The sequence below is a fragment of the Microbispora sp. NPDC088329 genome, from assembly GCF_040685655.1.
GTDB lineage: Bacteria > Actinomycetota > Actinomycetes > Streptosporangiales > Streptosporangiaceae > Microbispora.
The window spans coordinates 72,009-128,770 of sequence record NZ_JBFBIP010000015.1; the positions used below are offsets into that span (position 1 = coordinate 72,009).

Sequence of the window (56,762 nt, forward strand, 5' to 3'; positions counted from 1 at the left end):
GACGGCCTCACCGAACGCGTGGACGGCCTCACCACCCGAGTCGACGGACTCAGCGAACGCGTCGACACCCTCACAGTCCGAATGGACGGCCTCACCGAACGCGTGGACGGCCTCACCACCCGAGTCGACGGACTCAGCGAACGCGTCGACACCCTCACAGTCCGAATGGACGGCCTCACCACCCGAGTCGACGGACTCAGCGAACGCGTCGACGGACTCACCGAGCGGGTGGACGGCCTAGGAGAGCAAGTGTCCACATTGACCGAACAGGTCAACACGGTCAGCCGCCAGATGGACACCATGGCGGCGACCAACGCCGCGATGTTCAAACTGGTTCTGGACCGGTTGGACTCCCTGTCCGCCACGACACGGCCGACTGACCTGCGGAAACTCTCCGAGGCAGAGATCGACGGCAACCCCGCGCAACGCTCCGTCTGACGAAGCCCCACCTGCGGCCCTCGGTTCGCTGTCCCGGTCAGGCGGCGAACCGAGGGCCTTGGTGCGTCACCTGCGCTGGGTGGCCCACTTGCGGATCATCGCGATGCGCTCGCGGACCTGCTCGGCGGTGGCCTGGGCGATGGCGGGGCCGCCGCAGGCCCGGCGCAGCTCGGCGTGGATGACGCCGTGCGGCTGGCCGGTGCGGTGGTTCCAGGCGCCGACGAGACCGTTCAGCTCCTTGCGGAGCTCGGCGAGCTGCTCGTGCGGCGCGAGGGCCGGGGCCTGCTCCTCGCTCTTCTTGGTCTTGCGCTTGGCCGCCTGCTGGTCGGCCTGGCGCTTGCGCAGCAGCGAGGCCACCTGGTCGGGCTCCAGAAGGCCGGGCAGGCCGATGAAGTCCTCCTCCTCCGGCGAGCCGGGGGCGGCGGCGGTGCCGAACTCGCCGCCGTCGAACAGCACCCGGTCGAAGGTCGCGGAGGCCTCCAACGTCTGGAAGGGCAGCTCGTCGCCGAGCGCGTCGGGCTGCTTCTTCTCCTGCTGGGCCTGCTCGAGCAGCAGATCGTCGAGGCCGTCCTCGTCGCGACGACGGCCCAGCACGTGGTCGCGCTCTTCCTCCATCTCGCCCGCCAGGCCCATGAGGACGGGCACCGAGGGCAGGAAGACCGACGCGGTCTCCCCCCGCTTCCGGGCGCGGACGAAACGCCCGACGGCCTGGGCGAAGAACAGCGGGGTCGAGGTGCTCGTGGCGTAGACCCCGACGCACAGCCGGGGGATGTCCACACCCTCGGAGACCATCCGGACCGCGACCAGCCAGCGCCGGTCGGAGGTGGCGAAGTCCTTGATCTTCTTCGACGCGCCGGGGTCGTCGGAGAGCACCACCTCGGCGCCCTCGCCGGTCACCGTGCGGATGTGCCGGGCGTAGGCGCGGGCCGCCTCGTGGTCGGAGGCGATGACCAGGCCGCCCGCGTCGGGCACGCCCCGCCGCACCTCGGTGAGGCGCCGGTCGGCCGCATGGATGACCTGTCGGATCCAGTCGCCCTTCGGGTCGAGGGCGGCCCGCCACGCCTGTGAGAGCTGGTCCTTGGTCAGCGGCGTGCCGAGCGTGGCGGCGATCTCGTCGCCCGCCCGCGTCCGCCACTTCATCTCCCCCGAATACGCCAGGAAGATGACCGGGCGGACGACGTTGTCGGCCAGGGCCGGGCCGTACCCGTAGGAGTAGTCGGAGACGCTCCGCATCGCCCCCTCGCCGTCCTCGACGTAGGTGACGAACGGGATCGGGCTGTCATCGGACCGGAACGGCGTGCCGGTCAGCGCCAGTCGTCTGGTCGCGGGCTCGAACGCCTCACGGACGCCGTCACCCCACGATTTGGCGTCGCCGGCGTGGTGGATCTCGTCGAAGATCACCAGGGTCTTGCGCGCCTCGGTGCGGGCCCGGTGCAGCGCGGGGTGCATCGCGATCTGCGCGTACGTGACCGCGACGCCGAGGTAGTCGCGGGAGGTGGCGCCCTGGCTGTTCTTGAACTCGGGGTCGATGCTGATCCCGACCTTGGCCGCCGCGTCGGCCCACTGCCGCTTGAGGTGCTCGGTGGGGGTGACGATCGTCAGGGCGCGCACGACCCCGCGGCTGAGCAGCTCGCTGGCGATCCGCAGCGCGTATGTCGTCTTGCCGGCGCCGGGGGTGGCGACGGTCAGGAAGTCGCGCGGCTCACGGCTGAAGTAGAGGTCGAAGGCCTGCTGCTGCCAGGCACGCAGCTTCGGGGCGGTGCCCCAGGCGGCTCTGTCGGGGTAGGACGGGGAGAGGTGGGACGCGGCCGAAACGCTCAACGACGCCTCCCCGAACTCGTCAGCACACTGGTGTCTCTATCGGTTCGCTCCCTCACAGTGGATTCAGACTAGCCCGCCCGACCGACAGGACGTGCCCCGCACACGCAGGGTGGTCCGAAATGAACCGGTGTGGCACTGCACACATCGGGGTCACGGCTGCGCCCGCCACGGCCTCCTCCACTCGTCGTCGCGTCGGTGCCAATGCCCATGCTCCCGCTGGTCGCCGTACCCTGCATGGTCGGCATGCGGGCCCGATGACGAAAGCCGGGGCGGCAGACACTGGTAGTCGAACCGGCGACACCTCCGCCCCGTCCGTGTCCGCCGCGGACCGCGCGCGAACGTCCTCCGGTGTACGACGTGAACTCACGGACGGAAGTAAGCAGGTCTTGTGATCTGTCGCGGCGTGTGTGAAACGGATACCAAACGCCGGTGCCTCAGACGCACCAGGGCGGACAGCCCGGGGAGCCGAACGGTCTCCGGAGCTGTCCGCCCTGGTTGGTTACTCTGATGCGCCCATCAGAGCTGCGTCGCGTTGGTGCTGCAGTCGCTGCGGGTCAGCGGCAGCGTGCTCGCACCCGTCGTGGACGAGACACTGCAGTCGGTGCGGAGGATGGCGCCGTCCGCCCGCCGCACGGTGACCCTGAGCAGACCGGCGGGTGTTCCGGTCGTGGTCGCACCCGTCAGCACTCCACCGACGGCGGCGAAGGCCGCGCTCGGGGCCGGAGCCACGCTGATGTCGTAGTAATACCCCGCCGGGAACGCCGTCGTGAGGTCGACCCAGTTGGTGCCGTCGTGGACCCACACGTGCCCCCTGCGCGCCGACCCGGTGAAGGTCTCGGAGGCGGTCGGCGTGATGCCGGCGGCGCCAACGCCGAAGGCCGTGATGACATTGGTCGAGTCGAGGCGCGGGTAAGGCGTGTACGACCGCCCCCCGCCTCCCATCTGGCCAGTGGCAACCTGGCCGGTCGGGGCGGCCTTCGCCGTCGCGGTGGTGGCGCTCGCCGCAACGACGCCCGACAGCCCCACGGTCGCGCAGGTCACCGCCGCCGCGGCGGACCACATCAGCAGGCGACCGGCGCCACGCGAACCAGAGGCCGAGCTGCTCCTACGAGAAATCAATTTGATTTCCCCCCATGGTGAGAGAATTGGTCTTTCCGGGTCACCGCGCTTTCGTGCGATGCGACATTGAAGATACCTGTCAGGGGAAACGCGGGCAGCGAGCCACTTATTGGATATCGGCAAACAGATGTTACGCCTACCTCAAAGCCGCTCCAGCGACCCCACTATCTCCTCTTATTCGCTAGACATACGCCCGAGCACAGATCAACGCCCCTATATGGACATTCAGGCGGACATTCAAGTCACAGGGGTAAGCGGATATGCCGACCGGTCTCACGGTTGAGCTGCTATGTCCCGATGAAGGCCTCAACAGTGAGGACCAGACGGCTATTTCCGGACATCAGCGGGGGCCGTCGTACGGATGTGCGGCCGGATTCACGGCGCGTTCAGCGGGCTCCCCACATCAGGCCCTCGATTTCGGCGCGGGACCGCGGGTTGTCGGGATGGGCCAGCCCGAGCAGGACCGTGCTGCCGCCGTCGGGCCGGGTCAGCAGGGTCACCCGCATGAAAGCGGGCTCGTTCACCACGTCGGTGTACTCGGCCCGTACGGCACGCGTGTGTCCCGGGCGTCCGCCGACGGTCACCGCGTGGTCGTCGAGCACCTCGACCTTGTCGCCGTGCAGCAGCAGTTGCGTGTAGAGGTCGCTCAGGTCGATGACGGCCGAGCGCAGATTGGGCGGGTCCACCCGGTCGCCGGGCCGCGCCATGACCGTGGCGCTGTCCCCCCGCGCGGCGACGGAGGTGAAGCCGGTCACGGGTGCGACCACGCCCTCCCGCCACTCGGGCGGCAGCGTGTAGGCGACGCCGGCGATCTGATCGTGGATCACCGTGGGAGGCACAGTCTCGGCCCGGTGCAGGACCGTGACCACGACCGCGCCGATGACGGCGGCCGAACAGACCAGCGCGAGACCGCCGACGAGGAGGCGCTGCAACCAGCGCGGCATCCGGCGGGGCGGCGTGTCGGGCGCGCGATAACGCCTGCCCGAAGGGGGCAGGTCCTCCTCGGGCTCCGGGGACTCCAGTCCAAGAGAGGGCCAGACCGGACGGTCCGCCGAACGCCGCTCGGAGACCGGGGCGCCGTAGGGCGGGGTCAACCCGCCCCCAGGCTGGGAACGCGCCGTTTCCTCTCCCCCATCGCCCGGCAGGCGATACACACCGGTGAAGCCGTCCCCGGCACCACCCGTCGAAACGGGCCGCTCCGGTGAGCGTCTCGCCTCCCGGCCCGCCTCGCCCAGATCCGGCAGGTGATACGGACGGGTCGTGAAGCCTGCCCCGGAATCGGGACGCGCCGGTCTCTCCTCCGCCACATCGCCGCCGGGCAGGCGGTACGCACGGGTGAAACTTTCCTCGTCGTCGGAGTCCCGGCCCGCCTCCCGTCCGCCGTACGGGCGTGTGGGCCACTGCGGAGATGCGGACGGCGTGGACGACCGCGACGACCCTTCCGGGGCACCGTACGGGCGGGTGGGGGCCTCCTTGGACGGCGGGGACTCCTCCTCGGCGGGGGGCCAGACCCGGCGCATCCACTGGTCATCCACAAAGCCTCCCCGGGCGGCCTGGCCGGGCGCGCGTGGGACGGAACCGGCGAGTGACTCGCGCTCAGGGCCGGGCGCGGGGCTTGGTGACCATGAACGCTGCTGTGGAGTTACTCACACCCGCGCCGCCACGTCAACGGCTCACGACCGATTCGTCATCGCACCGCGTCTCCCCGCCGGTTTTTCATCGGCTCAAGCCTTCTGCCGCTCTTTCGTCACCCTGTGCTCCGCCGGCCGGCATCTGGCCGGTCGGCTCGTCATGCCCTTGGGCGGCGAGGCTCGGCACAGAGCCGTCCGCGGCGGCGATCTGAGGCGGCGGCGCGACCTCCTCGGGGTTCGCGGCGGCCCTCTGCAAGCCCGCGCCGGCTCCCTCCGGCGCCGGGCGGCGGTAGGCGTCCCACATCTCGTGGATGCGTACGCCCTGGCCCGCGGTGAACTCGCGCATGCAGCGGTCCTGGGCGTAGTCCATGAAGTTGTGGATCGGGTCGCCGCCCGGGGCGGGACAGGTGTCCTTCTTCGAGGGGCAGCCGTTCGTCGGGTACGCCTCGGCGGGAGTGTCGTCCACCGAGTCACCCGGAGCCTTGCAGCCGTTCTCGAAGGTGTGCAGCAGGCCGAACCAGTGGCCGATCTCGTGCACGGCCGTGAAGCCTCTGGCGAAGTCGCGCAGCGGCCCGCCGGGGACGCTCCGCCAGTCGATGACCACGCCGTCCAGCACGGGCTCGTCGTCGTACCAGTACGGGTAGGTGGAGTAGCCGAGCACGAGCCGGCTCAGCTGCGCGATGTAAAGGTTGAGCGTCTCGGGACCGCCGGCCCGCAGCTTCTTCTTCATCGGCTCCTCGAAGCCGAGAGGGTCGCGAAACCAGCTCCGGTTGTCGGTGTGGGTGATGCCCTTGAGCGCGAAGCGCACGCCGGTGTCGGCCCCGCCGTACCCGCCGGAGTAGGCGGTGTTGAGTACGGCGATCTGCCGGGAGACGGCGGCGTCGGGCAGGCCGAGCGCGTGGTCTTTGATGATGTGCACCCACACCGGCACGGTGATCCGCTCGATCGCTCCGGGAGCGCTCCTCGCGCCGTTCGTCCCGCTCCCCGGCCGCGAACCGTCCCCCGCCTGCGCCGTGTCTCTCAGCTCTGCGGTGTCTCTCAGCTGCGCGGTGCTGCCTCCCGGCTGCGCGGTGCCTCCCGGCGACGGCGTGCCGAGCCTGTGGGCCAGGTCGGCCGACATGCGGGCGACCTCGTCCGGCCCCGGCTCACGCGGCTCCAGCGCATGAGTCAGCGCATGAGCCGGCGTACGGCTCAGCACGCCCACGCCGTGCCGGCGCTGCGCGGCGGCGTGGCGGGTGAGGCAGGTGTCCGGGCGGGAGGCCGGCGATCCGCGCAGTCCGGTGCCGGTGAGACCACCGGTCGCCCGGGAGGCGGCGGACGCCGGGGCGGCGCAGGCGCCGCCCAGCGCGTGAAGGCATGCAAGGAAGACGGCGATGGGTCGCCGAACCATTCGTTCCCCCGATACGGCTGGTCAGAAGGCTGACCCTAGCCGCCGGGGAGGTGATGATCCCGGATCGACACTCACCGAGACCTCCGGAGGAAGCCCAGTCCATCAGGGCCGGGAGGGATCCGGACCCCGCAAGGGGTGGCCCGGCGGAGCCGGGACAACCCCAAGCGCGAAGCGCTCATCATTTGCTCCTTTCGCTGACCGGTCAGGCAAAGCGCTCGTAAAATGCGACATGCGTACGGCCTACAAGGTGCGGGTCTACCCCACCGCCGAACAAGCCGCGGTGCTGAACCGCACGTTCGGTTGCGTACGCCTGGTGTGGAACACGGTCCTGGCGTGGCGGCAGGCCCGCTACCGCGCCGAGGGCGCGACGACCTCCTATGCGCAGACCGACCGGCACCTGACCGAGCTGAAACGCGACGGCGGCCACGACTTCCTGTACGAGGTCTCCAGCGTTCCGCTGCAGCAGGCGTTGCGGCACCAGCACACGGCGTTCGTGAACTTCTTCGCCGGCCGCGCCAAATACCCGCGTTTCAAGTCCCGCCACGGCCGCCAGTGCGCGACCTACACCCGGTCGGCGTTCCGATGGAGGGACAGGCGGCTGCACCTGGCGAAGATGGACGGCCCGATCGCGTTCGTGTGGTCCTGGCCCGAGGTCGACCCCGCCACGATCGACCCGACGACGGTGACCGTCTCCCGGGACAGCGACGGCCGCTGGTACGCCTCCCTGGCAGTGGAGGCCGATGCCGATCCTGAGCCGCTGCCGTCCACCGGCAGCCAGGCCGGGATCGACCTCGGCGTGACCGACTTCGTCGTCCTGTCCACCGGTGAGAAGATCCCCAACCCTCGCCATCTGGAACGCAAGGCGCGCAACCTAGCCCGCTACCAGCGGCGCATGGCCCGCAAGCAGCGCGGCAGCGCGAACCGGGCCAAGGCCAAGGCGAAGGTCGCCCGCGCCCACACCAAGGTGCGGGACGCCCGCGCCGACTTCCTACACCGCACCAGCACGCGGCTGGTCCGCGACCACGACATGATCGTGATCGAGGACCTCAACATCAAAGGCATGGTTCACAACCGGTCCCTGGCACGGGCGATCTCCGATTGCGGGTGGGGTGAGTTCCGCCGCCAGCTCGAATACAAAACCCGGCGGTATGGCCGGCGCCTGGTCGTGATCGACCGCTGGTATCCCAGCTCGAAGACGTGCAGTGCGTGCGGGCACCTGCTCGCTCAGCTCTCGCTCAGCACTCGGACGTGGCAGTGCCCGTCCTGCGGTACCCGGCATGACCGGGACGTGAATGCCGCGAAGAACATCCTGGCCGCTGGTCGAGCGGTGTCCGCCTGTGGAGCTGATGTAAGTCCGCAAGGGTCCGCCCTTCGGCGGTCGGCGGTGAAGCAGGAAGCCCAGCCCGTGAGGGTGGGAATCCCCCGCCTTTAGCTCAGGCGGGGGAGGAAGTCAATCGCCGGACGGTTCGCCCTTGGGCAACCCCTCGTAGATCTCCTTGCACTCCGGACAGACCGGATACTTCTTCGGGTCGCGGCTGGGCACCCAGACCTTGCCGCACAGGGCCCGCACCGGCGCGCCGGTGACGTAGCTCTCGGTGATCTTGTTCTTGTCGGCGAAGTGCGAGAAGCGCTCGTGGTCACCGTCGCCGTGCGAGAGCCGGGGTGTTACGTCGCTCTCGGGAAGAATCTTCGTGCCGCTCACGGATACCAAGTCTACTGAGCGAGCGGGCGCCCCAGGCCCGGACGCGCGTACGGCTCCCGCCGGGATGGCGGGAGCCGTACATAAGGGAACGGACGTCAGCCCATGTGGACCGGGGCGCCCTCGGTCTTGCGGCCGGCCTTGACGAACAGGGCCAGGGCCGCCGCGACGAGACCGACCGCCGTGCTCACGACGAAGCCGAGCTGCAGGCCGTCCATGAAGGACAGGTGCGCCGCGTCGGCGACCGTCTTGGCCACCTGGGCCGGGAGCCCGGGCGGGGCCTGGCCCACCGACGCCAGGGCCTTCAGCCCCTCCATCTCCGCGGGCTTGACGGCCTGCGCCACCGGGCCGAGGTAGCCCGGCAGCACGTCGGCCACCTTGGCGGACACGACCGCGCCCAGGATGGCGGTGCCGAGCGCGCCGCCGACCTGCATGGCGGAGTTCTGCACACCGCCCGCGACGCCGCTCAGCTCCTCGGGCGCGTTGCCCACGATGATCTCCGTGGCGCCGACGAACACCGGCGACAGGCCGAACGCGAGCAGCACGAACGGGATCGCGGTGTCGGCGAAGGCCGCGTCGACGGTGAGCCGCGACATGAGGAACATGGCGATGGCGGCGATCACCATGCCGCCCGCGATGGTGATCTTCGGGCCGAGCTTGCCGATGAGGACGCCCGCGATGGGCGAGGCGACGATCATTCCGGCGCTCATCGGCAGCATCCGCAGGCCGGAGTCGAGCGGCGTGAGCCCGTGCACGCCCTGGAAGAAGAACGTGAGGAAGAACATCGCGCCGAACATCGCGAACGACATGAGGATCATGAGGACGGTCCCGATCGAGACCGAGGCGTTGCGGAACAGGCTCAGCGGCAGCAGCGGCTCGCTCGCCTTCGACTGCCAGAACAGGAACGCACCCCCGACGACCACGGCGGCGACGAGGAAGCCGAGCGTCTTGGCGTCGCCCCAGCCCCACTCGGGAGCCTTGATGATGGCCCACACCAGGGCGAACATCGCGCCGGACAGCAGCACGACGCCGAGCCAGTCGACCTTGGACAGCGTCTTGGCCTTGCTCTCCCGCAGCGCCCACAGCCCGAACACCAGAGCCACCACGCCGACCGGCACGTTGATGAAGAACACCGACTGCCAGCTCACGTTCTCCACGAGCAGGCCGCCGATGATCGGGCCGCCGGCGCTGGACAGACCGATGATCGCACCCCAGGCGCCCATGGCCATGTTCAGCTTCTCACCGGGGAACGCCGACCGGAGCAACGCCAGCGCGGCGGGCTGCAGCAGCGCGCCGAAAAGTCCCTGCAGCACGCGCAGCGCGATCAGCACGCCGATCGAGGACGACAGGCCGATGGCGAGCGAGGTCAGCGCGAAGCCGGCGACGCCGATGAGGAAGACCCGCTTGTGCCCGAAGAGGTCGCCGAGCTTGCCGGCGGTGATCAGGAAGACCGCCAGCGCGAGCAGGTAACCGCTGGTCACCCACTGCAGGTCGGCCAGTGTCGCCTTGAGTTCGACCTGGATGACCGGGTTCGCGATCGCCACGACCGTGCCGTCGAGCATGACCATGATGACGCCGAGCGAGACGGCGAGCAGCGTGAGCCACGGATGGCCCTGGCCCCGTCCTGGAGGCGCGTCGGCGTCCACCGCCGATACGGCTTGAGTCATGGAGGTTCCCCCTTAGCAACACTGAGTCGACTGCAGTAATTTATGTCAGTCGATGACAGATGACAAATCCTTTTATCCGACATACGGTGACAATTGAGGGTTTGTGAACCGGCAGTTTCGAGGAGGTGACCGCCGTGGGTCTGCGCGAACGCAAGAAGCAGCGGACGCGGGACGCCCTGATCGACGCGGCTCTCGACCTCTTCCTCTCCAGGGGGTACGAGGCGACGACGATCGACCAGATCGCGGCCGAGGTGGAGGTCTCTCCCAGGACGTTCTTCCGCTACTTCGCGTCCAAAGAGGACGTGGCACTCTCCCTGACGGCCGACGAGCAGGAGATGTTCCTCGCCGAGCTGGTTTCACGGCCGCCGTCGGAGTCGCCGTTCACGGCGTTGAGTCAGTCGATGCGCGCCATGCTGGGCATCCTACGAGAGCTCGACGACGCCGAGGCGGGCAGGATCCGCAAGGCCCAGCGGCTCGTCCACACCACTCCGCCCCTGCTCGCCGGCGCTATGCGGCTGATCAGGGAAAACGAGCGCAGGCTGGTCGCCGAGATGGCCCGCAGGATGGGCACGGCACCCGACGACCTGCACTCCCAGTTCGTCGTGTCGGTCTTCGTCGGCATCGGCCTGCTCTGCATGAACGAGCCCACGGAGGATCTGAGCGGTCTCGCGCGGCGATACGAGAGCCTGCTCACGCTGGCCGAGCGCTCCCTGCGGCCCGGCTGGGACCTGCCCGTACGCTCCGGCGCGGCGGGGCCGGCCTCCGCCGTGAGCTGACGCCTCGTCCTCGCTGCGGGCCGGGCCCAAGCGGTGCACCACCTGCACGGCCCTACAGCAGGACGACGCACCCGCGCTCACGCAGCGGCCGGACGCAGGCGGGAGCCTCGTCGAACTTGACCCAGCGCAGGTCGAGCTTCTCCAGCCGCGGCAGTTCGGCCAGCCCGTCGGGCAGCGAGGTGAGGCGGGTCGCCCGCAGGTCGAGGTGGGTCAGCTCCGTCAGGCGGACGACGGAGCCGGGCAGCCGTTCCAGCGGGTTGCCGCGCAGGTCCAGGTGGCGCAGCGCGCTCAGGCTCCCGATCGGCTCGGGCAGCGCGGTGAGGCGGTTGTTCTTGAGATGCAGCTCGCGCAGCCCGGTCAGGCGGCCGATCGTCTCCGGCAGCGCGGTCAGCCGGTTGTCGTGGACGCGCAACTCGTGCAGGCCGGTCATGCCGCCGATCGACGCGGGCAGCGCGGCCAGCCGGTTCTCCGCGAGGTTGAGATAGCCGAGCCCCTTGAGCCGCCCCAGCGAGGCGGGCACCGAGGTGAGCCCGTTGTCGCTCAGATAGAGATAGTCCGTCAGGCAGGGCAGGTCTCCGATCTCCGCGGGCACCTCGCGGAGCCGGTTGTGTCCCAGGTCGAGCATGCGCAGCTCGCGGAGCCGGGCCAGGCCGTCAGGAAGGCCGGCGATCTCGTTTTCCGCCAGGTTGAGCGACCGCAGCCGGGTCAGCCGCCACAGCGCGTCCGGCACCGCGGTCAGCGCGTTGCGCCCCACACTGAGGTGTTCCAGCGAGACGAGACGGCCCAGCTCGGGCGGGAGGGCCGCGATCCGGTTGCCGTAGAGCAGCAGGACGCGCAGCCGCTCCAGGCACCCGATCCAGCCCGGCACCGTCGCAAGCGCGTTCCCGTCCAGGTCGATGTGGCACAGCGTGGTCATGTCACCGAGGCCCGCGGGCAACGACGCCAGCCCCGCGCCGGGTGCCGCCAGGGCGACCGGCACACCACCGGCGAACCGTACGGCGCCCGAGGGCACCCCATCCAGCGCGGGTATGGCGATAGCGGGCGGCACGGACCCCGGCGCACCGACGCCGGCCACATCGAATTCGGACACGGCAGCCGACCCTACAGACCACCCGCCCTACCGTGGCACCGCCGTGACGGCAGGTGAACGTTTCATCGGTGTTTCAGGTCTCCGGTGAGCGCCCCGAAGGGAAGATCGCGCTGGTCCGATGGCTCGTGCAGCAGAACCGGTTCAGTGGAGGCGTGCCCGCCGATGACCGCGCCGGAGCCGTCTCCTGTACGGCCCCGAGCCTCCCCGCCTATGGTGCGTTCGGCGCTCCCACCGGCGCCGATCCCCCAGCCGAGGTACAGAATGAAAACTCGTCTCATCGCCGCGGGCGCGGCCCTCCTCGCCCTCCTGATGTCAGTGATCGCGATGACCCAGAACGCGCAGGCCGCCACGGGACTCCACGTCAGCGGCACGAAGATCCTCGAAGCCAACGGAAATCCGTTCATCATGCGGGGCACCAGCCACGCCCACACCTGGTATCCGAGCCAGACGAGCTCGTTCGCGAACATCAAGTCCCTGGGTGCGAACACCGTCCGCGTCGTGCTGAGCGGCGGCCGGTGGACGGCCAACTCCGCGAGCGACGTCTCCAACGTCATCGCGCTGTGCAAGCAGAACCGGTTAATCTGCGTGCTCGAGAACCACGACACGACCGGCTACGGTGAGCAGAGCGGCGCGTACACGCTCGACCAGGCGGTCGACTACTGGGTCGGCCTCAAGAGCGTGCTGACCGGCCAGGAGAACTACGTCGTCATCAACATCGGCAACGAGCCGTACGGCAACAACAGCCCGGCCGGCTGGACCAGCGCGACCAAGAGCGCGATCGGCAGAATGCGGGCCGCCGGGTTCCAGCACCTGCTGATGGTCGACGCGCCCAACTGGGGTCAGGACTGGCAGTTCGTCATGCGCGACAACGCCGCCTCCGTCTTCGACAGCGACCCCCAGAAGAACACCGTCTTCTCGATCCACATGTACGGCGTCTTCGACACGGCCGCCGAGGTCACCGGCTACCTCCAGGCGTTCCAGACCGCCGGTCTGCCGCTGGTGATCGGCGAGTTCGGCAACATGCACTCCGACGGCGACCCCGACGAGGACACGATCATGTCGCAGGCCCAGTCGCGTGGCGTCGGCTACCTCGGCTGGTCGTGGAGCGGCAACGGCGGCGGCGTCGAATACCTGGACCAGGTGACCAACTTCAACGTCGGCCAGCTCACCTCGTGGGGCCAGCGGCTCTTCAACGGCGCCAACGGCATCAAGTCGACCGCCAAGGAGGCGACGATCTACAGCGGTCCGCAGGTGAGCCCGTCGGCCAGTCCATCCGTCTCCCCCAGCGCCTCTCCCAGCGCCTCTCCCAGCGCCTCTCCGAGCGCGAGCCCGTCCCCGAGCGGCGGCGCCAAGGGCTGCTCCGCGACCTACAAGGTCACCAACCAGTGGGGCGGCGGCTTCCAGGGCGAGGTGACCGTCAAGGCCGGCTCCAGCGCCATCACCGGCTGGACCGTGACCTGGACCTACGCCAACAGCCAGACGATCACCCAGACGTGGAACGCCACGGTGACGTCGAGCGGCTCGTCGATCACCGCCAAGAACGTGAGCTACAACGGCGGCCTCGGCGCCGGAGCGTCCGCCTCGTTCGGGTTCCTCGGCTCCTGGAACGGCACCAACTCGGTGCCGGCGGTGAGCTGCACCGCGAGCTGAGACGCGGCGTGTCACCACGACCGGGCGCGTTCCCCGCGCCCGGCCTCCGCGTGCCTCCGCGCGGTCCCGGCGGGGTCGCCGGGGGGATCAGTTGAGCAGGGGGTCGTCCGGGAAGGTCGCGACGAGCGCGAGATCCCCCTTCTGCCTGCGCAGCACGGTGCGCCACAGCGTGGCCGGGTCCGGATGGAAGGTGTCCCCCGGATCGGCGTCCACGACGTACCAGGCGCCCTCCTGGAGCTCGTTGTCGAGCTGTCCCGCGGTCCAGCCCGCGTAGCCCGCGAAGATCCGCATCTGGGAGATCTCCCCCGCCAGGATCTCCGGGGGCGCGTCGAGGTCCACCGTGCCGAGGCGTGAGACCGCGGCCCTGCCCTGCAGCCGGCGCCAGCCCAGCGGCTCCTCGCCGCTGAGCACGACGGCCAGTGCGAGCGCGCTGTCCGTCTGCACCGGCCCGCCCTCGAACAGCACCGGAGGACCCGTGACCAGGGCGTCCCAGGAGGGTAAGACCTGGGTCACGGCGATCTCGCTGGGTCTGTTGAGCACTACGCCCAAAGTGCCGCCGTCCTCGTCGTGCTCCAGGACGAGCACCACGCTACGCCGGAAGTTGGGGTCGTCGAGCAGTGGCGTCGCTACAAGCAACCCGCCGACGTAGATCGCTTCCGCCATACATCCCATCATGAGGGAGGATCGCGGATTCGGGTACGCCGACCCCGGTTTGCCGCGCCATATCACTTACGGTGGTGAAGGAATCACGGTGCGAGAGCTGGCGACAGCCTCCGGAGAGCGCAGGGGAAGACGAGGACGCCGACCGGCCCCCGCGGAGATTCCGCTGGTGAGCGGACCGGCGGAAGCCTTGCGGCGACCGGCTTCGGCCGAGGTGGCCGGCCCGCTACGCCTCGGTGAAGCCGCGCGGCCTGCCCCCGGCCGACTCCCGTACGGCCGCCGCCACCGCGTTGGCGACGTCGGGGTGGAAGACGCTGGGGATGATGTAGTTGGGGCCGAGCTCCTCGCTCGTCACCACGGCCGCCAGCGCGCGGGCCGCCGCGAGGAGCATCTCCTGCGTGACGCCGTCCGCCTGGGCGTCGAGCAGGCCGCGGAACACGCCCGGGAACGCCAGCACGTTGTTGATCTGGTTGGGATAGTCCGACCGGCCCGTGGCCACGACCGCCGCGTGCTCGCGTGCGTCGTCGGGAGAGACCTCCGGCTCGGGGTTGGCCAGCGCGAACACCACCGCGTCCTTCGCCATGGCGGCGACGTCGTCCCCGGTGAGGATCCCCGGCGCGGAGACGCCGACGAAGACGTCGGCGCCCTTGACCGCGCCGCGCAGGTCGCCGCCGTACCCCTCCTGGTTGGTGTGCTCGGCGATCCACCGCAGCGAGTCGTCGAGGTCGTCGCGTCCGAGGTGCACCGCCCCGTGGTAGTCGCAGACGACGACGTTCCTCGCCCCGGCCGCCAGCAGCAGGCGCAGGACGGCGGTGCCGGCCGCACCGGCGCCGGCCAGCGCGATCCGCACCTCGGAAAGCTCCTTGCCGACCACCTTCAGCGCGTTGGTCAGCGCGGCGAGCACGCAGATGGCGGTGCCGTGCTGGTCGTCGTGGAAGACCGGGATGTCGAGCAGCTCACGCAGCCGGCGCTCCACCTCGAAGCAGCGCGGCGCCGAGATGTCCTCCAGGTTGATGCCGCCGAAGCCCGGCGCGATGGCCCGCACGGTCGCGACGATCTCGTCAACGTCCTGCGTGTCGAGGCAGATGGGCCAGGCGTCGATGCCGGCGAACCGCTTGAACAGGGCGGCCTTGCCCTCCATCACCGGAAGCGCGGCGGCGGGGCCGATGTTGCCGAGGCCGAGGACGGCCGAGCCGTCGGTGACGACGGCGACGGAGTTCCTCTTGATCGTGAGGCGGCGGGCGTCCTCGGGATTGCGCGCGATCGCCAGGCTGACCCGCGCCACGCCGGGGGTGTACGCCATCGACAGCTCGTCGCGGTTGCGCAGGGGGACCTTCGACTGCATCTCGATCTTGCCGCCGAGGTGCATGAGGAAGGTCCGGTCGGAGACCTTGTGGATCGCGACGCCCTCGACCGCGCCGAGACTGTCCACGATCGCCTGCACGTGGTCGGCGTCCTTGGCGGCGCACGTCACGTCGATGCGGAGTTTCTCGTGACCCGCGTTGGTCACGTCGAGGGCGGTCACCACGCCGCCCGCGTTCTCCACCGCGTGGGTGAGCAGGCTGACCGCCTTGCCCCCTGCGGGCACCTCGAGGCGCACGGTGATCGAGTAGGACACGCTGGGCACGGTGGCCACGTCTATCCGCTCCTTTGCGGGGTGATGCCTGGCCGTGCTCGCCCGGCTGCTCCAGTGAGGCGCGGCCTCCGCGTGGCTGCCACGCTCGTGCATCCGGCTGGACGGCTCATGGGTGGTATCCATCGTGCCACCACCAGCAGGGTGTTTCAGCCGGACCCGTGTTCCTCGCGTCGCGCGCCGTGCCGGGCCCGCGCGCCGCCGCCCCGGCGGGGCCGGGCGGGCGCGGGCCGGAGCCGGTCAGAAAAGCGCGCTGGCCAGAGCCCTGCGGGCGCGCGTCACCGAGTCGTCGTCGGCGGGCAGCGCGTCGAACAGCCCCAGCAGGTGAACCCGCGCCTTGTCCCTGTCGGCGCCCCTGGTGCGCCGCACCAGCGCGACGAGCCGGTCGAACGCCTCGTCCACCTGGCCGTTGACCATCTCCAGGTCGGCGGCCTGGGTCTGCACGTCCACGTCGTCGGTGTTCTCCGCGGCCCGGCGCAGCACGTCGGCCGGGTCGAGGTCCTGCGTGCGCCGCAGCAGCCCGACTCCCGCCAGGCCGATCTTCGCGATCTCGTCGGACGGCGACCTCGCCAGCAGGCGCTGGTACGCCGCGGCCGCGGCGTCCAGGTCGCCCTTCTCCACGGCCTGCTCGGCCGCCAGGAGCTCGGGGTCGACCGGCGGCTCGGCGGGCTCCCCCTCGGCCGGCGCCACCTGCTCCACGCCGAGCTGCTCGAACACCTGCGACAACGCCTGCCGGAGCTGCGCCTCCGGCAGCGGGCCCTCGAACAGGGGCATGAGCTGCCCCTGGAAGGCCAGGTAGACGGTGGGCACCGCGCGCATCCGCAGCGCCTGGGCGAGCTGCGGGTCGGCCTCCACGTCCACCCTGGCCAGCACCCACGCGCCCGCCGCCTCCGCGGCCAGCTTCTCCATCACGCCGCTGAACTGCCGGACCTGCTCGGCCCTGGTCACCGTCGCCTCGACGATCACGGGAACGCTCAGAGAGCGCTCCACCACGTCGGCGTTGAAGGTGGCCGAGGTCACCTCGATGACCTCCGCCGAGGCTGCTCCGGACGGTCCGGCGGCCTCACGCCGCGCCTGCGCCTCGAGTGCCTGCTTGCGCGCGCCGAGGTCCACGGCGCCGTAGAGCGATCCAGGTCGAGAGAACTCCGCTGCCATACCCCCAATCCTGCCGTACGCGCCGGCGTGATCCGTGCGATCCCGCCACGTACGTTCGCGATCGGGCCGCCTCGGCGGCTCGCCGTAGGGTGAAACGGCACGATCGCCACAGGAAAGAGGCAGGGCATGGCAGTGGAACGCATCGGTCCGCCGAGCATCGCCGGTGAGCGCGAGATGCTGCGCGCGTTTCTCGACTACCACCGCGCGACGCTCGCGCTGAAGTGCGACGGGCTCTCGGACGAGGAGCTGCGCCGCAGGTCGATGCCGCCGTCGACGCTCTCGCTGCTCGGCCTGGTCAGGCACATGGCCGAGGTCGAGCGTGCCTGGTTCCGCCGGGTGATCGGCGAGGAGGACGTGCCGCTGGTCTGGTCGGAGGAGGGCGACTACCAGGTCGCGTACGACGCGACCGGGGCGACCCGCGCGGAGGCGTTCGCGGCCTGGCAGGCGGAGGTCGAGCACTCCCGCCGCATCGAGCGTGCGGCCGAGTCGCTCGACGTCACCGCCTACGCGCCCCGCTGGGGCGAGGAGGTGTCGCTGCGGCTGGTGATGCTCCACATGATCCATGAGTACGCCCGGCACAACGGACACGCCGACTTCCTGCGCGAGGGCGTCGACGGAACCGTGGGCGTGTGAGACCGCGCGCCACCGGTTCGCCGGAGCGGCGGCTCTTCAGCCGGCCGGGCCCTGCGGTCCTGCGCTCGGCACGGAAATCGGCTCCGGTCCGGCGCTCACGGGCCTGTGTGTCGTCGGTTGGGTGTGCGCAGCGGACACTTGGGTGGGCTGAGCGGACAGACGCCCGATACCGGCATCATTCCGGCATGACCTCGAACCACACCCGGCCAAATCCCACGGGGCCCAATCCCACGGGGCCCAATCCCACCGGACCGGATCACACGGCGCCCAATTTCATGGAACGGGATCACATTTGGGACATGGACGAGTTCGTCCACGCCGCCGAGGTGACCGTGCGCGAGCTCGCCGCGTACGTGCGGGAGAGCCAGGACGGGACGGCGCCGGTGATCCGCCGCAGGCCGCCCGCGGAGCTGGCCGGACGGCTCGGGCTCGCCCGCTGGATCCGGGAGGGCGGCATGACCCCGGACGCCTACCGGGAGTGGCTCGGCGCCTATCTCGCGGAGGGCACGCGGCTGCACCACCCGGCCTACCTCGCGCATCAGACGGCCGCGCCCGACTTCCCCGCCGCGCTGGCCGACTTCGTCCACGGCGCGATCAACAACCCCATGGCGGTCTACGAGATGGGGGCCGCGGCGGCGACGGTCGAGTTCGAGGTGCTGCGCTGGATGCTCGGCACGGTCGGCTTTCCCGAGGGCGGCGGCGTGCTCACCCACGGCGGGTCGCTGGCCAACCTGACCGCGCTGCTGGCCGCGCGGGCCGCCGCCGCGCCGGACGCGTGGACCGAGGGCGTGCCCGGGGATCTCGCCCTCCTCGCACCGCCGTCGGCGCACTACTCGATCAGCCGGGCGGCGGCGATCCTCGGCCTCGGCGAGCGCGCGGTCGTGCCGCTCGACGTGGACGAGCTGGGCAGGATCGACGTGGCCCGGCTGCCCGAGGGGCTCGACCGTGCCCGGCGGGCCGGTCGCCGGCCGATGGCCCTGGTCGCGGCCGCCTGTGCCACCGGCACCGGCCTGTACGACGACCTGCGGCCGATCGGCGAGTTCTGCGCCGAGCACGGGCTGTGGTTCCACGTCGACGGCGCGCACGGAGCGTCGGCGCTGCTCAGCGAGGAGCACCGGCACCTGCTCGACGGCGTCGAACTGGCGGATTCGGTGATCTGGGATGCCCACAAGATGTTGCGCACCTCCGGCCTCGCGGCCGCCGTGCTCGTGCGGCGTGAGGGCGACCTTGACGCCGCGTTCCGGCAGCGGGCCAGCTACCTGTTCTACGGCGACCAGGGGTTCGATCTGATCGGCAGGACCGTGGAGTGCAGCAAGGCCGCGCTCGGGCTCAAGATCTTCCTCAACCTGGCCTGGCGGGGCGAGCGGGGGCTCGGCAAGCACGTGGCGCGGCGGTACGCCACCGCGCACCGCTTCTGGGAACTGGCCCGCGAACGGCCCGGCTTCCACTGCCCGTACGAGCCGGAGAGCAACATCGTCTGCTTCCGGTACGGCGACGGCGACCAGGCCGTCATCCGCGAGACCCTGCTGGAGGAGGGCTCCTTCCACCTGACCTCGACCGAGCTCGGCGGCGTACGCCACCTGCGGGTGACCGTGATGGCCCCGGCCACCGACGACAAGACGCTGGAATCCCTCCTCGACCGCATCGCCGCCCTCGCCTCCGCCTGACGTCTCACCTCCGCGGTCACCCGCGAGCGTCAGGCCGGTGGGTCGCCGTCAGACGCCGACGCGTATGTCAGCGGATGACGCCGAGCCCACATGGCGATCCGGGCTCGCGGCTCGGGCCGCACCGCACCCGAACCGCGCCACCGAGCCGGAGGCGCGGCGGATGGGAGGTGCGCTCAGAAGGCGGCGGGCTCGGCGTAGGTGCCCCACTCCTCGCGCAGCACGTCGCAGATCTCGCCCAGGGTGGCCTCGGCCCTGACGGCCTCCAGCATGGGCGGGATCATGTTGTCGTCGCCCTTGGACGCGGCCCGCAGGGCGGCCAGCGCCGCATCGACGGCCCCCTGGTCCCGCGCCGCGCGCCGCTCGGCCAGCACCCTGCGCTGCTCGGCCTCGACCTCGTGGCTGATCCGCAGGATCTCCAGCGGCTGCTCCACGGTCCCGGTGTGGCAGTTCACGCCGACGATCCGCTTGTCGCCCTTCTCCAGCTTGCGCTGGTAGTCGAAGGCCGACTCGGCGATCTCCGACATGAACCAGCCGTCCTCGATGCCGCGCAGGATGCCGGCGGTCATCGTGCCGTCGCCGCCCATCTCCCGGATCCTCGCGAAGATCTTCTCCGCCTCGGCCTCCAGGCGGTCGGTCAGCGCCTCGACGTACCAGGAGCCTCCCAGCGGGTCGACGACGTTGACGACCTCCGTCTCCTCCATGATCACCTGCTGGGTGCGCAGGGCGATCTCGGCGGCCTTCTCCGACGGCAGCGCGAGCACCTCGTCCAGCGCGTTGGTGTGCAGCGAGTTGGTGCCGCCGAGCACGGCCGCCAGCGCCTCGATCGCGGTGCGGACGATGTTGTTGTCCGGCTGCTGCGCGGTCAGCGACACCCCCGCCGTCTGGGTGTGGAAGCGCAGCCACTGCGCCTTCTCGGTGCGCGCGCCGTACACGTCGCGCATCCAGCGGGCCCAGATCCGCCGGGCGGCGCGGAACTTCGCGATCTCCTCGAAGAAGTCGATGTGCGCGTCGAAGAAGAACGACAGACCCGGCGCGAACACGTCCACGTCGAGGCCGCGCGACAGTCCCAGCTCGACGTAGCCGAAGCCGTCGGCCAGCGTGAAGGCCAGCTCCTGCGCGGCCGTGGCCCCCGCCTCGCGGATGTGGTAGCCCGACACCGACAGCGGCTTGTACGCGGGGATCTCGGCGGCGCAGTACTCCATCAGGTCGCCGATCAGCCGCAGGTGCGGCTCGGGGGCGAACAGCCACTCCTTCTGCGCGATGTACTCCTTGAAGATGTCCGTCTGGAGCGTGCCGTTGAGCTTCCCCACCGGCACGCCCTGCCGCTCGGCCGCGACCACGTACATGCAGAAGATCGGCACGGCGGGCCCGCTGATCGTCATCGACGTGGTCACCTCGCCGAGCGGGATGCCGTCGAACAGCAGGTCCATGTCGAGGGCCGAGTCGATCGCCACGCCGCAGTGGCCCACCTCGCCGAGCGAGCGGGGGTCGTCGGAGTCGCGGCCCATCAGCGTCGGCATGTCGAACGCCACCGACAGGCCGCCGCCCCCGGCGCCGAGGATCATCTTGTAACGCTCGTTGGTCTGCGTGGCGTTGCCGAACCCGGCGAACTGCCGGATGGTCCAGGGACGGCCGCGATACCCGGTGGCGTACAGGCCACGGGTGAAGGGGAACTCGCCCGGCCAGCCGATGCGCTCCAACCTGGGATCGTCCCCGGGCGGGCCGTAGACGGGGTCGACCTCCAGCCCCGACAGCGTCCGGAACTCGCGGTCCCGCTTGAACGCGGCGTCGTACCGCGCCTGCCAACGGGCCCGCCCCGCCTCGATCGCCGCCGCGCTCACCTCGGCGCTCGTCGCCTCCGGCTCCATGCACCCTCCCCGGATCTCACTCTTCGAGAAAATACTAGGACGTCCTACTAAATTCGGCCACCACCGTTCTCCGGACGCTTCAGGACCGACCGGGTCACCTCTCCCGACGTCATGTCACACGTTGGTCGCGATCTGTCACGGAGCGTTGACAGGGCGTTGGAATCTTCAAGCATGGGCAGCGCCCCTGAAGTCCACACGGAGGTGGATGTGAAGCGTTTGACAGTAGTCGCCGCGACCGCGGCGACGGTGGCGGCAACGCTTGCCACACCGGCGCAGGCCGAACCGGCGGCCCAGACCGAATACGTGGTTCTGTACAAGGAAGGCGCGACCGCGGCGGACGCCCGGAAGGCGATCGAAGCGGCGGGCGGCAGCGTGCTCACGGTGAACACCGAGGTCGGGCTGGCCACGGTCGGCACGACCAACGCCGACTTCGTCAACGCCCTCCACAGCGCGGCGGCCGTCGAAGGGGTGGCCCGCAACCAGGCGGTCGGCAGCGCGCCCGGCGAAGCCAAGGCGTCCGCCGCCGCGAAGAAGGCCGTGGCGCGGGCCGCCAAGAACAACGCCGTGGAGAAGGACGGCCGGGGCGGCAAGCCCTTCACGTGGTGGCGCAACGTCAAGGACGAACCGCTGGCCGGCCTGCAGTGGGACATGAAGCAGATCCACGCGGACCAGGCCCACAGGTTCGAGCAGGGGGACAAGCGCGTCCTCGTCGGCATCCTCGACACCGGCGTCGACGGCTCGCACCCCGACATCGCGCCGAACTTCGACCGGAGGCTGAGCCGCAACTTCACCGTCGACCTGCCGGCGGACGCCAACGGCACCGAGATCGACGGCCCCTGTGAAAGCGACCCCGACGGCTCCTGCACCGACCCGAACGACGTGGACGAGAACGGCCACGGCACCCACGTCGCCTCGTCGATCGCCTCGCCCATCAACAAGCTGGGCGTCTCGGGCGTCGCTCCCAAGGTGACGATCGTCAACCTGCGGGCCGGCCAGGACTCGGGCTACTTCTTCCTCCAGCCCACCGTCGACGCCCTCACCTACGCGGGCGACATCGGCGTCGACGTGGTCAACATGAGCTACTACGTCGACCCGTGGCTGTTCAACTGCGCCGACAACCCGGCCGACAGCCCAGAGGAGCAGGCCCAGCAGCGGCTGTACGTCGCCGCCACCCAGCGCGCGATCGACTACGCGCACGCGCACGGTGTGACGGTCGTCAGCGCGGCCGGCAACGAGGCGATCGACTACACCAAGACGAACGTCGACACCGCCAGCCCCGACTTCGCCGGTGTCCCCGGCCAGGCCGCCAGGTCCCGGACCATCCCCTCGTCCTGCGTCTCGCTGCCGAGTGAGGCCGAGCACGTGATCTCGGTCTCCTCGACCGGCATCAGCAAACGGAAGGCGTACTACTCCAGCTACGGCGACGGCTACGTCGACGTGGCCTCCCCCGGTGGCGACGTCTACGACACCACCGGCAACACGAGGGACCTCACAAAGGCCACGCTGGCGGCGTACCCCAAGGCGCTCGCCGTCGCCAACGGCGAGATCGACGAGAACGGCGACCCCACCGTCGACTACGTCGTGAAGGACTGCAAGGGCTCCGTCTGCGGCTACTACCAGTACCTGCAGGGCACCTCGATGGCCTCACCTCGGGCGGCCGGCGTCGCGGCGCTGATCGTCAGCAGGTACGGCAAGCACGACCGAGCCCACGGCGGCCTGACGCTGGACCCCGACAAGGTGGAGGCGATCCTCGAGGGCACGGCCACCAGGGCCGCCTGCCCGAACCCGCCCGCGTTCATCTACACCCGCACCCTGCCGAGCGGCTCCACCGTGACCACCACGCACACCTGTGAGGGCGGCCCGTCCGGCAACGGCTTCTACGGCAGGGGCATCGTCGACGCCCTGCGCGCCGTCGGCCGCTGACGCCCCCGGGCCGGTGACGCACCCGTGCGGTGTGCGTCACCGGCCCACCCGGGCGGCGCGGACGCGGCGCGGATCACGAACCGCCGAGGTAGGCGAGAACGGCGGCGACCCGGCGGTGGATGTCCGGGCTGGTCTCGAGCCCCAGCTTCAGGAAGATCGAGTTCACGTTCTTCTCCACGGCGGAGATCGACAGGGACAGCGCCCGCGCGATGCCGCCGTTGGACCTGCCGGCCGCCATCTCGCGCAGCACGTCACGTTCCCGGGGCGTGAACGCCTCCCGCTCTCCCCGTACGGCGCGGCGCGCCAGCAGCCCCTCCACGACCTTCGGGTCGATGACCGAGCCGCCCGCGGCGACCGAGCGGATCGCGCCGAGCAGTTCGTCGATGTCGCCCACCCGATCCTTCAGCAGGTACGCGAGGCCCTCGGTGCCGCCCCTGAACAGCTCGAAGGCGTAGATCGAGTCGGCGAACTGCGACAGCACGACGACGCCGACGCGGGGATCGGCCGCGCGGACGCGGTGGGCGGCGTCGATCCCCTCGAACCCCGGCCGCCATCCCTCGCCCGGCATACGGATGTCGGTGACGATCACGTCGGGTTTGAGCCGCCTGGCCGCGTCGACCAGTTCCGCCGCGCTTCCCAGCGCCCCGACGACCGCGACCTCCCCCGAGCTCTCCAGCAACTGCCGGGTGCCCTCCCGCACGAGGTAGTGATCGTCGGCGACCAGGGCGCGCAGCCTGGACCCGGAGACGGACCCGGCGGTGGACCCGAACGCGGACCCTGCGGCGGGACGTTCAGGCATTGGCGGTCACCCAGGCGCGCACCCGCGTTCCCTCTCCGGGCCCGGCCGTCGTCTCCAGTCCTCCGCCGAGCGCCGCCATGCGGTCGGCCAGCGTGGCCAGTCCGCGGCGTGGCACGGCCCGGGGGTCGAACCCCGTCCCGTCGTCGGTCACGGACGCCTGGAGCCTGCCGCCGTCGTGCCGGAGCCGCACCTCGATCCGCGACGCCCCCGCGTGCTTGAGCGCGTTGGCGATCGCCTCGCTGACCACGAAATACATCGCTCCCTCGATCTCGTCCGGGAACCTGCGGGTGCGCAGAGCCGGATCCGCCGTCACGATGGTCGGGACGGGCAGGCCCGAGCACCGCCCCTCGACGGCCTCCACCAGCCCGCCCTGGCTCAGTACGGAGGGATGGATGCCGGCCGCGAGGTCCCGCAGGTCCGCCAGCGCCTGGCGGGCCTGTTCCCGCAGCAGGGCCAGGGACTGTGTCCCGCCGCCCGTCGCGCGGGCCAGTTCCAGCCCCGCGATCAGCGCCACCAGCTGCTGCTGCACGCCGTCGTGGATGTTGCGCTCGATCCGCCGCCGCTCGGCCTCCTGAGCGTTAACCAGCCGGGCGGCGAGCGCCGCGCTGCGGATCGCGAGCCCGACCGGCACGGCCAGGGCCGCGAGCAGCCGCCGGTCGTCGCGGGTCAGCCGCCCCGCCACCTTGGGCCCGCAGCTGATGCGCCCCAGCCCGGCCGGGACCGTGAGCACGGCCTCGCCCCGCTCCTCCCCCGCCACGACGCGGGTGCCGTCCGCGAGCTCGACGGCGGCCCACCGGGCGTCCAGGCCCGCCCGCACCGCCTGCGCCAGCCTGCCGAGCTGCTCGACCGGCTCGGCCTCCTCCAGATCGGGGCCGAGGCGGGACAGCAGCTCGTCGACCGTCGGGCGGACGTCGAAGACGAGATACAGACGCGAGCCCCTGACGCCGACCCTGATGTCGAGCAGGTCGTGCCGCAGCACGGCGGCGCCGATCGCGGCCGGCAGCGCCCCCACCACGCCCAGCACCCCGACGACGTCGGCGGCGCCGTACGTCTCCGACACGCCCGCAGCCGCGATCACGACGAAGGCGCCGAGGTTGGCCAGCAGGCCCGCCACCATCCAGCCGAGCCGGCCCCGCTCGGGCGGGCGGCTGCGCCACAGACGGATGAGAAGGCCGCCCAGCACGACCAGCGCCAGCAGGAAGGCGGCCAGCTGGCCGACCGTCGCCAGCAGCACGGCGACGAGACCGAGCGGCCCCCGCAGCCCGAAAGGGCCGGCGTGTACGACCCCGTCCGGATAACCGCCGGGCATGAACAGGACGCCCAGCCAGTGCGCCGCGATCGCCGCGACCGCCATGACCGCGACGACGCGCCAGCGCCGTGACGGCAGCCTCCCCTCGGGAAACAGGAGCGGCACGAACACCCACGACAGTCCGTAGAAGACCGGGAACGCCGAGCTCAGCACGGCGGCGACGACGACCGGCCAGTACGGATCAGGACCGAGCCGGAGCAGCAGGCCGACACCGAGTCCGCCCAGCCCGAGACAGTCCGCGGCCGCCAGCAGCAGCCAGCCGTAGGCGTTGTCCGGGCGCCGGGCCGCGATCAGCCAGCCGAGAGCGGGCAGGGGCAGGGCGATCGCGATGAACACCCACTGCGACGCGGGGGCCGGCAGCCCCGTCTCGAGCAACGCGCCGGCGACGATCCCGGCGGCGGCGACGGCGGTCATGCCCGCCGCGAGCGGGCGGGCCGCTGCCGTGGACTTCATGGCAGGCATCCTGACGGGCACGCGCGTCCACCGTCTATGAGGTTGTCCTCACATTCGGTGCGGCTCCCCGCAGTCCGCAGGCCGGGGGTTCGCAGGGTGTCGGGGCCAGGCGGTGATCGTTAGCGTGAAATCGCATGGACGCCCAGCGCCGCGGCGAACCGCCGACGGCCCCGCACCCGGGCGCCGGATCCCCTATCGAAGGAGCTTTCTCGTGCCGATCCCGCCGAGATCGATGCGCAGCAGGACGATTCCCCTCATGAGCGCGGCACTGGCCCTCGCCGTGGCGGCCACCGCCGCGCCCGCCGCAGCAGCGGCCCCCGCTGCCGGCGCCGGTGTGACCGCCGTGGCGGCACCCACGCCTTCCCCCACCGGCACATCGGACATCCCGAACTCACCCGTGGGCGAGCAGCTTCGCTGGCTCCTGGCGGCGGCCGCCGCCCTTCCGGTCCCGGAGGACCAGATCAAGGCCCACTTCAGCGCCGCCTTCCTCTCGCAGGTTCCCCCGGCCCAGCTCAACGAGATCATGAAGAGCCTGGGCGGCGTACGGCTCGAGTCGCTGACCGCGGTCACGCCCACCGCCCTCTCCGGGGTGGTCACGACGGGTCAGGGACGTCTCGAGCTCTCCATGTCCGTCGACGGCGACGGGAAAATCGACGGCCTCCTGTTCGGCCTGGAGCAGCGCGAGGCGCCGCGGAGCTGGGCCGAACTCGACAGGCGTCTGCGTGTTATCGCGCCCCGCGTGGGGTTCCTGGCGGCCGAGGTCCGCGCGGACGGCACATGCCGTCCCGTGCACACCGTCGCACCCGACACCCCCCGGCCGCTCGCCTCCATGTTCAAGCTGTACGTGCTGGGCGCGACGGCCGAGCAGATCAGGAAGGGCCGGCTCTCCTGGGACACGCCCCTGACCATCCGGCCCGAGCTGAAGAGCCTGCCGAGCGGCACGCTCCAGGACCGTCCGGACAACAGCACGGTCTCCGTGCGGGAGGCGGCCAAGCTGATGATCTCCATCAGCGACAACACGGGCGCCGACCTGCTGCTCGACAAGGCGGGCCGCGCCCGGGTGGAGGCCCAGGTGCGCAAGTGGTCCGATCACGCGGCGCTGGACCGGCCGTTCCTCGCAACCAGGGAGCTCTTCCTCCTCAAGGCCGCGGACTACCCCCGCCTCGCGAAGAAGTACCTGTCGCTCGACCGCTCCCGGCGGTACCGCTACCTGGCCACCATCGTCGCGCGTACGCCGCTGACCGAGGTGCGGGTGTGGAACAAGCCCAGGGACATCGACAGGCTGGAGTGGTTGGCCTCTCCCCGGGATGTCTGCCGCGCCTTCGCCGGCCTGTCCGCGCTGAACACGCCGCCCCTCGGCGAGGCCATGTCCGCCAACGACGCCGGGCTCGGGCTCGACCCGAAGGCGTGGCCCACCGTCTGGCACAAGGGCGGCTCCGAGCCCGGGGTGCTCACCATGGGCTATCTCGCCCGTGACGCCAAGGGCAGGACGTACGTGGTGACCGCGCTCACCGGCGACCCCCGTACCGCACTGGACGAGACCTCGGCCGGGGCCGAACTGCAGGCCCTCGTCCGGGGCTCGTTCGCGATGCTCTCCGAAGGCCGCGTCAGGGGCTGAAGTCGCCCGCGGCGACGCGCAGGGTCCTGAGCAGGCCGAACATCTCGCTCAGCTCGGCGTCGTCGTACATGCCCATGCAGAAGCCCGCGTTCATCAGGTCGGCCGTGGCGCGCCGTACGACGTCCCGTCCCTCGTCGCTGATCTCGGCGAGCACGCCGCGGCCGTCGCGCGGGTTGCGCATGCGGCGGACCAGGCCGGCCCGCTCGAGGCGGTCCACGGTGTTGGTCACGCTCGTCGGGTGCACCATCAGCCGCTCGCCGATCTTCGACAGCGGGAGCGACCCGGCCCGGCTGAACGTGAGCAGCACGAGCGCCTCGTATCTGGCGAAGGTCAGGTCGTACGGCTTGAGCAGCGTGTCCAGTTGCGCCAGCAGGATCTGATGGGCTCTCATGATCGAAGTGACGGCGGCCATGGCGGACGACGGCCCGAACGTCGAACGCCAGGTCTCGGCCGCCCGCTCGATCGGGTCGAACGGGAGCTTGAGCGGCCGGGGGCCGCCCGTGGGCGGCGGCTCTGAGCTGGGCGGAACGGACACAGCGATATACGGTAGCGCGACGCCGGCCATGATCGACCGGCGCACCGAGCGTAACCGGATTCATTCCTTGACCCCAGAACTCCCCCCGTACGGGTCACGCTCCGTTATGGTTGCCACGTCGAAAGGTGAGGCGGCGGCAAACCCGGCGGCACGGGGAACCCCGTCTGCTAGAGGACGTCTCGCGGATCATGCCATGCGCGGCCCGCCCGGAATTCGGGTGGTCCGCCGGGCAACGGGGGTCTGTGGGGACGCGTCCGACGGCGGGCGAGGCGAGGCCGGCCGGTGAACCCAGCGCCACGGGGAACGGCGTGGGTTCGCGCACCGCTCACACAGACACGGGGGAGATTCTCAATGGACAGCATCGCTGTCCCGGCGCCGCATGCGCGCCGGACGTCGGCGGCGTGGCCATGGGCCGCGCCCTGCTGTGGGTGAGCATAGGGGCGGTTCACGCGGTGAGCTGAAACACGGCGCGCTGGTCGCGGCGACCGTGCTGCTCGTGCTGGCGCTCGTCGCCGCGTGGAGCGTCCTCATTCCCGGTTTCATGGACTGGGATGACATAGTGGCGGCCGTCATCGGCTCGCTGCGCCTGACAGGGCCGCTCGGAGCCGCGTTCGCGGCCTGGGTCGCGCTGCGCAGGCGTAGCGCCGAGAAGGGCCGCGTCCTTACGCCGTGGCGGGCCGCCAGGGCGCCGCTGTCGATCATCGCGGTCGTCACCGGCTCCTTCGGGGCGACCGTGCTGCTGCTCGGGCTGCGCGCCGCGCTGACCGGGCAGGGCGGGCCGCTGCTGCCCGGCGGTCTCGCGATGTCCGTCGCCGGGCTGGGGCTGTACGTCGTGGTCGGCTGGATCCTCGGCTGGCTCGTGCCGGTCGTCGTCGTCCCGCTGATCGCGGGAGCCGGCACGTACGGGCTGTTCACCTGGGTGGCCACCGGGCCCAACTGGGCCGACCGGCTCGCTCCCGCCGCCGGGGAGCCGTACGACCTGCTGTCGGGCGTGAGCGAGAGCGCCTACACGGACCAGACGCTCTGGCTGCTGGGTCTCAGCACCGCGCTGCTCCTCGGGTGGGTGGCCCTGGTGACCCGGCGGACGCTGGCGCTGGCCGCCGCGGTGATCGCCGTGCTGGCGGCGGGGACCGGTGCGGCCCGGCTCGTGACCGGGCCGCGGACGATGACGGTGAGCGAACGCCTCGTCTGCCAGGAATGGCCGATCAGCGTCTGCGTGCATCCGGCGCTTCGCGGGGGGCTGGCCGAGCTCGCCACCGTGTTCACCGCGCTCGCGATGCGCCTGAACGGCACGCCGGCGGCCTTCACGAGGGTCGAGCAACGGGCGTACGGCGAGCAGGACCCGGCGGGGCGGGGAGTGGTCGTCGTCCACCTCGACGACCTCGGGTCCGGGTACGCCCAGCGGGCGGCCACCGAGTTCCTCGACCGTCTGGCCCGTCCCTGCCCGGAAACCGCGGCCGCGGGCTACCGGGCCGTCGTCGTCGCCTGGCTGCGCGGCGTCTCGCCGCCCGGCGGACCGTCGCGCGAGCATCGCGAGGCGTCCGTGTGGTTCTCCGAACTGACCGAGGCCCAGCGGCGCGACTGGCTGCGCATGTTCTACTCCGACTTCGTGTCCTGCCGCCTTCAGGCCAAGCACTTCGGCGGCGGTACCCGGCCGGCTGAGCCCGTCGCGACGGGCTATCCGGTGAACTCCGCTCCCGCGTACGCGCCGCACTATCCGGTCGAACCGACATATCCGGGTACGGCCGTCGCGACCGGCATGGCGGCAGGCCCGGACGCCGGGGGTGAGCCGGGCATGGACCCGCTCGGCGGCGGAACCGGTCCGGGGTGGACCGGCCCGAGTCCGTCCGTTCCGGTATGGCCGTCTCCTCCCGCCGCGAGCCCCGCGGGCCAGGACCCGGCGGGCCAGGGCCCGATGGGACAAGGCCCGATGGGGCAAGGTCCGATCGGCCGGGGGTATCCGGATTCCTGGGGCGCGCCGAGCGGCGAGGGGGTCCGGAGAGGCGGTCCCTGGAGCCCCGGCAGGGCACGGCCGCGGCATCCCTGGCGGCCCGGCAGGACCGGCGACACCGCGTTTCCCGGTCGGTCCGGCGGCGAGGGCGCGAGCCCGTCGCCCTTCCCGGACCGGCCCGGTCGGCCGCGGCCCGGCGCCTCGCAACCCGGCCCGATGCAGCCTGGCCGTCTCCAGCCCGGAGGCCTCCCGGCACAGGGCATGACACAGGGCACGGGGAACGCGCCGGGACGCGGGCGGCCACCGGGGCAGGGCGGCCCCGCCATACCGGGAGGAACCGGCGGGAACGGCCGACCTGGCGGAAACGACGGTCAGGGCAGGGACGGCGGTCAGGGCGTGCGTCGCGCTCACCCGGAGCGCGTCCCCGGGTCCGGCGCCGCGTCCGGCCGTATCCGCGGCGGTGGCGGCCCGGCCGGCCATTCTCCCTGGGGTGGCGGGCGCGACGGGCACGTCGACGGCACCGGCGGTGCGTCAGGCCGTCTCCCCGGCGGTGGCGGCCCGGCCGGCCGCTCTCTCGGAGGCGGCGGGCGTGACGGGCACGTCGACGGCGCCGGCGGGCGCACCGACCGTGCCCGGCCCGCCACGGGCGACACCACCGGCGCCCGTGACGCGGATCCCCAGGACGGCCCCGGCGTGGCGGGCGTACCCGGCGCGCTCCTGGCCCCCGCCGCATAGCGCTCGACGGCCGAGCTCCCGGGCAAGGACTCCGGCCGTACGTGCCGCGCGTCCGGTCCGCGCACCCGGACGGCGGCGGTACGGCGGGAGGGCAGCGGTACAGCGGGAGTCACATCCGGCCCGCAGACCCGGACAAAAGTGGTGCGGCGAAGCGCGAGCGGCGTGCGGATGGGACGAAAAGACGGGTTTGGGAGGGCCGAAGCACGGCCCGGAGACAGACATGATCTTGCCGGGCGTGAGATCGCGGGAATACCGGGAAGATTCCCCCCGTGGACCGTCAGACCCGTCCCTCGTTCACGCCGGCCGCCACCGACGCCGCCGCCACCGACGCCCCGGCGAGCGCCGGGGCCCCCGCACGCCGCTCCCGGCGTGGCTGGCGGGTGCTCGCCGGCCTGCTGTTCGTGGTCCTGCTGCTCGTGGTCGGCGCCCGGCTGACCTGGTCCTGGCTCAACCCGCTGGGCGAGCAGACCATCGACCGCAGCGGCCCCGCGCTGCTCAGGTCGGTGCAGAACCTCAGCCGCTTCGAGGCCGCGACCGGCAACTTCCAGGTCATCGTCGACCTGGAGAAGGACGCGAAGTTCGTGCCCGACGCGATCAAGGGCTCCCGCACGCTCTTCGTGGGAGCCGGGAACGTCGACGCCTATGTGGACTTCTCCGCGCTGCCCAAGGACGCCTTCACGGTCTCCCCCGACCGCACGGCCGTGACGGTGCGGCTGCCGCACGCCGAGCTGGAGAAGCCCAACCTCGACAGCAAGCGGTCGTACGTCTTCGCCCAGGAGCGGGGCATCTTCGACCGGATCTCCGACTTCCTGTCGTCGTCGCCGCAGAACCAGCAGGAGCTCTATGTGCTGGCCGAGCGCAAGATCGCCGACGCGGCCGCCGCCAGTGACCTGCGCTCCCGGGCCGACCAGAACGCCAAGGCGATGCTGGAGGGCATGCTGAAGTCCCTCGGCTTCACGAAGATCACGGTCAAGTACGCCGGGGAGCCCTGACGCCGTCGCCGCCCTGACCCGTCGGCCGCCCGGATGCGAGAGCCGTACGGGATCGCGCTCGGGCCGGCAGCTCGGGCTTGGCAGCTCGGCCCGGCACGTCAGCGCAGCGCGGCGATGAGGTCGTCGGCGGCGGCGTAGGGATCGGTCTCCGCGGCGAGCAGCCGCTCGGCGAGCGTGTCGAGGCGGTCGCCGTGGAGCACGGCGAAGCGCGACCGCAGCTGGGCCAGCGCGACGGCCTCGATCTCGTCGCGGGCCCGGGCCAGCCGCCGCCTGCGGGCCTCGCCGGACTCCTCCAGGTAGGCCTGGTGCTTGTCCAGCGCGGCCAGCAGGTCGTCGGCGCCCTCGCCCTTGGAGGCGACGGTCGTGACGATCGGGGGCCGCCACGGCGTCTCGACGAGGCCCGTCATGTTCCGCAGCTCCCGCACGGTCGCCTGGACGCCGTCGCGGTCGGCCTTGTTCACCACCAGGACGTCGGCGACCTCGAGGATGCCCGCCTTGGCGGCCTGCACGCCGTCGCCCATGCCCGGGGCGAGGATGACGACGGTCGTGTCGGCCAGACGGGCGATGTCCACCTCGGCCTGCCCCACACCGACCGTCTCGACGAGGATCACGTCGCATCCGGCGGCCTCCAGCACGCGCAGCGCCTGCGGCGTGGCCCATGCGAGCCCGCCCAAATGGCCCCGGCTCGACATGCTGCGGATGAAGACCTCGGGGTCGGTCGCGTGGTCCTGCATGCGTACGCGGTCGCCGAGCAGTGCGCCGCCGGTGAACGGGCTGGACGGATCGACCGCCAGCACCCCAACCCTGCTGCCGCGCCTGCGGAACGCCCGGATGAGCATGCCGGTCGAGGTCGACTTGCCGACGCCGGGAGAGCCGGTCAGGCCGATGATCCTTGCGCTGTACGGCCGGGCGGCGCCGGTGGCGAGCTCCGCCATCGCCTCGCGCAGCGCCCGGCTCGTCTGGTTTGCCCCCGCGGGCCCGCCGCGGTCCTCCACGGCGTTCTCCACGGCGTGCTCGACAGCGTTCTCGACGAGCGAGATCAGCCGTGCCACGGCGCGCGGCCGTCCCAGCCGCGCCTGGCCGACAAGCTCACGGACGTCCACGTGCTGCTCCGCTCAGGCGCCGGGCGCGGGCACCCGGATGATCAGCGCGTCGCCCTGGCCGCCGCCGCCGCACAGGCCGGCCGCGCCGAGGCCGCCGCCGCGCCTCTTCAGCTCGTGGGCCAGGGTCAGCACGATCCGAGCGCCGGAGGCGCCGATCGGATGGCCGAGCGCGATGCCGCCGCCGTTGACGTTGACCTTGTCGAGCGGGACGCCCAGCTCCTTCGCCGACTGCAGCACGACCTGGGCGAACGCCTCGTTGATCTCCAGCAGGTCGAGATCGCCGACGGTCAGCCCCTGCTTGCCCAGCGCCTGCTTGATCGCGTTGGCGGGCTGGGACTGGAGCGAGTTGTCGGGCCCGGCCACATTGCCGTGGGCGCCGATCTCGGCCAGCCATTCGAGGCCCAGCTCCTCGGCTTTGGCGCGCGACATCACAACCACGGCGACGGCGCCGTCGGAGATCTGCGAGGCCGACCCGGCCGTGATGGTGCCGTCCTCGGTGAACGCCGGGCGCAGCTTCGCCAGGGCCTCGACCGTGGTGTCCTTGCGGATGCCCTCGTCGGCGGAGAACAGGACCGGTTCTCCTTTGCGCTGCGGCAGCGGCACCGGGACGATCTCGTCGTCGAACAGGCCCTTCTCCGTCGCCTCGGCGGCGCGCTGGTGCGACCGCGCCGAGAAGCCGTCCTGCTCCTCCCGGGTCAGGCCGAGCCTGGCGTTGTGGCGCTCGGTCGACTCCCCCATCGCGATCTGGTCGAACGCGTCGGTGAGCCCGTCGTGGGCCATCGCGTCCAGGATCCCGGCGCTGCCGTACTTCACGCCCTTGCGCAGGCCGGGCAGCAGGTGCGGCGCGTTGGTCATCGATTCCATGCCCCCCGCGACGACGACGTCGAACTCGCCCGCGCGGATGAGCTGGTCGGCCAGCGCGATCGCGTCGAGGCCCGACAGGCAGACCTTGTTGATGGTGAGGGAGGGCACGGTCATGGGGATGCCGGCCTTCACCGCCGCCTGACGCGAGGGAATCTGACCGGCCCCGGCCTGGAGCACCTGCCCCATGATCACGTACTCGACCTGGCCGGGGGACACGCCCGCCCGCTCCAGTGCGGCCTTGATCGCGATACCGCCCAGATCGACGGCGGACAGGTTCGAGAGCGAGCCGAGGAGCCGTCCGATCGGTGTGCGTGCTCCGGCGACGATGACGGAACCAGACATTGGGACCCTCCACTACGAGATCGGGGCGACGGTGTCACCATACCCAGGAGTAGTACGGCCGCCCGGACGCGGGCGGCGACGACGGGAACGGCGAAGGGAACCGGCGATGCTGCTGCGGATCGACCACGTTGGCGTGGCCTGTCACGACCTGGAAGAGAAGATCGAGTTCTACGAGTCCGTCTTCGGTCTGACCGTCGTCAGCCGGGAGGTGAACGAGGAGCAGGGCGTCCGCGAGGCCATGCTGCACGTGGCCGACGGCGACCGGGGCGCGTCGTACGTCCAGCTCCTCGAACCGCTGCACCCCGACACCGCGGTGGGCAGGTTCCTCGCCAAGCGGGGCGAGGGCGTGCATCATATCGGGTACGGCGTGGCGGACGTCACCAAGGCCCTGGAGGAGATCGGGGCGAAGGGCGTGCGCCTGATCGACGAGCGGCCCAGGCACGGGTCGATGGGAGCCTCGATCGCGTTCCTGCATCCCAAGGACGTGGGAGGGGTTCTCACCGAGCTCGTCGAGACGTCCAGGCGCTAGGCAAACGCAAGAAACGTTCATACGTAACAAGTCGCGCAGAAAGTCGGAGGGGGCCTCCAAGGCGGCAGTACCGGAGTACGCTGGCGTACCACCGGACGTGGACGCCACACCGGCTTCCTCGCCTCGGAACGACCCCCCGTCCGGCCCCTGTAGCCGTCTCGACAACCAGGATCGAGCCTCATGCAGTCCGACATCGACGCCCAGCTCAACAACTTCTTCGAGGACGCCCCATCTCGCGAATTCGACGTGGTGCTCCGGGGTTATGACCGGCACCAGGTCCACGACCACCTGAAGACTCTCGACACCGAACTGCGTCAGGCCAAGGAACAGGTCAGCGCCCTCCAGCGGGAGCTGTCCGACTCTCAGCGCCAGCTGCAGGAGCAGGAGCGGCCGACGTATTCAGGTCTCGGCGCCCGCATCGAGCAGTTGCTCAGGCTGGCGGAGGAGCAGGCTACCGAGCTCGTCCAGGCGGCCAGGTCGGAGGCGAACGAGATCCGCGCCGCCGCCAAGGTGGACGCCGCCGACCTGCGGGCGGCCGCGGAGAACGAGGCGGCCGAGAAGCGGGCGCTGGCCGCGCGCGAGGCCGAGGAGATGCGCAGCACCGCCGAGCGCGACGCCGAGGAGATCCGGTCGACGGCGAGGCGCGAGGCCGACGAGCTGACCGCCACCACCGAGCGCGAGGTCGCCAAGATCCGCGCCACCGCCGACCACGAGGTCGCGGAGAAGCGGGCGGACGCCGAGCGCGAGATCGCCAAGCTGCGAACCACGACCGAGCGTGAGGTCGCCCAGCTGCGGGCCTCGACCAAGCGCGAGCGCGACGAGGTGCTCACCACGGCCAAGCGTCAGGCCGACGAGATGCGGGCCCAGGCGCAGCGGATCCTGGAGGAGTCGGAGGCCAAGCGCGCCCAGGACGAGGCGGAGTTCGAGATCCAGCTCGCCGCCCGCCGGGAGGACGCCGAGCGCCAGGAGGCCGAGCGCCACGCCACCGCCCAGGCCAACACCCAGAAGCTGGTGGCCGAGGCCGAGCAGCGCGCCGCCACCGCCGAGCAGCGGGCCGCCAAGGCCACGCAGCAGGCCGAGCAGACCCGGCGCGAGGCCGACACCCACGCCAAGCAACTGCTGGCCAACGCCCGCAAGAACGCCGACCAGCTCGTTTCCGACGCCAAGGCCAGCGCCGACACGATCGTGACCGAGGCCAAGAGCGAGGCCGAGCGCACCCGTACGGCGATGCAGCGCCAGGTCGACGAGCTCACCCGCCAGCGCGACAGCATCACCAGCCACCTCGCGCAGCTCCGTCAGCTGCTCGGCGGCGCCCCGCTGCCGGGCATGGACGCGGAGCCGGCGCCCGTCACCGCGGCCCCGGCGAAGCCGGCTCTGTCGGCTCCGCCGGTCGTGGAGAAGCCGGCCGTGACCGCCACACCGGCCGTCGAGCCGATCAGCTCCACCAAGACCGACGACGACGCGGAGTGGTGGCAGGAGTAGCCACCGGCACATTCGGGGAGTTCGCGACGGCTATGTGAGCGGGGCCCGGCGCTGAGCGCCGGGCCCCGCTTCCGTGTCCGCACGCCCGCGGCTCCGTCGAGCCGTCGACCGTCCCTGCGGCCGGACCGGCGATCGGCCTCCGCCCGTCTTGTGCCGTGCCCGCCGCCTCGCATGGACGTACGCCGCATGCCGACGCGTGCGCCGGCCGCTCCCTACGTCAGCCGGGCCGCCGTCTGCCGGAACGCCTCCACGTCGCCGACGATCTCCTCGTGGCGGTCACGCGAGTCGTGCAGCCGCACGTAGCGCGCGGCGACCCGGTCCGGATCCCCCTCGCCCTCTCCCGCGACGAGCCGCGTGGCGATGGTGACCGCCGCGACGTGCACCCCGCGCGGGGCGAGCTGTGGCGCCAGCGCGAGCGCCCAGTTGCGCAGCCCGGCCATGGCCAGGCCCACGTCGCCCAGAACGGGCACCGGGACGATCGAGGACACTCCGGTGGTCACCAGGATCGTCCCCTCGCCTCGCTCGGTCATGTCCGGCAGAACCGCCCGCACGGCGGTGATCGCGCCGAGGACGTTCAGCTCGAACTGCGCGCCGGCCGACTCGGCCGTGGTGTCCACGGCCGCAGTGATCGGCGCCCCCTGCGGACCCGGGCCGTATTCGAGCACGTCGATCGGCCCGTACTCCTCCCGCACCCTTCCGAGCGCCGCCACGAGGGCGGTGCGGTCCCTGACGTCGGCGGGAAACCCCGCCGCCGTGATTCCCCGGGCTGCCGGCTCGGCGGCGTGCGACCGCAGCCGGTCGGCGTCTCTGGCCACGAGCGCGGCCCGGAAACCCCGGGCGCCGAACGCCCGGGCGACGGCCAGGCCGAGTCCCGGCCCGGCGCCCACGATCGCGATGGTCTTGCTCACAGCGCGTCCTTTCGCACAAACCATGGCGACCCGGCCGGATGCCGTCGGTTACTTTTCGTACGGCCCCATGGTCGGCAACGACACCCACCAGGGGCAAGACGGCACGTTTCTGTAAGCGGCGCACACGGAGGTAACCATTGACCGCGACCGGCGACGCCGTGACATGCCGGAGCGTGCTCCAGGTCTTCGGCATGATCGGCAACAAGTGGAGCCTGCTGGTCGTCGGCCGGCTCAGGAACCGCAGGCTCCGCTTCGGCGAACTGCAGCGCGAGGTGCCGGGAATCTCCCCAGCGCATGCTCACCGTGACCCTGCGGCAGCTGGAACGCGACGGCCTGGTCAGCCGCGCCGTCCACGCGACCGTGCCACCCAAGGTCGAGTACGAGCTCACCGCGCTCGGCGCGACCATGATCGAGCCCGCCCTGACCCTGGGCGCCTGGGTCATCGAGCACCTGGACGAAATCGGCGAACACCGGCGCCGCTACGACCTGGCCGCCCGCGAGGCCGGTGACACTCCGTGAACGCGGGTGCCTGCCGCCCTCTCAGACCAGGGACGTGACGAACTTCGCGACGACCCGGTTGAACTCCTCGGGCTGCTCGATGGCGGACAGATGGCCCGCCTTCTCGATGACGGCGAGCCGCGCCTCCGGGATGGCCTCCACCATCGCCCGGGCGTCCGGCAGCGGGGACAGCTCGTCCTCGTCGCCCACCACCACCAGCGCGGGCACGGTCAGGGACCGCAATGTGCCGAACGCGTCGGGCCGCCCGGCCATCGCCCGCTGGGCCCACGCGACGGCCGCGGGCGGCGCCGCCTGGACGAGCCCGCGTACGCGCCCGAGCACCATCGCCCTGCGTTCCTTGGTGGTCGCGCCGACCATCGGGGGCAGCGACTCGGTCACCAGGATGCCCGTGCCGCTCTCCAGGACCGCGGCGGCGATCCGCTCCCTGTTCGCCCGGGCCGGCTCGGGGTCGGCCTGGGCCTTGGTGTCGGCGAGGATCAGGCCGCGTACGCGGTCCGGATGGCGGCGGCACAGCGCCATCGCCACGTAGCCGCCCATGGACAGGCCGCCGATCACCGCACGGTCGACGCCCTCCTGGTCGAGCAGGTGCGCCACGTCGTCGGCCATGAGGTCGATCGAGGGCTCGTCGTCGCCGAGCACCGTGCCGCCGAAGCCGCGCAGATCCGGCGTGATCACCCGGCAGACGGGCGCGAGTCCCTCGCGCTGGGCGAGCCACATCGCGGAGGACAGGGGAAACGCGTGGAGCAGGACGACTGGCAGGCCGCTCCCGGCGGATCGCGAGTAGAGCTGCATCAGGTCACGGTAACGCGCCGCGCGCCCGCCGCCGTCCATCGTCACCGATTCGCGACCCCGCCACGTTCGTCCGTCACGCCCAGACCGTGCCGACCACGGCTCCGCCGGATCCCTCCGTCACGCTCAGACCGTGGTCGGGAGCGGCGCGGCGGCGGGATTCACGCGCGCGACGATCTCGTTCAGCACGATTCGCACGTACGGCTCGCCGACCCACAGGTGCTTGGCCCCCTCCACGCCGACGACCTCCGCCTGCGGCGCCGCCGTGAACCGGCGTACGGCCTCCTCGGGGCGCAGGTAGTCGTCGTGCTCCGGCACCAGGGCCACCAGAGGGCGCCCGAACTCGCCCCAGGCGGCGAGGTCCTTCTCGCTCGCCCTCTTGAGCGGCGGCGACAGCAGGATGGCGCCCCGCACGATCGGGTCGCGGCCCCACTTCAGGGCCAGCTCCGTGCCGAACGACCAGCCGAGCAACCAGGGATTCGGCAGGTCGTGGAAGTCGGCGTACTCCAGAGCGGCGGCGACGTCCCACCGCTCCCCCTCGCCGCCGTCGAAGGATCCCTGAGACGTGCCCCGATCGGAGGTCGTGCCCCGGGTGTTGAAACGCAGCACGGCGACGTCGGCGAGCGCGGGCAGCCGGTAGGACGCCTTCCGCAGCACGTGGCTGTCCATCATTCCGCCGTGGGTGGGCAAGGGGTGCAGGCAGACCAGCGTCGCCACCGGCGGCCGGCTCTGCGTCGACGAGCCGCCCTCCGGGCTCACTGGCAACGCCAATTCGCCGACGAGGGTCAGCCCGTCGGCCGTTCGCAGCTCGATGTCCTCGCGCCGGGCAGGCAGCACCGTGGACGCCCTGATGTCCATTCCCACTCCGAAAGCTCGTGTCAGTAACGGCTGCGGCCCGGACCCCGGTTGGCCCGGTTGCGCCAGCACGCGGTGTGCCAGTGCCGCCGCTCGTCCTCTCCCCCGGACCACGCCGGCCAACTCACCACATGCGGAAGCCCGGGCCTGATCTCCTGCTCGCATCCGGGGCAGCGGTACGCCTTGCCCTGGGCGGCGCCGGAGACGTTGCGGACCACCCAGTCGCCGTCGTGCGCGGTCTCGACCCGGTCCACTCCGGCCACGCTGGGACCCACCGGCCGTACGGCACTGCCGTCCGGGCGTTCGAAGGGGCCGCGGCGGCGGGCACGGCGGGGACTCACGGCGGACATCCTTCCGGGGGGTTCATGTCAGGCAGAACGGGAGATGACAGCCCATTCTTCCAGCACCGCTGAGGCGGCGTACGCACGGATGCGTTCGACCGAGGCCACCACGCGGAGCCGGGGCGAACGGGGCCTCTCCGGCCCGCACACCCGCTCACGCGCGACGGTCTGGCCGGGAACGACGGCCTTCGCATCCGCGCGTTCATCGCGCCGGGCCGGGCGACTCCTGCCGGGCCGGACGTCCGCGTCATGCCGGTCAGTGTCCCAGAAGGCCTCCGGACATCCGTATCCCCGGTAGGGTTGGCGCACATGCGGCTGGTCATCGCGCGGTGCAGCGTGGATTACGTGGGTCGGCTCACCGCCCATCTCCCCATGGCCCCCCGGCTCATCCTGATGAAGGCGGACGGCTCGGTCTCCATTCATGCCGACGACCGGGCGTACAAACCTCTGAACTGGATGAACCCGCCCTGCAAGGTCCGTGAGGAGACGATCGACGGCGTGCTCACCTGGTCGGTCGTGCACGGCAAGACCGGCGAGAAGCTCGTGCTGACGATCGAGGAGATCCTGCACGACTCCAGCCACGAGCTGGGGGTCGACCCGGGGCTGCGCAAGGACGGCGTCGAGGCGCACCTGCAGGAACTGCTCGCCGAGCACATCACCACGCTCGGGGACGGCTGGACGCTGGTGCGCAGGGAGTACATGACCGCCATCGGCCCGGTGGACATCCTGTGCCGCGACCACGTCGGCGGCACGGTCGCCGTGGAGATCAAGCGGCGCGGCGACATCGACGGCGTGGAGCAGCTCACCCGCTATCTCGAACTGCTCAACCGTGACCCGCGCCTGGCCCCCGTCAAGGGGATCTTCGCCGCCCAGGAGATCAAGCCGCAGGCGCGCGTGCTCGCCGCCGACCGGGGCATCGAGTGCGTGACGCTCGACTACGACGCCCTGCGCGGCATCGAGCCCGAGAACCCCACGCTGTTCTAGGCCGGGCGTACGGCGCCCGTCCCGTTGTCCTCCGGTTGTCCACCGTTCGGAGGACAACCAAGTCCACCGGCCGTTGGTGCCGCGCGAGCCGTACGGACGCGAATCTTGATCCATGACGACAGCGGTGAAAGTGCGCGGCCTGACCAAGCGCTACGGCGACGTGCAGGCCGTCGGGGGCGTCGACCTCGACATCGACACGGGCGAGGTGTTCGCGATCCTCGGGCCGAACGGAGCCGGGAAGTCCACCACGGTGGAGATTCTGGAGGGCCACCGGCGGCGGGACTCCGGTGAGGTGAGCGTGCTGGGCGTCGACCCGGGCAGGCCGACCCGCGAGTGGCGGTCCCGGCTCGGCGTGGTGCTCCAGACGGCCAACGACGTGGCCGAGGCGACGGTGCGGGAGACGATCCGGCACTTCGCCGGTTACTACCCCAACCCGGCCGACCCCGACGAGGTTATCGAGCGGGTCGGCCTGACCGAGAAGGCCGGCAAGCGGATCCGGCAGCTGTCCGGCGGCCAGCGGCGCCGCGTGGACGTGGCGCTGGGTGTGATCGGCAACCCGGAGCTGCTCTTCCTGGACGAGCCGACCACCGGGTTCGACCCGGAGGCGCGCCGCCAGTTCTGGGGTCTGATCCAGAACCTGGCCCACGCGGGCACCACGATCGTGCTGACCACTCACTATCTGGACGAGGCCGAGGCGCTGGCCAATCGGGTGGCGGTGGTGGCCCGCGGCCGGATCGTCGCCGAGGGCACGCCCGCGACCCTGGGCGGGCGGACCACCGCCAAAGCCACGGTCCGCTGGGCGGGCGGTTCTGTGGAGACCGACACCCCGACCAAGACCGTGCTGGAGCTGAGCCGCCGGTTCGACGGCGAGATCCCCGAGCTGGCCGTGACCCGGCCATCCCTGGAAGACATCTACCTCCGCCTGATCGAGGACTGAGCCCTCCCCCGGGCACGACCTCCCGCCCCGACTCCTGCCGTCTCCCCGAGGCATGCGTACTTCCGTGTGAAGCGGACCCTTCTTGCCGGCGCGAAGCCCGCACCTGCCGGCTCCACCCCCCTCAGCGAGGACTGCTGACTGCCATGACCGAAATCGCCGCACCGCCGGCCGCGACGGCCGCCCCCGCCGCAATGCCCTCCACCCTCCGCGTGGGGCTGTCCCGAGCGGCCCTGGAGACCAGGATGTTCTTCCGGGAGAAGGACGCGGTCCTGTTCACCTTCTCGTTCCCGATCATCCTGCTGGTGATCTTCGGGTCGATTTTCTCCGACCAGGTGGAGGGAACCGGCCTGAGCGTCTCCCAGCTCTACGTGGCCGGCCTGATCGGCTCGGCCACCATGACGGGTTTCCAGAACCTCGGCATCGGCATCGCGATGGACCGGGAGGACGGGACGCTCAAGCGGCTGGCCGGGACGCCCATGCCGCCCGCGGCGTACTTCATCGGCAAGGCGCTGAACACGCTGTTCGTGTCCTTCCTCCAGGTGGCCATCCTGCTGGCCATCGGGGTGGCGATGTTCGATCTGACGCTGCCCTCCGCCGCGTCGAGCTGGCTGACCTTCGCCTGGGTGTTCGTGCTCGGAGTGCTGGGGTCGTCGCTGCTCGGCGTCGCGGTCAGCAGCCTGCCCCGATCGGGCAAAAGCGCGGCCGCGGTGATCACGATGCCGTTCGTGGTGCTGCAGTTCATCTCGGGGGTGTTCATCCCGCTCAACCAGCTTCCCGACACGCTGGCGCGGATCGCCTCGTTCTTCCCGCTCAAGTGGATGTGCCAGGGTTTTCGGTCCGTCTTCCTGGGTGACGCCGGTGCCACACTGGAGCTCGCGAAATCGTACGAACTCGGCCGGGTCGCCCTCGTCCTGGGCGCGTGGCTCATTGGAGGGCTGCTGCTGTGCCTGACGACCTTCCGCTGGAAGGGGCGGCGCGACGGATGAGCGACACGGCGGATTGGCCGCGCGGGTTCGCGCGGCCGATGCGCCTGTTCACCCGGCAGAGCGCGGATCCGGCCGGGCCGCACGTCTGGCACCGGCTGCTCGGCTGGGAGATACTGCTCGCCGCCTCGACCCTGATTCCGGCCGTGTTCATCGCCATGGAGGATCTCCCCACGTGGCAGCGGGTCGTCGCCCCCGCGTCGATGACGGCGATCCCCCTGCTCTACGTGGTGTTCGGCCGGCCCGCGATCAGGAACGGCCACCGGCGCCGGGGCGTCGTCTATCTCGTCCTGCTCATCGCCTTTTTCACCCCGGCGGTGCTCATCGAGCCGTCGGCGTCGGTAGCGCTCTTCGGGCTCTGCGCGCAGTGCTTCATGGTGCTGCGAGCACGCTGGGCGATCGTCGCCCTGATCGTGCTGAATCTGCCTGTGGCCATGCACTACCTGGCTGAGGGAGACCAGCGGACCTCGTTCAACTTCCTGTCCGTCATCACCCTTGTAATCCTCTTTTCCGCGATTTTCGGTGCCTGGATGGAGCGGATCATGGAGCAGAGCAAGGAACGAGCCGCGCTCATTCAGGAGCTGGAGGCCCAGCGGGCCGAGGTGGCCCGGCTCTCGGCCGAGCATGGTGCCATGGCCGAGCGGGAGCGCCTGGCCGGCGAGATCCACGACACCCTGGCTCAAGGGTTCACCAGCATCATCATGCTGCTCCAGGCGGCCGAGGCGCAGCCGGACCCGTCCCGCCACGTGGCGCTGGCCGTACGGACCGCTCGGGAGAACCTGGCCGAGGCCCGGGCGTTCATCAGCGTGCTCAGCCCCGCCCCTCTCGACGGCCCGAGCCTGGACGAGGCGCTGCACCGGCTGACCGATCGGCTCGGTGAGGAGACCGGGGTCGAGACGCGATTCTCCGTCACCGGCGAGCCGCGCCCGCTGCCCCGCCCGGTGGAGGTCGTGCTGCTCCGGGCGACACAGGAGGCCCTGTCCAACGTACGCAGGCACGCGGAGGCGGGCCGGGCGGAGGTCACGGTGGCCTACCGGCCGGAGTCGGTCGCCCTGGAGGTCCGCGACGACGGGCGCGGCTTCGACGCCTCGGCCACCGGCGGGTACGGCCTGCGCGGGATGCGCGGCCGCGTCGAGCAGGCCGGTGGATCCGTCACGGTGACGAGCGCGCCCGGCGCGGGCACCCTCCTGGAGGTCTCCGTGCCCATCGGTGCGGCCGGCGCCGCCGTGGCCGTGGAGCCGGTCACGGCGGAAACAGCCGCCATGGAAGCAGCCACCCGTACGACCCCTGCCGCGAAGACGGCCGACGCCCGCCCCACCGATTCCGGAGTGTGATCCGATGCTGCGCCTGATGATCGTCGACGACCACCCGGTGGTGCGGGAAGGGCTGCGCGGGATGCTGGAGTCCGACCCGGGGATCACCGTGGTGGGCGAGGCCGCATCGGGCGACGAGGCGGTCGTACGGGCCCGGGATCTCACCCCCGACGTGATCCTGATGGACCTGCGGATGCCGGGCGGCGACGGGGTGAGCGCGACCGCCCGCATCCTGACGGACCGGCCGGAGAGCCGGGTGATCGTGCTGACCACCTACGAGACCGACCAGGACATCGTGCGCGCGGTCGAGGCCGGGGCCACCGGATACCTGCTGAAGGACACCTCCCGGGCCGACCTGCTGACCGCGATCGCCGCGGCGGCGCGGGGCGAGACGGTGTTGTCGCCGTCTGTGGCGACCCGGCTGGTGACGCGGATGCGGGCACCCGTGGCCGAGTCGCTGTCGCGGCGCGAGACCGAGGTGCTGGCGCTGGTCGCGCGGGGGCTGACCAACGCCGAGATAGGCCGGGAGCTGTTCATCAGCGAGACCACGGTGAAGACGCATCTGCTGCGGGTCTTTTCGAAACTCGGCGTCTCCGACCGCACCGCCGCGGTCACGACCGCGCTTGCCCGAGGCTTGCTGTAATTGCCGATGCAATTGCAGCGAAAGATGTGTGTCCCGTTCGGTAAGACTGCTGACCCCTTGACAGCAATGTCAAGCAATTCGGCATCTTTGGCATAGCCGGGAGGCCCTTATTCATCGACACTTCCACAAAAAGGATCTTGCGCTCATAATGTGAGTTCTGGGGGGACCATGACTCGTGAGGTGAAAAGTGGCGGGACGGGACTATCGGGGGATGTCGGCTGCCGAAAGGCTGGCCGACAGAAGAGAACGACTGGTGACGGCGGCTTACACCTTGTTCGCCCAACCCGGCTTCCACGCCACCACCATCGAACGGCTGTGCGCGACCGCACGCATCTCCAACCGCGCCTTCTATGAGTGCTTCTCCAGCCGGGAAGACCTGATGCGGGCCGTCTACGAGCGTTGCATCGAGGAAACCCTGACCGCCGTGGCGGAGGCCATCGACAGGGCGGGACCGACGCTCGACGACCGAATCGTGGCCGGCATCGGCGAGTACGTCCGCTTCGTCACGAAGGACGTACGGCGTGCCCGAGTGATGCATCTCGAGGTGCGCCGGGCGGGCAACGTTCTCAGCGGAGCCAGGCAGCAGGCGGTGGCCGGATTCACCAAAATCATCGAAAGTTCGGTGCAGGACGTCTCCCGCCCGCCGTCGATCGACATCCATCTGCTGGCGCTCGGCCTCATCGGGGCGATCACCGAGTTACTCATCGAGTGGGTGCTGGCCGACCCCGCGCCGCCCACCGAGCAGCTCATCGAGACGTCGGTGCACATCTTCCGCCGCACGTTCACACCCTGAGGACGCCGGGCACCGACGTCCGGAGAGCGCGCCGGGGCTTCAGATCCAGCCCATCTCCCGGGCGGTCCGGATCGCCGTGATCCGGTTCCCCGCGCCCAGCTTGGTGATCGCGTTGGACAGGTAGTTGCGTACGGTTCCCTCGGTCAGGTGCAGCGCCGCGGCGATCCGGGCGATCGAAGCGCCCTCGGCCGCCAGCGCGAGAGCGTCACGTTCCCGCTGGGTGAGCGGGCACTCTCCGGCCGTCATGGCCGCCCCAGCCAGCTCCGGGTCGAGGTACCGGCTCCCGGCGTGCACCTTCCTGATCGCCGCGGCGAGTTCCTCGGCCGGTGCGTCCTTGGGGATGAAACCACGCACCCCGGCCGCGAGGGCACGCCGCAGATATCCGGGGCGGGCGAAACTGGTCAGGATCAGCATGGCCCGGCCCGGCAGGCTCTCCGCCACCGAAAGCCCGTCCATGCCCGGCATCTCGACATCCAGCACGATCACGTCCGGATCGTGCTCCCGCACGGCCTCGGCGACCTCGTCTCCACGCCCCACCTGGGCCACGACCTCGATGTCCGGCTCGAGCCCGAGGAGCGTCGCGATCGCCACCCGGATCAGCCGCTCGTCGTCGGCGAGCAGGACGCGGATCACGCTCTCACCTCGATCTGCCCCTCGGCCTCGGCTGACTGGGCGGCATCCGCGGATGCGGCGGGCGGCGCTTCCCCGCGGGCTCGGGTGACGGGCAGCGGGGCGACCGCGCGCAGCGTGAACTCCCCCGATCCGGTGGGACGCGCGGTCAGCGTCCCACCGATCTCCGCCATGCGCTCGGTCAGCCCGGTCAGCCCGTTGCCCCCCTTCCCCACGCCGGGAGCGTCCTGCGCGACCCCGTCGTTGCGCACCTCCAGCACCGCCTCCTTCTCGGAATGCCGGACGAGAATGTCGCACCGGGTGGCCGAGCTGTGCCGCAGCACGTTCGTGGCCGCTTCGCGAACCACCCAGGCGAACACCGGAGCGACGTCGTCCGGCACCTCGCGGTAGGGCAGATGGAGATGGCAGCCCACTCCGCCGGCCTCCAGCGCCCCGCGCACCGCGCCAAGCTCCGCCGTGAGATCGGGCCTGCGGTAGCCGCTGACGGCCTCGCGCAGCTCGCGCAGCGCCGTACGGGCCAGGCCCCGCACGGAGCTCATCTCCTCCCCCGCCGCGGTCGCGTCCACGGCGCTCAGCCGTACGGCGAGCTCGCTCTTCACGGCGATGGCCGAGAGCTGGTGCCCGACCAGGTCGTGCAGGTCCCGGGCGAAGCGCAGGCGTTCCTCCGCGACCGCCAGCCGTGCCCGGGCCTCCCGGCCGGCGTGCGCCTCCTCGGCGAGCCGCCAGATCCACACCCACAGCCGGTTGGCCCAGGGGAAGAGACCGCAGTTCAGAACCACGGCGACGACCATCCCGACGATCATGCCGGTCCTGGTGGCGTCGTCGATCGCCGTGGTGTCCACGGGCATCAGCGGCTCGCTCCCGGCCAGCACCGCCGTCACGGCCAGCAGTGAAAGGACCGCGGCCGTGCCCGCTGCAAGCGCGAACGCGGTTCTGCGCCGCACCCCGAGCGCGGCGACCGAGAGCCACACGAGCGGCAGGAGTAGCCACCCCATGCCCCTCACGCCGTCCACCAGCGCGACGGCCAGGGCGACGGCGCCGCTCATCACCACGTCCCTACGGGCGTAGCGGTGATCGAGGACCGCGTTGACGATGCGGACGTAGAGCCAGCTGAAGACCACCAGCCCGGCGCACGCGAACGCTGCCCGGACCCACCCTCTCGTGCCTTCGGCGAGCCCGGCCAGCGTGTAGATGACGGCGATGAACGCGAAGATGGCGAGGGTCGCGTAGAGCATCAACTTGACGTTTCTGCGCGCCCGCCTCAGGCCGTCGTCCACCATGTCGCCCATCTTCCGGGGATTCGCCGATTTTATCGAGTGCCGGACTACCGGGACCGGACAACCTCGCTCAGCCGCACTCTGGCCCCTGTGCGGAGCACGGCGCGCTCGTAGACCCGGGCGGCGAAGACCACCGTCCCCGCGACCGCCACGGCCATCAGAACGCCCGACACCAGAACCTCCCAGACGGGGATCTCGGCCGCGGTGGCCCTCACCGGCATCACCATCGACGAGAACGGCGGGACGTACGACACGATGGTGGCCACCAGGCTCGTGGGTTCCTTGGCCGCGTAGAACGCGACGGCGTACGACGCGAACATCGTCATGGTCATCGGCGTCAGCACGTTGCCGACCTCTTCCTGCCGGGAGATGAGCGAGGCCAGCGCGGCGGCGACCGCGGCGAAGAACGCGTAGCCGAGCACGAACCACACGACGATCCCGGCCACGATGCCGGCCATCCCCGGCGGGAAGTCGACCGCCAGGCCCGAGGCGAAGGCAGCGCCCAGCCCCGCGACCAGGACGACGGCCAGATTGATCAGACCGACCACGCCGAGGCCGAGGACCTTGCCGCCGAGCAGCTGCCAGGGCCGCACCGACGTGAGCAGGATCTCGACGATCCGGCTGCCCTTCTCCTCCACCACGCCCATGGCGACCATCATGGGCGTCCCGACGACCAGCATGAACAGGATGAGCACCAGCATGAACGCCAATTGGGAGCGCGTCTCGTCATAGCGCGTGTCCCCGCCGATCGACTCCATGCTCAGCGGCGTGGTCCGCACCCCCGCCGACTGGATCTGCGCCTCCCGGTGGGCCGACTGCAGGATCAGCCCGAGCTGGTCGTCGATCTTCCCGTCGGACAGCACCCTGGTGTTCCCGACCAGCGCGGCGTCCACGTCCTCGTCGAGCACGGCCCGCCTGGCCGCAGCCTCGTCGGAGTAGCTCCGCCACTCGATCTCGATGTCACCGCCGTCCGGAACGTCCAGCTTCTGGCTGGACACCAGGCCGATCGTGTACGAGTCGGGCCCGCCGAGCAGCTTGGGCGCGAGCGTGATCCCGACGATCAGCACGACCGTGACGACGAGCCCGACGAGGAACCCCTTGGTCCGCACCTGGGTCCGGATCTCACGCCCGGCCACCAACAGCATGCCGTTCACGCCACGGCCTCCCTGAAGATCTCGGTCAGCGTCGGACGCTCGACGCCGAAGTGCTCGACTCGTCCCGCCTCGACGGCGGCCCGCAGAATCCGCTGGTCGTCCCCTTCGCCGACGATCAGCACGTCCCTGCCGTTCTCCACGCTCAGCTCGCCGGGCAGCCCGGCCGCCCAGCCGGGCTTCGCGTCGGCCACCACGACCCGCAGCCGCCCCCCGGCCGCGGCCCGCAGCTCGTCGGCGGTGCCGGAGGCGACCATGCGGCCGGCCGAGACGATCCCCACCGAGTCGCAGAGCCGCTCGACCAGGTCGAGCTGGTGACTGGAGAAGATCACCGGCACACCCCCGCGGGCGCGCTCCTGCAGCACCTCCGCCAGGGCGTCGACGGCCAGCGGATCGAGCCCGGAGAACGGCTCGTCCAGGATGAGCACGTCGGGGTCGTGGACCAGAGCCACCGCGAGCTGCACCCGCTGCTGGTTGCCGAGCGACAGCGCCTCGACCGCGTCGCCGGCGCGCTCGGTGAGCCCGAGCCGCTCGATCAGCTCGTCGGCCGCGCTGCGTGCCGCCTCCGGGGAAAGCCCGTGCAGCCGTCCGAAGTAGCCGATCTGGTCGGCCACCTTCATCTTCTGGTAAAGGCCGCGTTCCTCCGGCATGTAGCCGAAGCGCCGCCGCTCGGCGAAGCCCAGCGGGCCGCCCTTCCAGCGGACCTCCCCCTCGTCCGCCTGCAGGACTCCCATCACGATCCGCATCGTCGTGGTCTTGCCCGCGCCGTTCGCGCCGACGAACCCGAACATCTCGCCCTGGCCGACGGTGAAGCTCACCCCGTCGAGTGCCCGTTTCACCCCGCCGAACGTCTTGCGCAGATGAGATATCTCCAACATGCGCCGATCATCCCGCCGGTCCGCACCCGGCCAGTAGACACCGGTATCAGGGCTTCCAGATGACATCTGTCAACTGGTGCCGGATGGACGGTGGCTACGCTGACTGCCATGACGCGAGCTGACAACGACACGCCGGTGGTGCTCTCGAAGATCTACACCAAGACCGGTGACGACGGCACGACCGCCCTGGGGGACATGAGCCGCACCCGCAAGACCGACCCGAGGCTCACGGCGTACGCCGACGTGGAGGAGGCCAACGCCGCCATCGGGATCGCCCTCGCCACGGGCGGCCTGTCCGAGGAGGTCGCGGCCGTCCTCAGCAGGGTGCAGAACGAGTTGTTCGACGTCGGCGCCGACCTGTGCACCCCGGTCGTGGAGCAATCGGAATTTCCGCCGCTGCGGGTCGAGGAGCCGTACATCGCCTGGCTGGAGGAGCAGTGCGACCGGTTCAACGCGGAGCTGAAGCCGTTGCGGAGCTTCATCCTGCCCGGCGGCGCTCCGGCCACGGCCTTCCTCCACCTCGCCCGCACAGTCGTACGGCGGGCCGAGCGGTCGGCCTGGGCGGCGCTGGAGGCGCACGACGACGTGAACCCTCTGACGGCCAAGTATCTGAACCGCCTGTCCGACCTGATGTTCATCCTCTGCCGAGTGGCCTCCGCCGGCGACGAGATCCTCTGGAGGCCCGGCGCCACCCGCTAGCACAGTCACCCCGAGGGGCGCGCCGCCGATCTGGACTGAGGAGCCGCGTGGGAGCGAAGCGACCAAGCGGCGACGAGGACTGTCCTGTGCGCGCGCCTCCGGGCACGACCCGGCGGGTGTGAGCGCCCCGAGCGCCGCGCCGGAGGCGCGGCAATTTACGCGGCGTCGAGGTGGGCGCCCCGAGCGCCGCGCCGGAGGCGCGGCAATTTACGCGGCGTCGAGGTGGGCGCTGGGCGGGGCGGACTCGAGCCAGGCGAGGAAGCCGGTGAGGGCATCCTCGCTCATCGCCAGGGACAGCGGGCCGCGCTCGGCCGAGCAGACGACGGTCCAGTAGCCGGCGGGCCCCTCACCCGTGTCGAGCATCCTCCGGCTGGAAACGGTGAGGCCGCGCCTCGCGATCGCGTGGCGCGGCCTCAGACCGAGTCCCAGGAACGGAATCCAGTGGAGCTCTCCCCCTACGTAGCGGGCGACCCCGCTCTTCCAGCCCCCCTGGCCGTCCCGTACCCGGCAGACGATCGTGCCCCGGGCCCGTGCCAGGACGAAGCCCCGGATGACGAGGAGTGCGGCCACGGCGAAGACGCCCGCGAGTATCCCAAGCGCCGCCAATGCCGCCCTCCTCCTGTTGTCAGACCTCTTCGCCGGCCGCCCGCAGCCGGGCCGCCGCACGCTTGGCCTGCAGTCGTGCGTCCGCGTCCTCCTGGTCGGCCTCGATCGAGGCCTGCGCACGCTGCAGCGCGTCCTTCGCCCGCGCGACGTCGACCTCGGAGCCGAGCTCGGCCGCCTCCGCCAGAATCGACACGTCGTTGTCGGCGACGGAGATGAATCCGCCGTGCACCGCGGCCACGAGGTCGCCTTCGTCGCCGCGCTTGACGCGCAGCACCCCGCCCTCGACGAGGACACCGAGAACGGGAGCGTGGTTCGGCATAATACCGATCTCGCCGTCCACGGTCTTGGCAATCACCATGTCGGCGTCGCCCGTCCAGATCTCACGTTCCGGCGACACGACGCCCACGCGAAGCTTTGCCACTTCACAGCTCCCTTTCGACGGACGCCTGTACGGCCGGCCGATGCCGTGCCGTACAGGCGTCGAAGGCGTCCTAGCGCTCGAGTTCCTTCGCCTTGGCGATGGCCTGCTCGATGCCGCCGACCATGAAGAAGGCCTGCTCGGGCAGGTGGTCGTACTCGCCGGCGCACAGGCCCTTGAACGAGGCGATGGTCTCGTCCAGCGGCACGAACTCACCCGGCTGGCCGGTGAACGCCTCGGCGGCGTACATCGGGTGGGACAGGAACCGCTCGATGCGGCGCGCCCGCTGAACGGTGACCTTGTCCTCTTCGGAGAGCTCGTCGATGCCCAGGATGGCGATGATGTCCTGCAGTTCCTTGTACTTCTGCAGGATCCGCTTGGTCTCCTGGGCGACCGCGTAGTGCTCCTCACCGATGATCTGCGGGTCGAGGATCCGCGAGGAGGAGTCGAGCGGGTCCACCGCGGGGTAGATGCCCTTCTCCGAGATCGGCCGGGACAGAACGGTCTGCGCGTCGAGGTGCGCGAACGCGTTGTGCGGGGCCGGGTCGGTGATGTCGTCCGCGGGCACGTAGATCGCCTGCATGGAGGTGATCGAGTGACCGCGGGTGGAGGTGATGCGCTCCTGGAGCACGCCCATCTCGTCGGCGAGGGTCGGCTGGTAACCCACGGCGGACGGCATACGGCCGAGCAGCGTGGACACCTCGGAACCCGCCTGGGTGAAGCGGAAGATGTTGTCGATGAACAGCAGCACGTCCTGCTTCTGCACGTCGCGGAAGTACTCCGCCATGGTCAGAGCGGACAGCGCCACCCGCAGACGGGTGCCCGGGGGCTCGTCCATCTGGCCGAAGACGAGGGCGGTGTCCTTGAGGACGTCCGCCTCCTCCATCTCCAGCCAGAGGTCGTTGCCCTCACGGGTGCGCTCGCCGACGCCCGCGAACACCGAGGTGCCCGAGAACTTCAGCGCGACGCGGCGGATCATCTCCTGGATCAGAACGGTCTTGCCGACGCCCGCGCCGCCGAACAGACCGATCTTGCCGCCCTTGACGTACGGCGTGAGCAGGTCGATGACCTTGATGCCGGTGGGCAGCATCTCCGTACGGGCCTCGAGCTGGTCGAACGCCGGGGCCGGACGGTGGATCGGCCACCGCTCGGTGACCTGCAGCGTCGCCTTGTCGGCGTCGAGCGGCTCGCCCAGGGCGTTCCACACGTGGCCCTTGACGGCGTCGCCGACCGGCACCGAGATGGCGGCGCCGGTGTCGGTGACGGCCGCGCCGCGAACCAAGCCGTCGGTGGGCTGCATGGAGATGGCCCGGACGATGTTGTCGCCGAGGTGCTGGGCGACCTCGAGGGTCAGCGTCTTGGCCTCGCCGCCGAGCTCGACGTCGACGGTGAGCGCGTTGTAGATGTCCGGCATGGCCTCGACGGGGAACTCCACGTCGACGACCGGACCGGTGACGCGGGCGACACGGCCCACGGTGGTCTCAACAGTCTGTGCGGTCATTTCACTCTTTCCCCGCTGCGGCGTCAGCCAGCGCGTTCGCGCCACCGACGATCTCGCTGATTTCCTGGGTGATCTCGGCCTGACGCGCCTGGTTCATCTGCTGGGTGAACACGCGGATGAGCTCGTTGGCGTTGTCGGTGGCCGACTTCATCGCGCGGCGCCGGGCGGCGTGCTCGGAGGCGGCCGACTGGAGCAGCGCGTTGTAGATGCGCGACTCGATGTAGCGCGGCAGCAGCGAGTCGAGCACGTCACCGGCCGTCGGCTCGAACTCGTAGTAGGGCGGGATGCCCTCAGGGGGCGTCTCCGCCTCCTCGACCTCGAGCGGCAGGATCCGCTTGACGATCACGTTCTGCGTCAGCATCGAGACGAACCCGGTGTAGACGATGTGGATCTCGTCGATCCCGTCCTCCGCCTTGAACGCCTCGATGAGCGTGTCGGCGATCTCCTTGGCGTTGCCGTACGACGGCTGGTCGGAGAAGCCGTCCCATTCGCCGAACAGTTCCCGGCCGCGGAAGCGGTGCCAGGTGATCCCCTTGCGGCCCACGACGTACGGCTTCACGGCCAGGCCCCGCTCGACGAGGTGGCCCTTCAGCGCCTCGGCCTCACGGAGAATGTTGGCGTTGTAGCCGCCGGCGAAGCCGCGGTCACTGGTGACGATCAGGACGCCGGCCGTGGCCGGCCGCTCCTTGGCCACCGTGAGCGGGTGGTCGACGTTCGTCGTGTTCGACAGGACCGCCGACACCGCGTGGGTGATCTCCCGCTCGTACGGCACGGCCGCCTGCATCCGCTGCTGCGCCTTGACGATGCGCGACGAGGCGATCAGCTCCTGCGCACGGGTGATCTTCGCGGTGGACTTGACCGACTTGATCCGCCGCCGCAGCTGTCGAAGCTGGGCACCCATGGGTTACTTCGCCTCTGCCTTGCGAACGTGCCTGACGACCTTCTCCTGGCCGACCTCGCTGGCGTCCAGCGCCCCCACCGGCTCGTCGTTGACGAGCAGCTCACCGCTGGAGGTGGTGAAGCCCTTCTTGAACTCCGTGATGGCGTCCTTGAGGGTGGTCACCGTGTCGTCCGTCAGCTCCTTGGTCTCGCGGATGCTGTCGAAGACACCCTTCTGGGCGGTCCCGAGGTAGTCGAGGAACTCCGCCTCGAAGCGGCGGATGTCCTCGACCGGCACGTCGTCCAGCTCGCCGGTGGTGCCGGCCCACACCGAGACGACCTGCTTCTCGACCGGGAACGGGCTGTACTGCGGCTGCTTGAGCAGCTCGACCAGGCGGGCGCCGCGCTCCAGCTGGGCGCGGGAGGCCGCGTCCAGGTCGGAGGCGAAGGCCGCGAAGGCCTCCAGGTCGCGGTACTGCGACAGCGACAGACGGAGCGTACCGGCCACCTTGCGCATGGCCTTGACCTGGGCGGAACCACCGACTCGGGAGACCGAGACACCGACGTTGATCGCCGGGCGGACACCGGCGTTGAACAGGTCGGTCTCCAGGAAGCACTGGCCGTCGGTGATGGAGATGACGTTGGTCGGGATGAACGCCGACACGTCGTTGCCCTTGGTCTCGATGATCGGCAGACCGGTCATCGAGCCGCCGCCCATGTCGGCCGAGAGCTTGGCGCAGCGCTCCAGCAGACGCGAGTGGAGGTAGAAGACGTCGCCGGGGAACGCCTCACGGCCCGGCGGACGACGCAGCAGCAGCGACACGGCGCGGTAGGCGTCGGCCTGCTTGGTCAGGTCGTCGAAGACGATCAGCACGTGCTTGCCCTGGTACATCCAGTGCTGGCCGATGGCCGAACCGGTGTACGGGGCGATGTACTTGTAGCCCGCGGGGTCGGAGGCCGGAGCGGCGACGATGGTGGTGTACTCCAGCGCGCCCGCCTCCTCGAGGCGGCCCCGCACCTGGGCGATCGTGGAGCCCTTCTGGCCGACGGCGACGTAGATGCAGCGAACCTGGCGGTTCGGGTCGCCGGAGAGCCAGTTCTCCTTCTGGTTGAGGATGGTGTCGACCGCGATCGCGGTCTTGCCGGTGCCGCGGTCGCCGATGATCAGCTGACGCTGGCCGCGGCCGATCGGCGTCATGGCGTCGATCGCCTTGAGGCCGGTCTGCAGCGGCTCCTTCACCGGCTGGCGCTGGACCACCGAGGGGGCCTGCAGCTCGAGGGCGCGGCGGCCCTCGGCGGCGATCGGGCCCTTGCCGTCGAGCGGGTTGCCCAGGGGGTCGACCACACGGCCGAGGAAGTCGTCGCCGACCGGCACCGACAGGACCTCGCCGGTGCGGCGGACCTGCTGGCCCTCCTCGATGCCGCTGAAGTCGCCCAGGACGACCGCGCCGATTTCGCGGACGTCGAGGTTCAGCGCCAGGCCGCGGGTGCCGTTCTCGAACTCGAGCAGCTCGTTCGCCATCGCCGAGGGCAGGCCGGAGACATGGGCGATGCCGTCCCCGGCGTCGACGACGGTCCCGATCTCCTCGCGCGCGGCACCTTCCGGCTCGTACGCCTGGACGAAGCGCTCAAGGGCGTCCCGGATCTCGTCCGGCCGGATCGTAAGCTCCGCCATCTCTTTCTTGTCTCCCTATTCGCCTCAGCCGGCCAACCGGCGGCGGACTTCTTCGATACGTCCGGCGATCGTGGTGTCGATGTAGTCGTCTCCAACCCTCACGGAGAACCCACCGAGCACCTCCGGGTCCACCTCGACGTTCAGGTGGACGTCTCGCCCGTAGGTGGCTCGCAGCCATGCCGCGAGCCGCTGCTTCTGCTGCTGCGTGAGAGGCACCGCGCTGCGGACCACGCCCACCAGGCGCTCGCGCGCCCGCGCGACGATCCAGCCGAACTCCTCCAGTGCCGTCTCCAGGCTACGTCCCCGCGGGTGCACAACCGCCTGCGTGACGAGCCGTACGGTGGAGGGAGCGGCCTTCCCGCCGAGCAGCGTCGCGAGCAGGTCGCGCTTGCGCTCGGCCGGGACGGCCGGGTCGCTGAGCGCGCGGCGCAGCTGCGGGTTGGCGGCGAGGATGCGGCCGAAGCGGAACAGCTCGTCCTCGACATCGTCGAGGCGGCGCTCCGACTCGGCCTCGGCGGCCGCGGACATCACGCCGATGCGCTCCAGGGCGTCCGGCAGGTCGCCGGCCCTGGACCACTTGGCCCTGACCGCGGCGACCGCGATCTCCAGCGCTGCGTCGCCGACCTTGCCCTGCAGCAGGGAGCGCAGGACGCTCTCCTTCTGCTCGGCCGGGCGCGAGGGGTCGGAAAGACCCCGCCGCAGCCCGTGCTCGCGGTCGAAGAGGTCGGCGACGGCGAACAGCTCCTCGGCGAGGGCGCCGAGGTCGGCGGTCGCGGCGGCGGTGTTGAACCGCTCCTCGACCTCCGTGAGGGCGGTCCTGCTGAGGCCACGCATCAGCGGACCGCCTCCGGCCGGCCCTCGAGCTCTTCGAGGAACCGGTCCACGATGCGGCGCTGGCGGGCCTCGTCCTCGAGCGACTCGCCGACAATCCGGCTCGCCAGCTCGGTGGACAGACGCCCGATCTCGCCGCGCAGCTGGGTGAGCGCCTGCTGACGGTCGGTCTCGATCTGGGCGTGGGCCGCCTCGATGATGCGCCGCGCCTCGACCTGGGCCTCCTCGCGGAGCTCGGCCTTGAGCTGGGCGCCCTGCTCACGGGCTTCCTCGCGCAGGCGAGCCGCCTCCTGGCGGGCCTCCGCGAGCTGGGCCCGGTACTGCTCCAGAGTCCGCTGGGCTTCGGCCTGGGCGTCCTCGGCCTTCTTGATGCCGCCCTCGATAGCCTCGGTCCGCTCGGCCAGCGTCTTCTGGATGCGCGGGGTGAGGATCTTTCCGACGACAATGAAGACGACGAGGAAGGCGAAGCTGCCGACGACCAGCTCGTAAGAGTGCGGGATGAGCGGGTTCTCCGCTCCCTCGGCCGCGAGGACCGTAGCTGCCAGTGTCATGGGGTGCAGCCTTCCTTTATGGTCGCCTTACTAGATGGCCCGGAAGATGAACGGTGCGACGAGGCCGATGAGGGCCAGCGCCTCGGTGAGAACGAAGCCGAGGAGCATGTTCTGGCGGATGAGGCCGTACGCCTCCGGCTGACGGGCGATGGCCTGCACGCCCTGGCCGAAGATGATGCCCACGCCGATGCCGGGGCCGATGGCGGCAAGGCCGTAACCGATGGCGGTGACGTTGCCGGAGACCTCAGCGAGAATGCTCATTGCCTGATTCCTTTACTGGTCGGCCGGTGAGTAGTTCACCGGTCTGGTCTACGTCAGTGGGGACTCGATGCTCTGTGGTGCGCGGTGCTCTGGTGCCCAGCGCTCTGTGGTGCTCAGTGCTCGGGGTGCAGCGAGCCGCCGATGTACATGGCGGCGAGCAGCGTGAAGAGGAACGCCTGCAGGAACTGGATGAACATCTCGAAGCCGGTCATCACGACCGCCATGAGCACGCCGACCAGGCCGAGTCCCGAGCCGAGAGGCGTCAGCTTCTCGAAGAGGAACCAGAAACCGACGGCGCTGAAGAACGCCAGGATCATGTGGCCCGCGAACATGTTCGCGAAGAGTCGGACGGCGTGCGTGAACGGCGCCAGGATCAGGTTCGACACGAGCTCGAGCGGCGCCAGCAGGAAGTAGATCCCCTTCGGCAGTCCCGGCGGGAACATCATGTTCTTGAAGTAGCCGCCCAGGCCCTGGTGCTTGATGCCGAGGTAGATCTTGATCACGTAGACCACGACCGCGAACACGATCGCGAACGCGATGTGCGAGGGCACCGGAACCTGGATAAGCGGGATGACGCCGAAGAGGTTCCACAGCAGGATGAGGAAGAACATGCTGAGGAGCATCGGCATCCACCGCTCGGCGTCCTTGCCGAGGAAGGGACGGGCGACCTGGTCACGGACGAACTGGTAGCCCATCTCGCCGAGGTTCTGCATGCCCCGGGGCACAAGCTTGGGGTTGGCGAACGCGCTCCACGCGAGGGCGCACACCACGATGGCGCCGATCAGGGCGAACACCACGGGCTTCGTCA

General features: G+C 70.9%; 52 protein-coding genes and 2 pseudogenes (1 of these 54 only partly in view). 21 read left to right on the forward strand and 33 right to left on the reverse strand.

Features of this window, described 5'->3' with window-relative positions; genetic code table 11:
- Positions 1–438: pseudogene (locus tag AB0O28_RS25705) on the forward strand (hypothetical protein); the annotation flags it as partial.
- 66 nt (positions 439–504) lie between these two features.
- Here AB0O28_RS25705 and AB0O28_RS25710 read toward each other — a convergent pair.
- The 4 genes from AB0O28_RS25710 to AB0O28_RS25725 form a co-directional block, all read right to left on the reverse strand.
- Positions 505–2,259, reverse strand: a complete 1,755-nt coding sequence (locus AB0O28_RS25710; RefSeq protein WP_363644310.1) for a DEAD/DEAH box helicase — start codon at positions 2,257–2,259, stop codon at positions 505–507.
- A gap of 516 nt (positions 2,260–2,775) precedes the next feature.
- Positions 2,776–3,378, reverse strand: coding sequence for a hypothetical protein (locus AB0O28_RS25715; protein ID WP_363644312.1), 603 nt, complete (start codon positions 3,376–3,378; stop codon positions 2,776–2,778).
- Positions 3,379–3,764: 386 nt separating this feature from the next.
- On the reverse strand, positions 3,765–4,913 hold the full coding sequence (locus tag AB0O28_RS25720; protein ID WP_363644314.1) for a hypothetical protein: 1,149 nt from the start codon (positions 4,911–4,913) through the stop codon (positions 3,765–3,767).
- A gap of 181 nt (positions 4,914–5,094) precedes the next feature.
- The gene (locus AB0O28_RS25725) at positions 5,095–6,399 is read right to left on the reverse strand and encodes a zinc metalloprotease (RefSeq protein WP_363644316.1); all 1,305 of its coding nucleotides are present in this window, start codon (positions 6,397–6,399) and stop codon (positions 5,095–5,097) included.
- 229 nt (positions 6,400–6,628) lie between these two features.
- Between AB0O28_RS25725 and AB0O28_RS25730 the strand changes: the two genes are divergently transcribed.
- The gene (locus tag AB0O28_RS25730) at positions 6,629–7,831 is read left to right on the forward strand and encodes an RNA-guided endonuclease TnpB family protein (protein WP_363644318.1); all 1,203 of its coding nucleotides are present in this window, start codon (positions 6,629–6,631) and stop codon (positions 7,829–7,831) included.
- A gap of 18 nt (positions 7,832–7,849) precedes the next feature.
- Here the strand turns inward: AB0O28_RS25730 and AB0O28_RS25735 are convergent, their stop codons facing one another.
- The gene (locus AB0O28_RS25735) at positions 7,850–8,110 is read right to left on the reverse strand and encodes a DUF3039 domain-containing protein (protein ID WP_363644319.1); all 261 of its coding nucleotides are present in this window, start codon (positions 8,108–8,110) and stop codon (positions 7,850–7,852) included.
- An 86-nt stretch (positions 8,111–8,196) separates the two neighbouring features.
- Entirely contained in the window at positions 8,197–9,765 is a 1,569-nt protein-coding gene (locus AB0O28_RS25740) for a DHA2 family efflux MFS transporter permease subunit (RefSeq protein ID WP_363644321.1), read from the reverse strand.
- 125 nt (positions 9,766–9,890) lie between these two features.
- Between AB0O28_RS25740 and AB0O28_RS25745 the strand changes: the two genes are divergently transcribed.
- On the forward strand, positions 9,891–10,541 hold the full coding sequence (locus AB0O28_RS25745) for a TetR family transcriptional regulator (RefSeq protein ID WP_363644323.1): 651 nt from the start codon (positions 9,891–9,893) through the stop codon (positions 10,539–10,541).
- Between the two features lie 52 nt (positions 10,542–10,593).
- On the opposite strand, the gene AB0O28_RS25750 is transcribed toward AB0O28_RS25745, so the two are convergent.
- Positions 10,594–11,631, reverse strand: a complete 1,038-nt coding sequence (locus tag AB0O28_RS25750) for a leucine-rich repeat domain-containing protein (RefSeq protein WP_363644325.1) — start codon at positions 11,629–11,631, stop codon at positions 10,594–10,596.
- 261 nt (positions 11,632–11,892) lie between these two features.
- Here AB0O28_RS25750 and AB0O28_RS25755 point away from each other — a divergent pair, with 261 nt between their 5' ends.
- The gene (locus tag AB0O28_RS25755; RefSeq protein ID WP_363644327.1) at positions 11,893–13,281 is read left to right on the forward strand and encodes a cellulase family glycosylhydrolase; all 1,389 of its coding nucleotides are present in this window, start codon (positions 11,893–11,895) and stop codon (positions 13,279–13,281) included.
- 87 nt (positions 13,282–13,368) lie between these two features.
- Here AB0O28_RS25755 and AB0O28_RS25760 read toward each other — a convergent pair whose 3' ends face one another.
- The 3 genes from AB0O28_RS25760 to AB0O28_RS25770 all read right to left on the reverse strand — a co-directional run bounded on the left by AB0O28_RS25760 (position 13,369) and on the right by AB0O28_RS25770 (position 16,729).
- Positions 13,369–13,944 (reverse strand): YqgE/AlgH family protein, encoded by a 576-nt coding sequence (locus AB0O28_RS25760; protein ID WP_363644329.1) that lies wholly within the window; start codon positions 13,942–13,944, stop codon positions 13,369–13,371.
- 223 nt (positions 13,945–14,167) lie between these two features.
- Positions 14,168–15,577, reverse strand: a complete 1,410-nt coding sequence (locus AB0O28_RS25765) for an NAD-dependent malic enzyme (protein ID WP_363644574.1) — start codon at positions 15,575–15,577, stop codon at positions 14,168–14,170.
- A gap of 237 nt (positions 15,578–15,814) precedes the next feature.
- Complete coding sequence (locus tag AB0O28_RS25770; RefSeq protein ID WP_363644331.1) at positions 15,815–16,729, reverse strand: tetratricopeptide repeat protein; 915 nt, start codon at positions 16,727–16,729, stop codon at positions 15,815–15,817.
- Between the two features lie 126 nt (positions 16,730–16,855).
- Between AB0O28_RS25770 and AB0O28_RS25775 the strand changes: the two genes are divergently transcribed.
- Complete coding sequence (locus tag AB0O28_RS25775; protein WP_363644333.1) at positions 16,856–17,362, forward strand: DinB family protein; 507 nt, start codon at positions 16,856–16,858, stop codon at positions 17,360–17,362.
- A gap of 299 nt (positions 17,363–17,661) precedes the next feature.
- Positions 17,662–19,029, forward strand: a complete 1,368-nt coding sequence (locus AB0O28_RS25780) for a pyridoxal-dependent decarboxylase (protein WP_363644335.1) — start codon at positions 17,662–17,664, stop codon at positions 19,027–19,029.
- Positions 19,030–19,202: 173 nt separating this feature from the next.
- Here AB0O28_RS25780 and AB0O28_RS25785 read toward each other — a convergent pair whose 3' ends face one another.
- On the reverse strand, positions 19,203–20,897 hold the full coding sequence (locus AB0O28_RS25785; RefSeq protein WP_363644337.1) for a methylmalonyl-CoA mutase family protein: 1,695 nt from the start codon (positions 20,895–20,897) through the stop codon (positions 19,203–19,205).
- Positions 20,898–21,104: 207 nt separating this feature from the next.
- Between AB0O28_RS25785 and AB0O28_RS25790 the strand changes: the two genes are divergently transcribed.
- Complete coding sequence (locus AB0O28_RS25790; RefSeq protein ID WP_363644339.1) at positions 21,105–22,820, forward strand: S8 family serine peptidase; 1,716 nt, start codon at positions 21,105–21,107, stop codon at positions 22,818–22,820.
- Positions 22,821–22,893: 73 nt separating this feature from the next.
- On the opposite strand, the gene AB0O28_RS25795 is transcribed toward AB0O28_RS25790, so the two are convergent.
- Positions 22,894–23,619: a response regulator transcription factor gene (locus tag AB0O28_RS25795; protein ID WP_363644341.1), complete on the reverse strand. Its 726-nt coding sequence runs from the start codon at positions 23,617–23,619 to the stop codon at positions 22,894–22,896.
- Complete coding sequence (locus tag AB0O28_RS25800; protein ID WP_363644343.1) at positions 23,612–25,381, reverse strand: histidine kinase; 1,770 nt, start codon at positions 25,379–25,381, stop codon at positions 23,612–23,614. The genes AB0O28_RS25795 and AB0O28_RS25800 overlap by 8 nt, the downstream gene beginning before the upstream one ends.
- A gap of 256 nt (positions 25,382–25,637) precedes the next feature.
- Between AB0O28_RS25800 and AB0O28_RS25805 the strand changes: the two genes are divergently transcribed.
- The gene (locus tag AB0O28_RS25805) at positions 25,638–26,999 is read left to right on the forward strand and encodes a serine hydrolase (protein ID WP_363644345.1); all 1,362 of its coding nucleotides are present in this window, start codon (positions 25,638–25,640) and stop codon (positions 26,997–26,999) included.
- Here AB0O28_RS25805 and AB0O28_RS25810 read toward each other — a convergent pair.
- Positions 26,989–27,534, reverse strand: coding sequence for a MarR family transcriptional regulator (locus AB0O28_RS25810; RefSeq protein ID WP_363644347.1), 546 nt, complete (start codon positions 27,532–27,534; stop codon positions 26,989–26,991). The two genes, AB0O28_RS25805 and AB0O28_RS25810, sit on opposite strands and share 11 nt — an antisense overlap.
- A 424-nt stretch (positions 27,535–27,958) precedes the next feature.
- Between AB0O28_RS25810 and AB0O28_RS25815 the strand changes: the two genes are divergently transcribed.
- Both AB0O28_RS25815 and AB0O28_RS25820 read left to right on the forward strand, forming a co-directional pair.
- Positions 27,959–30,220, forward strand: coding sequence for a hypothetical protein (locus tag AB0O28_RS25815; protein WP_363644349.1), 2,262 nt, complete (start codon positions 27,959–27,961; stop codon positions 30,218–30,220).
- A gap of 269 nt (positions 30,221–30,489) precedes the next feature.
- Positions 30,490–31,212: a DUF4230 domain-containing protein gene (locus AB0O28_RS25820; RefSeq protein WP_363644351.1), complete on the forward strand. Its 723-nt coding sequence runs from the start codon at positions 30,490–30,492 to the stop codon at positions 31,210–31,212.
- A 98-nt stretch (positions 31,213–31,310) separates the two neighbouring features.
- On the opposite strand, the gene meaB is transcribed toward AB0O28_RS25820, so the two are convergent.
- Positions 31,311–32,315: a methylmalonyl Co-A mutase-associated GTPase MeaB gene (gene meaB / locus AB0O28_RS25825; RefSeq protein WP_363644353.1), complete on the reverse strand. Its 1,005-nt coding sequence runs from the start codon at positions 32,313–32,315 to the stop codon at positions 31,311–31,313.
- A 12-nt stretch (positions 32,316–32,327) separates the two neighbouring features.
- A complete protein-coding gene (locus AB0O28_RS25830; RefSeq protein ID WP_363644355.1) occupies positions 32,328–33,521 on the reverse strand; it encodes an acetyl-CoA C-acetyltransferase in 1,194 nt (397 codons plus the stop codon).
- A 106-nt stretch (positions 33,522–33,627) separates the two neighbouring features.
- Between AB0O28_RS25830 and mce the strand changes: the two genes are divergently transcribed.
- Positions 33,628–34,050: a methylmalonyl-CoA epimerase gene (gene mce, locus AB0O28_RS25835; RefSeq protein WP_363644357.1), complete on the forward strand. Its 423-nt coding sequence runs from the start codon at positions 33,628–33,630 to the stop codon at positions 34,048–34,050.
- Between the two features lie 180 nt (positions 34,051–34,230).
- Positions 34,231–35,532: a DivIVA domain-containing protein gene (locus tag AB0O28_RS25840; RefSeq protein WP_363644359.1), complete on the forward strand. Its 1,302-nt coding sequence runs from the start codon at positions 34,231–34,233 to the stop codon at positions 35,530–35,532.
- Positions 35,533–35,744: 212 nt separating this feature from the next.
- Here AB0O28_RS25840 and AB0O28_RS25845 read toward each other — a convergent pair whose 3' ends face one another.
- Positions 35,745–36,440 carry an SDR family NAD(P)-dependent oxidoreductase gene (locus AB0O28_RS25845; protein ID WP_363644361.1) on the reverse strand — a complete coding sequence of 232 codons (696 nt, stop codon included), beginning with the start codon at positions 36,438–36,440 and terminating at the stop codon, positions 35,745–35,747.
- Positions 36,441–36,631: 191 nt separating this feature from the next.
- Between AB0O28_RS25845 and AB0O28_RS25850 the strand changes: the two are divergent.
- Together AB0O28_RS25850 and AB0O28_RS25855 are read left to right on the forward strand one after the other, a co-directional pair.
- Positions 36,632–36,679 (forward strand): annotated as a pseudogene (locus AB0O28_RS25850) (hypothetical protein); the annotation flags it as partial.
- Positions 36,680–36,734: 55 nt separating this feature from the next.
- Positions 36,735–36,959 carry a helix-turn-helix domain-containing protein gene (locus AB0O28_RS25855; RefSeq protein WP_363644363.1) on the forward strand — a complete coding sequence of 75 codons (225 nt, stop codon included), beginning with the start codon at positions 36,735–36,737 and terminating at the stop codon, positions 36,957–36,959.
- A 21-nt stretch (positions 36,960–36,980) separates the two neighbouring features.
- Here the strand turns inward: AB0O28_RS25855 and AB0O28_RS25860 are convergent, their stop codons facing one another.
- The 3 genes from AB0O28_RS25860 to AB0O28_RS25870 all read right to left on the reverse strand — a co-directional run bounded on the left by AB0O28_RS25860 (position 36,981) and on the right by AB0O28_RS25870 (position 38,944).
- The gene (locus tag AB0O28_RS25860) at positions 36,981–37,751 is read right to left on the reverse strand and encodes an alpha/beta fold hydrolase (protein ID WP_363644365.1); all 771 of its coding nucleotides are present in this window, start codon (positions 37,749–37,751) and stop codon (positions 36,981–36,983) included.
- 123 nt (positions 37,752–37,874) lie between these two features.
- Positions 37,875–38,606, reverse strand: a complete 732-nt coding sequence (locus AB0O28_RS25865; RefSeq protein WP_363644367.1) for an alpha/beta hydrolase — start codon at positions 38,604–38,606, stop codon at positions 37,875–37,877.
- Between the two features lie 20 nt (positions 38,607–38,626).
- On the reverse strand, positions 38,627–38,944 hold the full coding sequence (locus tag AB0O28_RS25870; RefSeq protein WP_363644369.1) for an ATP/GTP-binding protein: 318 nt from the start codon (positions 38,942–38,944) through the stop codon (positions 38,627–38,629).
- Positions 38,945–39,253: 309 nt separating this feature from the next.
- On the opposite strand from AB0O28_RS25870, the gene nucS reads away from it, so the two are divergent.
- The 6 genes from nucS to AB0O28_RS25900 all read left to right on the forward strand — a co-directional run bounded on the left by nucS (position 39,254) and on the right by AB0O28_RS25900 (position 44,597).
- Positions 39,254–39,928 (forward strand): endonuclease NucS, encoded by a 675-nt coding sequence (gene nucS, locus AB0O28_RS25875; protein WP_363644371.1) that lies wholly within the window; start codon positions 39,254–39,256, stop codon positions 39,926–39,928.
- Between the two features lie 112 nt (positions 39,929–40,040).
- Positions 40,041–40,865, forward strand: coding sequence for an ABC transporter ATP-binding protein (locus AB0O28_RS25880; protein ID WP_363644373.1), 825 nt, complete (start codon positions 40,041–40,043; stop codon positions 40,863–40,865).
- A gap of 143 nt (positions 40,866–41,008) precedes the next feature.
- Positions 41,009–41,851 (forward strand): ABC transporter permease, encoded by an 843-nt coding sequence (locus AB0O28_RS25885; RefSeq protein WP_363644375.1) that lies wholly within the window; start codon positions 41,009–41,011, stop codon positions 41,849–41,851.
- On the forward strand, positions 41,848–43,182 hold the full coding sequence (locus tag AB0O28_RS25890) for a sensor histidine kinase (protein ID WP_363644377.1): 1,335 nt from the start codon (positions 41,848–41,850) through the stop codon (positions 43,180–43,182). Before AB0O28_RS25885 ends, AB0O28_RS25890 begins: the two co-directional genes overlap by 4 nt.
- A gap of 4 nt (positions 43,183–43,186) precedes the next feature.
- Positions 43,187–43,804, forward strand: coding sequence for a response regulator transcription factor (locus AB0O28_RS25895; protein WP_363644379.1), 618 nt, complete (start codon positions 43,187–43,189; stop codon positions 43,802–43,804).
- Positions 43,805–44,015: 211 nt separating this feature from the next.
- Complete coding sequence (locus tag AB0O28_RS25900) at positions 44,016–44,597, forward strand: TetR/AcrR family transcriptional regulator (RefSeq protein WP_363644380.1); 582 nt, start codon at positions 44,016–44,018, stop codon at positions 44,595–44,597.
- A gap of 39 nt (positions 44,598–44,636) precedes the next feature.
- On the opposite strand, the gene AB0O28_RS25905 is transcribed toward AB0O28_RS25900, so the two are convergent.
- From AB0O28_RS25905 to AB0O28_RS25920, 4 genes are read right to left on the reverse strand one after another with little or no spacing between them, the layout of a single operon-like run.
- Complete coding sequence (locus AB0O28_RS25905) at positions 44,637–45,230, reverse strand: response regulator transcription factor (RefSeq protein ID WP_363644382.1); 594 nt, start codon at positions 45,228–45,230, stop codon at positions 44,637–44,639.
- Positions 45,227–46,507 carry a histidine kinase gene (locus tag AB0O28_RS25910; RefSeq protein ID WP_363644384.1) on the reverse strand — a complete coding sequence of 427 codons (1,281 nt, stop codon included), beginning with the start codon at positions 46,505–46,507 and terminating at the stop codon, positions 45,227–45,229. The genes AB0O28_RS25905 and AB0O28_RS25910 overlap by 4 nt, the downstream gene beginning before the upstream one ends.
- A gap of 44 nt (positions 46,508–46,551) precedes the next feature.
- On the reverse strand, positions 46,552–47,649 hold the full coding sequence (locus AB0O28_RS25915) for an ABC transporter permease (RefSeq protein WP_363644576.1): 1,098 nt from the start codon (positions 47,647–47,649) through the stop codon (positions 46,552–46,554).
- 5 nt (positions 47,650–47,654) lie between these two features.
- Positions 47,655–48,533 (reverse strand): ATP-binding cassette domain-containing protein, encoded by an 879-nt coding sequence (locus tag AB0O28_RS25920; protein WP_363644386.1) that lies wholly within the window; start codon positions 48,531–48,533, stop codon positions 47,655–47,657.
- Between the two features lie 108 nt (positions 48,534–48,641).
- Between AB0O28_RS25920 and AB0O28_RS25925 the strand changes: the two genes are divergently transcribed.
- Complete coding sequence (locus AB0O28_RS25925) at positions 48,642–49,232, forward strand: cob(I)yrinic acid a,c-diamide adenosyltransferase (protein WP_363644388.1); 591 nt, start codon at positions 48,642–48,644, stop codon at positions 49,230–49,232.
- A gap of 207 nt (positions 49,233–49,439) precedes the next feature.
- Here the strand turns inward: AB0O28_RS25925 and AB0O28_RS25930 are convergent, their stop codons facing one another.
- The 9 genes from AB0O28_RS25930 to atpB all read right to left on the reverse strand — a co-directional run.
- Positions 49,440–49,838, reverse strand: coding sequence for a DUF2550 domain-containing protein (locus AB0O28_RS25930; protein WP_193206729.1), 399 nt, complete (start codon positions 49,836–49,838; stop codon positions 49,440–49,442).
- 19 nt (positions 49,839–49,857) lie between these two features.
- Positions 49,858–50,259: a F0F1 ATP synthase subunit epsilon gene (locus AB0O28_RS25935; protein ID WP_363644390.1), complete on the reverse strand. Its 402-nt coding sequence runs from the start codon at positions 50,257–50,259 to the stop codon at positions 49,858–49,860.
- A gap of 70 nt (positions 50,260–50,329) precedes the next feature.
- Entirely contained in the window at positions 50,330–51,757 is a 1,428-nt protein-coding gene (gene atpD, locus AB0O28_RS25940) for a F0F1 ATP synthase subunit beta (RefSeq protein WP_363644392.1), read from the reverse strand.
- Between the two features lies 1 nt (position 51,758).
- On the reverse strand, positions 51,759–52,658 hold the full coding sequence (locus AB0O28_RS25945; RefSeq protein ID WP_363644394.1) for a F0F1 ATP synthase subunit gamma: 900 nt from the start codon (positions 52,656–52,658) through the stop codon (positions 51,759–51,761).
- 3 nt (positions 52,659–52,661) lie between these two features.
- Positions 52,662–54,311, reverse strand: coding sequence for a F0F1 ATP synthase subunit alpha (atpA, locus tag AB0O28_RS25950; protein WP_363644396.1), 1,650 nt, complete (start codon positions 54,309–54,311; stop codon positions 52,662–52,664).
- A gap of 24 nt (positions 54,312–54,335) precedes the next feature.
- Complete coding sequence (locus tag AB0O28_RS25955) at positions 54,336–55,145, reverse strand: F0F1 ATP synthase subunit delta (protein ID WP_363644398.1); 810 nt, start codon at positions 55,143–55,145, stop codon at positions 54,336–54,338.
- Positions 55,145–55,693, reverse strand: a complete 549-nt coding sequence (locus AB0O28_RS25960; RefSeq protein ID WP_363644400.1) for a F0F1 ATP synthase subunit B — start codon at positions 55,691–55,693, stop codon at positions 55,145–55,147. Before AB0O28_RS25960 ends, AB0O28_RS25955 begins: the two co-directional genes overlap by 1 nt.
- Positions 55,694–55,723: 30 nt before the next feature.
- Entirely contained in the window at positions 55,724–55,954 is a 231-nt protein-coding gene (gene atpE, locus AB0O28_RS25965; RefSeq protein WP_363644402.1) for an ATP synthase F0 subunit C, read from the reverse strand.
- Between the two features lie 113 nt (positions 55,955–56,067).
- Positions 56,068–56,762: the 3' portion of a F0F1 ATP synthase subunit A gene (gene atpB, locus AB0O28_RS25970; RefSeq protein WP_363644404.1), read on the reverse strand. Its footprint extends 94 nt past the window's final position; the window shows 695 of its 789 coding nt (coding positions 95–789); its start codon lies off the right edge, out of view — the gene reads right to left on this strand; the stop codon is at positions 56,068–56,070.

Bases quoted from the DNA above. Each gene is read 5' to 3' on its own strand.
- AB0O28_RS25830 (WP_363644355.1), bottom strand. From the start codon at position 33,521: ATGTCTGGTTCCGTCATCGTCGCCGGAGCACGCACACCGATCGGACGG.
- AB0O28_RS25920 (WP_363644386.1), bottom strand. From the start codon at position 48,533: ATGTTGGAGATATCTCATCTGCGCAAGACGTTCGGCGGGGTGAAACGG.
- AB0O28_RS25885 (WP_363644375.1), top strand. From the start codon at position 41,009: ATGACCGAAATCGCCGCACCGCCGGCCGCGACGGCCGCCCCCGCCGCA.
- atpE (WP_363644402.1), bottom strand. From the start codon at position 55,954: ATGAGCATTCTCGCTGAGGTCTCCGGCAACGTCACCGCCATCGGTTAC.
- AB0O28_RS25780 (WP_363644335.1), top strand. From the start codon at position 17,662: ATGGACGAGTTCGTCCACGCCGCCGAGGTGACCGTGCGCGAGCTCGCC.
- AB0O28_RS25955 (WP_363644398.1), bottom strand. From the start codon at position 55,145: ATGCGTGGCCTCAGCAGGACCGCCCTCACGGAGGTCGAGGAGCGGTTC.
- AB0O28_RS25895 (WP_363644379.1), top strand. From the start codon at position 43,187: ATGCTGCGCCTGATGATCGTCGACGACCACCCGGTGGTGCGGGAAGGG.
- AB0O28_RS25760 (WP_363644329.1), bottom strand. From the start codon at position 13,944: ATGGCGGAAGCGATCTACGTCGGCGGGTTGCTTGTAGCGACGCCACTG.
- AB0O28_RS25945 (WP_363644394.1), bottom strand. From the start codon at position 52,658: ATGGGTGCCCAGCTTCGACAGCTGCGGCGGCGGATCAAGTCGGTCAAG.
- AB0O28_RS25770 (WP_363644331.1), bottom strand. From the start codon at position 16,729: ATGGCAGCGGAGTTCTCTCGACCTGGATCGCTCTACGGCGCCGTGGAC.
- AB0O28_RS25840 (WP_363644359.1), top strand. From the start codon at position 34,231: ATGCAGTCCGACATCGACGCCCAGCTCAACAACTTCTTCGAGGACGCC.
- AB0O28_RS25855 (WP_363644363.1), top strand. From the start codon at position 36,735: ATGCTCACCGTGACCCTGCGGCAGCTGGAACGCGACGGCCTGGTCAGC.
- AB0O28_RS25805 (WP_363644345.1), top strand. From the start codon at position 25,638: ATGAGCGCGGCACTGGCCCTCGCCGTGGCGGCCACCGCCGCGCCCGCC.
- AB0O28_RS25725 (WP_363644316.1), bottom strand. From the start codon at position 6,399: ATGGTTCGGCGACCCATCGCCGTCTTCCTTGCATGCCTTCACGCGCTG.
- AB0O28_RS25925 (WP_363644388.1), top strand. From the start codon at position 48,642: ATGACGCGAGCTGACAACGACACGCCGGTGGTGCTCTCGAAGATCTAC.
- AB0O28_RS25960 (WP_363644400.1), bottom strand. From the start codon at position 55,693: ATGACACTGGCAGCTACGGTCCTCGCGGCCGAGGGAGCGGAGAACCCG.
- AB0O28_RS25910 (WP_363644384.1), bottom strand. From the start codon at position 46,507: ATGGTGGACGACGGCCTGAGGCGGGCGCGCAGAAACGTCAAGTTGATG.
- AB0O28_RS25800 (WP_363644343.1), bottom strand. From the start codon at position 25,381: ATGAAGTCCACGGCAGCGGCCCGCCCGCTCGCGGCGGGCATGACCGCC.
- AB0O28_RS25915 (WP_363644576.1), bottom strand. From the start codon at position 47,649: ATGCTGTTGGTGGCCGGGCGTGAGATCCGGACCCAGGTGCGGACCAAG.
- AB0O28_RS25730 (WP_363644318.1), top strand. From the start codon at position 6,629: ATGCGTACGGCCTACAAGGTGCGGGTCTACCCCACCGCCGAACAAGCC.
- AB0O28_RS25755 (WP_363644327.1), top strand. From the start codon at position 11,893: ATGAAAACTCGTCTCATCGCCGCGGGCGCGGCCCTCCTCGCCCTCCTG.
- AB0O28_RS25860 (WP_363644365.1), bottom strand. From the start codon at position 37,751: ATGCAGCTCTACTCGCGATCCGCCGGGAGCGGCCTGCCAGTCGTCCTG.
- AB0O28_RS25890 (WP_363644377.1), top strand. From the start codon at position 41,848: ATGAGCGACACGGCGGATTGGCCGCGCGGGTTCGCGCGGCCGATGCGC.
- AB0O28_RS25865 (WP_363644367.1), bottom strand. From the start codon at position 38,606: ATGGACATCAGGGCGTCCACGGTGCTGCCTGCCCGGCGCGAGGACATC.
- AB0O28_RS25900 (WP_363644380.1), top strand. From the start codon at position 44,016: ATGTCGGCTGCCGAAAGGCTGGCCGACAGAAGAGAACGACTGGTGACG.
- AB0O28_RS25740 (WP_363644321.1), bottom strand. From the start codon at position 9,765: ATGACTCAAGCCGTATCGGCGGTGGACGCCGACGCGCCTCCAGGACGG.
- atpA (WP_363644396.1), bottom strand. From the start codon at position 54,311: ATGGCGGAGCTTACGATCCGGCCGGACGAGATCCGGGACGCCCTTGAG.
- nucS (WP_363644371.1), top strand. From the start codon at position 39,254: ATGCGGCTGGTCATCGCGCGGTGCAGCGTGGATTACGTGGGTCGGCTC.
- AB0O28_RS25775 (WP_363644333.1), top strand. From the start codon at position 16,856: ATGGCAGTGGAACGCATCGGTCCGCCGAGCATCGCCGGTGAGCGCGAG.
- mce (WP_363644357.1), top strand. From the start codon at position 33,628: ATGCTGCTGCGGATCGACCACGTTGGCGTGGCCTGTCACGACCTGGAA.
- atpD (WP_363644392.1), bottom strand. From the start codon at position 51,757: ATGACCGCACAGACTGTTGAGACCACCGTGGGCCGTGTCGCCCGCGTC.
- AB0O28_RS25785 (WP_363644337.1), bottom strand. From the start codon at position 20,897: ATGGAGCCGGAGGCGACGAGCGCCGAGGTGAGCGCGGCGGCGATCGAG.
- AB0O28_RS25880 (WP_363644373.1), top strand. From the start codon at position 40,041: ATGACGACAGCGGTGAAAGTGCGCGGCCTGACCAAGCGCTACGGCGAC.
- AB0O28_RS25795 (WP_363644341.1), bottom strand. From the start codon at position 23,619: ATGCCTGAACGTCCCGCCGCAGGGTCCGCGTTCGGGTCCACCGCCGGG.